Origin of the sequence: Paenibacillus phyllosphaerae (genome assembly GCF_014192105.1) — a bacterium.
GTDB classification, from domain to species: domain Bacteria; phylum Bacillota; class Bacilli; order Paenibacillales; family Paenibacillaceae; genus Paenibacillus_Z; species Paenibacillus_Z phyllosphaerae.
Genome location: NZ_JACHXK010000018.1, coordinates 1 through 57,671 on the forward strand (window position 1 = coordinate 1; position 57,671 = coordinate 57,671).

The 57,671-nt window shown below is 54.7% G+C and carries 44 protein-coding genes and 1 pseudogene (1 of these 45 running past the window's edge); 36 read left to right on the forward strand and 9 right to left on the reverse strand.

The genetic code is table 11. The annotated features are described in order from the left end of the window. Window positions 1-307: 307 nt before the first annotated feature. Window positions 308-2,659 carry a helix-turn-helix domain-containing protein gene (locus FHS18_RS26430; protein ID WP_183603395.1) on the reverse strand — a complete coding sequence of 784 codons (2,352 nt, stop codon included), beginning with the start codon at window positions 2,657-2,659 and terminating at the stop codon, window positions 308-310. Window positions 2,660-2,939: 280 nt separating this feature from the next. Here FHS18_RS26430 and FHS18_RS26435 point away from each other — a divergent pair, with 280 nt between their 5' ends. From FHS18_RS26435 to FHS18_RS26540, 22 genes are all read left to right on the forward strand, one after another. Beyond that, complete coding sequence (locus FHS18_RS26435; protein WP_183603396.1) at window positions 2,940-4,547, forward strand: extracellular solute-binding protein; 1,608 nt, start codon at window positions 2,940-2,942, stop codon at window positions 4,545-4,547. A 185-nt stretch (window positions 4,548-4,732) separates the two neighbouring features. Further along, window positions 4,733-5,632, forward strand: a complete 900-nt coding sequence (locus FHS18_RS26440) for an ABC transporter permease subunit (protein WP_183603397.1) — start codon at window positions 4,733-4,735, stop codon at window positions 5,630-5,632. Window positions 5,633-5,645: 13 nt separating this feature from the next. Continuing rightward, window positions 5,646-6,518: a carbohydrate ABC transporter permease gene (locus tag FHS18_RS26445; protein WP_183603398.1), complete on the forward strand. Its 873-nt coding sequence runs from the start codon at window positions 5,646-5,648 to the stop codon at window positions 6,516-6,518. Between the two features lie 84 nt (window positions 6,519-6,602). Then, window positions 6,603-11,513, forward strand: a complete 4,911-nt coding sequence (locus FHS18_RS26450) for an OmpL47-type beta-barrel domain-containing protein (protein WP_183603399.1) — start codon at window positions 6,603-6,605, stop codon at window positions 11,511-11,513. Beyond that, window positions 11,510-13,351 carry a heparinase II/III domain-containing protein gene (locus FHS18_RS26455; RefSeq protein ID WP_183603400.1) on the forward strand — a complete coding sequence of 614 codons (1,842 nt, stop codon included), beginning with the start codon at window positions 11,510-11,512 and terminating at the stop codon, window positions 13,349-13,351. The genes FHS18_RS26450 and FHS18_RS26455 overlap by 4 nt, the downstream gene beginning before the upstream one ends. A gap of 10 nt (window positions 13,352-13,361) precedes the next feature. Then, window positions 13,362-14,489: a glycoside hydrolase family 88 protein gene (locus FHS18_RS26460; protein ID WP_183603401.1), complete on the forward strand. Its 1,128-nt coding sequence runs from the start codon at window positions 13,362-13,364 to the stop codon at window positions 14,487-14,489. Between the two features lie 297 nt (window positions 14,490-14,786). Then, window positions 14,787-16,604: a sensor histidine kinase gene (locus FHS18_RS26465; protein WP_183603402.1), complete on the forward strand. Its 1,818-nt coding sequence runs from the start codon at window positions 14,787-14,789 to the stop codon at window positions 16,602-16,604. Window positions 16,605-16,625: 21 nt separating this feature from the next. Beyond that, the gene (locus tag FHS18_RS26470; RefSeq protein WP_183603403.1) at window positions 16,626-17,402 is read left to right on the forward strand and encodes a response regulator; all 777 of its coding nucleotides are present in this window, start codon (window positions 16,626-16,628) and stop codon (window positions 17,400-17,402) included. A gap of 209 nt (window positions 17,403-17,611) precedes the next feature. Beyond that, window positions 17,612-18,967 (forward strand): ABC transporter substrate-binding protein, encoded by a 1,356-nt coding sequence (locus FHS18_RS26475; protein ID WP_343060687.1) that lies wholly within the window; start codon window positions 17,612-17,614, stop codon window positions 18,965-18,967. A 235-nt stretch (window positions 18,968-19,202) separates the two neighbouring features. After that, a complete protein-coding gene (locus FHS18_RS26480) occupies window positions 19,203-20,084 on the forward strand; it encodes a carbohydrate ABC transporter permease (protein WP_183603404.1) in 882 nt (293 codons plus the stop codon). Window positions 20,085-20,109: 25 nt separating this feature from the next. Beyond that, window positions 20,110-20,955, forward strand: coding sequence for a carbohydrate ABC transporter permease (locus FHS18_RS26485; protein WP_183603405.1), 846 nt, complete (start codon window positions 20,110-20,112; stop codon window positions 20,953-20,955). Between the two features lie 5 nt (window positions 20,956-20,960). Beyond that, complete coding sequence (locus FHS18_RS26490; protein WP_183603406.1) at window positions 20,961-23,213, forward strand: FAD-dependent oxidoreductase; 2,253 nt, start codon at window positions 20,961-20,963, stop codon at window positions 23,211-23,213. A gap of 181 nt (window positions 23,214-23,394) precedes the next feature. After that, window positions 23,395-24,174, forward strand: coding sequence for a glycosyltransferase family 2 protein (locus FHS18_RS26495; protein ID WP_183603493.1), 780 nt, complete (start codon window positions 23,395-23,397; stop codon window positions 24,172-24,174). Further along, complete coding sequence (locus FHS18_RS26500) at window positions 24,171-26,006, forward strand: capsular polysaccharide export protein, LipB/KpsS family (protein WP_183603407.1); 1,836 nt, start codon at window positions 24,171-24,173, stop codon at window positions 26,004-26,006. The genes FHS18_RS26495 and FHS18_RS26500 overlap by 4 nt, the downstream gene beginning before the upstream one ends. Window positions 26,007-26,022: 16 nt before the next feature. Then, a complete protein-coding gene (gene pseC / locus FHS18_RS26505; RefSeq protein WP_183603408.1) occupies window positions 26,023-27,225 on the forward strand; it encodes a UDP-4-amino-4,6-dideoxy-N-acetyl-beta-L-altrosamine transaminase in 1,203 nt (400 codons plus the stop codon). A 17-nt stretch (window positions 27,226-27,242) separates the two neighbouring features. Beyond that, window positions 27,243-27,983: a cytidylyltransferase domain-containing protein gene (locus FHS18_RS26510; RefSeq protein WP_183603409.1), complete on the forward strand. Its 741-nt coding sequence runs from the start codon at window positions 27,243-27,245 to the stop codon at window positions 27,981-27,983. A gap of 10 nt (window positions 27,984-27,993) precedes the next feature. After that, window positions 27,994-29,043, forward strand: a complete 1,050-nt coding sequence (gene pseG, locus FHS18_RS26515) for a UDP-2,4-diacetamido-2,4,6-trideoxy-beta-L-altropyranose hydrolase (RefSeq protein WP_183603410.1) — start codon at window positions 27,994-27,996, stop codon at window positions 29,041-29,043. A gap of 13 nt (window positions 29,044-29,056) precedes the next feature. Then, complete coding sequence (pseI, locus tag FHS18_RS26520) at window positions 29,057-30,124, forward strand: pseudaminic acid synthase (RefSeq protein WP_183603411.1); 1,068 nt, start codon at window positions 29,057-29,059, stop codon at window positions 30,122-30,124. A gap of 56 nt (window positions 30,125-30,180) precedes the next feature. Further along, the gene (locus FHS18_RS26525) at window positions 30,181-30,618 is read left to right on the forward strand and encodes a GNAT family N-acetyltransferase (RefSeq protein WP_183603412.1); all 438 of its coding nucleotides are present in this window, start codon (window positions 30,181-30,183) and stop codon (window positions 30,616-30,618) included. 87 nt (window positions 30,619-30,705) lie between these two features. Next, the gene (locus tag FHS18_RS26530) at window positions 30,706-31,101 is read left to right on the forward strand and encodes a DUF2642 domain-containing protein (RefSeq protein ID WP_183603413.1); all 396 of its coding nucleotides are present in this window, start codon (window positions 30,706-30,708) and stop codon (window positions 31,099-31,101) included. A 26-nt stretch (window positions 31,102-31,127) separates the two neighbouring features. Beyond that, window positions 31,128-31,328 carry a hypothetical protein gene (locus FHS18_RS26535; RefSeq protein ID WP_183603414.1) on the forward strand — a complete coding sequence of 67 codons (201 nt, stop codon included), beginning with the start codon at window positions 31,128-31,130 and terminating at the stop codon, window positions 31,326-31,328. A 5-nt stretch (window positions 31,329-31,333) separates the two neighbouring features. Further along, complete coding sequence (locus FHS18_RS26540; RefSeq protein ID WP_183603415.1) at window positions 31,334-32,617, forward strand: glycosyltransferase family 2 protein; 1,284 nt, start codon at window positions 31,334-31,336, stop codon at window positions 32,615-32,617. Between the two features lie 123 nt (window positions 32,618-32,740). On the opposite strand, the gene FHS18_RS26545 is transcribed toward FHS18_RS26540, so the two are convergent. The 4 genes and pseudogenes from FHS18_RS26545 to FHS18_RS26560 form a co-directional block, all read right to left on the reverse strand. Beyond that, window positions 32,741-33,565: a carbohydrate ABC transporter permease gene (locus FHS18_RS26545; RefSeq protein ID WP_183603494.1), complete on the reverse strand. Its 825-nt coding sequence runs from the start codon at window positions 33,563-33,565 to the stop codon at window positions 32,741-32,743. 73 nt (window positions 33,566-33,638) lie between these two features. Next, window positions 33,639-34,601 (reverse strand): annotated as a pseudogene (locus FHS18_RS26550) (ABC transporter permease). Window positions 34,602-34,672: 71 nt separating this feature from the next. Beyond that, window positions 34,673-36,286: an extracellular solute-binding protein gene (locus FHS18_RS26555; RefSeq protein ID WP_246427926.1), complete on the reverse strand. Its 1,614-nt coding sequence runs from the start codon at window positions 36,284-36,286 to the stop codon at window positions 34,673-34,675. Window positions 36,287-36,390: 104 nt separating this feature from the next. Beyond that, complete coding sequence (locus FHS18_RS26560; RefSeq protein ID WP_221401476.1) at window positions 36,391-38,130, reverse strand: glycoside hydrolase family 2 protein; 1,740 nt, start codon at window positions 38,128-38,130, stop codon at window positions 36,391-36,393. 146 nt (window positions 38,131-38,276) lie between these two features. On the opposite strand from FHS18_RS26560, the gene FHS18_RS26565 reads away from it, so the two are divergent. Continuing rightward, a complete protein-coding gene (locus tag FHS18_RS26565) occupies window positions 38,277-39,125 on the forward strand; it encodes an AraC family transcriptional regulator (RefSeq protein ID WP_183603417.1) in 849 nt (282 codons plus the stop codon). 28 nt (window positions 39,126-39,153) lie between these two features. Here FHS18_RS26565 and FHS18_RS26570 read toward each other — a convergent pair whose 3' ends face one another. Then, window positions 39,154-40,014 (reverse strand): helix-turn-helix domain-containing protein, encoded by an 861-nt coding sequence (locus FHS18_RS26570; RefSeq protein WP_183603418.1) that lies wholly within the window; start codon window positions 40,012-40,014, stop codon window positions 39,154-39,156. A 431-nt stretch (window positions 40,015-40,445) separates the two neighbouring features. Between FHS18_RS26570 and FHS18_RS26575 the strand changes: the two genes are divergently transcribed. From FHS18_RS26575 to FHS18_RS26585, 3 genes are read left to right on the forward strand one after another with little or no spacing between them, the layout of a single operon-like run. Beyond that, on the forward strand, window positions 40,446-40,754 hold the full coding sequence (locus FHS18_RS26575; protein WP_281378872.1) for a PadR family transcriptional regulator: 309 nt from the start codon (window positions 40,446-40,448) through the stop codon (window positions 40,752-40,754). Continuing rightward, on the forward strand, window positions 40,751-41,101 hold the full coding sequence (locus tag FHS18_RS26580; protein WP_183603419.1) for a DUF1048 domain-containing protein: 351 nt from the start codon (window positions 40,751-40,753) through the stop codon (window positions 41,099-41,101). Before FHS18_RS26575 ends, FHS18_RS26580 begins: the two co-directional genes overlap by 4 nt. A 10-nt stretch (window positions 41,102-41,111) precedes the next feature. Continuing rightward, a complete protein-coding gene (locus FHS18_RS26585) occupies window positions 41,112-41,435 on the forward strand; it encodes a DUF1048 domain-containing protein (RefSeq protein WP_183603420.1) in 324 nt (107 codons plus the stop codon). Between the two features lie 113 nt (window positions 41,436-41,548). On the opposite strand, the gene FHS18_RS26590 is transcribed toward FHS18_RS26585, so the two are convergent. After that, a complete protein-coding gene (locus FHS18_RS26590) occupies window positions 41,549-42,469 on the reverse strand; it encodes a diguanylate cyclase domain-containing protein (RefSeq protein WP_183603421.1) in 921 nt (306 codons plus the stop codon). Between the two features lie 317 nt (window positions 42,470-42,786). Between FHS18_RS26590 and FHS18_RS26595 the strand changes: the two genes are divergently transcribed. Continuing rightward, complete coding sequence (locus tag FHS18_RS26595; protein WP_183603422.1) at window positions 42,787-43,344, forward strand: DoxX family membrane protein; 558 nt, start codon at window positions 42,787-42,789, stop codon at window positions 43,342-43,344. Between the two features lie 60 nt (window positions 43,345-43,404). Here the strand turns inward: FHS18_RS26595 and pflA are convergent, their stop codons facing one another. Together pflA and pflB are read right to left on the reverse strand one after the other, a co-directional pair. After that, complete coding sequence (gene pflA / locus FHS18_RS26600; protein ID WP_183603423.1) at window positions 43,405-44,148, reverse strand: pyruvate formate-lyase-activating protein; 744 nt, start codon at window positions 44,146-44,148, stop codon at window positions 43,405-43,407. A 15-nt stretch (window positions 44,149-44,163) separates the two neighbouring features. Then, the gene (pflB, locus tag FHS18_RS26605) at window positions 44,164-46,392 is read right to left on the reverse strand and encodes a formate C-acetyltransferase (protein ID WP_183603424.1); all 2,229 of its coding nucleotides are present in this window, start codon (window positions 46,390-46,392) and stop codon (window positions 44,164-44,166) included. A 192-nt stretch (window positions 46,393-46,584) separates the two neighbouring features. Between pflB and nirB the strand changes: the two genes are divergently transcribed. The 9 genes from nirB to FHS18_RS26650 all read left to right on the forward strand — a co-directional run. Continuing rightward, the gene (gene nirB, locus FHS18_RS26610; RefSeq protein ID WP_281378870.1) at window positions 46,585-49,017 is read left to right on the forward strand and encodes a nitrite reductase large subunit NirB; all 2,433 of its coding nucleotides are present in this window, start codon (window positions 46,585-46,587) and stop codon (window positions 49,015-49,017) included. 30 nt (window positions 49,018-49,047) lie between these two features. After that, a complete protein-coding gene (locus FHS18_RS26615) occupies window positions 49,048-49,362 on the forward strand; it encodes a nitrite reductase (NAD(P)H) small subunit (RefSeq protein WP_183603425.1) in 315 nt (104 codons plus the stop codon). Window positions 49,363-49,388: 26 nt separating this feature from the next. After that, complete coding sequence (locus FHS18_RS26620) at window positions 49,389-50,216, forward strand: uroporphyrinogen-III synthase (RefSeq protein ID WP_183603426.1); 828 nt, start codon at window positions 49,389-49,391, stop codon at window positions 50,214-50,216. 221 nt (window positions 50,217-50,437) lie between these two features. After that, the gene (hpf, locus tag FHS18_RS26625; RefSeq protein ID WP_183603427.1) at window positions 50,438-50,992 is read left to right on the forward strand and encodes a ribosome hibernation-promoting factor, HPF/YfiA family; all 555 of its coding nucleotides are present in this window, start codon (window positions 50,438-50,440) and stop codon (window positions 50,990-50,992) included. 187 nt (window positions 50,993-51,179) lie between these two features. Continuing rightward, the gene (locus tag FHS18_RS26630; RefSeq protein WP_183603428.1) at window positions 51,180-52,880 is read left to right on the forward strand and encodes a methyl-accepting chemotaxis protein; all 1,701 of its coding nucleotides are present in this window, start codon (window positions 51,180-51,182) and stop codon (window positions 52,878-52,880) included. Between the two features lie 298 nt (window positions 52,881-53,178). Further along, entirely contained in the window at window positions 53,179-53,958 is a 780-nt protein-coding gene (locus FHS18_RS26635; RefSeq protein ID WP_183603429.1) for a formate/nitrite transporter family protein, read from the forward strand. 40 nt (window positions 53,959-53,998) lie between these two features. Next, entirely contained in the window at window positions 53,999-54,919 is a 921-nt protein-coding gene (locus FHS18_RS26640; RefSeq protein WP_183603430.1) for an L-lactate dehydrogenase, read from the forward strand. Window positions 54,920-55,152: 233 nt separating this feature from the next. Then, window positions 55,153-56,559: a glycoside hydrolase family 140 protein gene (locus FHS18_RS26645; RefSeq protein ID WP_246427927.1), complete on the forward strand. Its 1,407-nt coding sequence runs from the start codon at window positions 55,153-55,155 to the stop codon at window positions 56,557-56,559. Next, a protein-coding gene (locus tag FHS18_RS26650) for a glycoside hydrolase family 78 protein (protein ID WP_183603431.1) crosses the window boundary here: on the forward strand, window positions 56,556-57,671 show its start. Its footprint extends 1,566 nt past the window's final position; only the first 1,116 of its 2,682 coding nucleotides appear in the window; its start codon is at window positions 56,556-56,558; its stop codon lies off the right edge, out of view. The genes FHS18_RS26645 and FHS18_RS26650 overlap by 4 nt, the downstream gene beginning before the upstream one ends.

Sequence of the window (57,671 nt, forward strand, 5' to 3'; positions counted from 1 at the left end):
CAAGGACACATCCGTTCTCCCGGCTACCACCATCGTAAGATGCCTATAAAAATAGGCCAACCAGAAAACTCTGGCTGACCTAATAATACGAAGGATACATCGAAGACGGCCGCGTTACGAGTCACGCTCATTTTGGGTGTGCTAAGAGTTTTCCAGAGGAAAACTGGCTTCGGAAGCAAGCGCTTGGGCCGTGGCTACAAGTTTTCCGACGGAAAACTCACTTCGGAAGCATAAGCTTGCATCCCCTCCGATGGAGGGGTGGGGGAGGCGGAAGTAAGGGGATATGAAGGGCAAAAGCCCTTTAACCTTACAAGCCGCTTTGCCGCTTTGCGCCCTCCTGCAACCGGTACTGCCCCGGCGTAAACCCGGTCCGCGACTTGAACACCTTATTGAAGTAGCTGACGTTGGAATAGCCGATCTCGCGGCAAATATCCTCGAGCGTATATTTGGGCTGCAGCAGCAGCTCGCACGCCCGCTTGATGCGAAGATGAATCAAATAGTCGTTGATCGTCGAGCCGGTCGCTTCCTTGAAGATGCGGCTGAGGAACGAGGTGCTGCGCTGCACATGGGCGGCCACCGTGTCGACCGTAATGTTGTTGTTGAAGTGCTGATCCATGAAATCGATCGCGAGCGATAACGTCACGTCGTTCATCCGCATCCGTTTGTCCCGCTGGTAGGCGATAATGCGTCCGCACAGCTCTTGCAGGCTCCGTTCCATCTCCTGCAGCGTCTTGACGCCGTACAGCGCGAAAGGGCGGTCGCCGAGCACGGCGGTCATGTCTGCTCCCGTCTGCACGAGCGACTTCACGATCTCTCCGCTCAGATGGAAGAAGAGCTGTTGTACGTTGGCGCGGCTCAGCCGGCGGTCCTTCACTTCCTGCGTTATTCGGCGGATGCAATCCGCGCATTCATCTTCATCCAGTTGCAGCAGCGATTGAAGAAGCTTGCCTTCCAGCTCGTACGGATAATAGTAACGTTCCTCATCCTGCTTCCAGCTGCTGACGATCGCGTAAGGGATGATCTCGCCCTTGCCGACGTACATCTTGAGATTAAGCGCCTCGACCGATTCCTCGTACGCGGACTGAAGGGCATGCACGCCGGAGGAGATGCGGCTGAGGCCGATCGTAGCGGTCATGCCATACCGGCTCTGCAGATGGGCAAGCAGTTTCCCGGCAACCTCTTCCGGCAGCCCGTCTTGCGCTTCGGCCACGGTCAGCAGAATGACCGTTCGGTCGTCCGACCTCGCAAAAATTTCGCCGTCGATTTCGCCGCGGAACTCCTCGATCAACCCGTATTGGAACAGATGAAAATGCAGCTTGTCGGCCGACTCATCCAGCAGCGGCGTCTCCTCGAGCTCGAAGGTGAGGACCGCGAACCGCGAGAAGTCGAGCTGCAAGCCCAGCAGGCCCGCGGCTTCTTCATCTTGGCCGCCAGTATCCGATCCATGAACCCGGCCCTTGATTAGTTCGCTCAAATATTTCTCCTTGATCGCCGACCGGTTAACGCGGAGCAGCGATTCTACGCGGTCTTTCTCGCTTCGCATCGCATCCCGGCTGCTGGTCAGCCGCTCGAACGACTGCCGGATGAAGCTCGCTTCATCTGCGGCGGACACCTCGGCGTCATCGGCTTGCGCAGACTCGCCGGCCCTTGGCTCATCGAGTACAGTCGGAGTCCCGCCAATATAAGCCATCACGGTCTTTAGCGGACGATACAGTCTTCTCGAGATATAGAACGATAGCAGGATCGCGCCGGCGACATAGAGAATCGCGACCGCGGCCACGATCGTCTTAATTCGGCCAAGCCCTTCCAGCAGGACGGACTTGCTCGTGACGTTAACGAATTTCCAACCGGTCGTGGCGGTTGTCGTGAACGTGATGATCCGATCCCGGTCATCGACGTAGGAGTCGCTGATATCCGAGGACAGCGCGGCGGCATCCAATTGGGATATGAGCGAGGCAGCCTCGTCCGTTTCACCATACAGCAGCTCATCGTTCGGTCCCAGGACGACCGTCGAGCCCCGTTTATTATGGTAATGGCTCAGGAAATCGGAAAATAGCGCATCCAGCTTCATATTGATCACGACGGCGCCTTCGACGGGGCCGATGAGCGGCATTTTCTGCATTAAGCTCGTAGCGAGCGCTCCGTCTTCCGACGACAATCCGTCGCTTCGGCCGGTGAGCCAGACGGTGCGGCTTCCGGCAGTCCGCTCCATCTCCGGCAGCCAGCTGCGGTCATCGAAGGACGAGAGGCGCGACATTTTCATATCGGAACGCGAAGTCAGCACGAGATCCAGCTTGCCGTATACGAGGTAGATCGAATCGATGTAAGGACTGAGTTTTCGCTGCTCTTCGAGAATGCGCGTCAAGTCGATCAGCGATCCGACACTGAGCTTCTCATTAATGGTATGGAACAGGTAGGATTGCGTCATCATGATACTGGATGCAATATTCTGCATCTCGAGCAGTTCCTTGTTGATGAGCTCCCGCTGTTGGTCCAGCACAGACCGGTTGTACGCGATGGAATTCTGGACGCTCGAATTGGCGGATATCGTATACGTCAGCGAGGAGATCAGGATGACCGTGACGACGACGATCGCCGTCATGGACAACAGCAGCTTGACGAATAACGAGCGATTCCGAAACATTCTGAGGTTGGACAAGCCGTCTCCTCCTCCACAATGATGTGAGCGCTTACAACCGAGATTATAGCACAGCGTTCTGGGCCGGAGAATGGCAAAAGGCGAAAAACATACGAAAAAACGAATAACATAAAGGCCAAAATCGGCTCGAAAACGGAAAAACATAACGGGAATGGAATGAAACGATTGTGCCCGGAGGAGCGCCTCGTATATCGTTAAAGATGTAAACGTTCCCAATTCCCGGCCGGGGCAGACGCTTGCGGGAACGCGCAATCTATTATGCATGCAGGGGGAGATTCGCATGGCACACAAATTAAAACCGACCGCGCTCGCCGTTCTGGCCGCCACGATGGTCGCCGGATTGCTCAGTGGCTGCGCAGATAATACCAACAATAATAAACCGGAGGCGAATCAGACGAATTCAGCCGACGCGACGAATCAAGCGAACGAATCTAATGGAACGAAATCGGAGAATGTCGCCGCCGAGCCGGTGGAAATTTCGTGGGGGATCCATTTCCAGGCGAACGCGGTCGTGGAAAATTCGCCTGTGCAACAATGGCTGGAGAAGAAATTCAACGTCAAGATCAAGCCGGTCAAAGTGACCGACGCCAGCATCGCTTCCGGCGAAGTGCCGGACCTGTTCATGCTCGGTGATCCGGCGAACGTATCGGCTTATCAGTCGCAAGGCGTGCTGATGGATATCGACCCGACGATGCTTAAGGAAAAAATGCCCGAGTACGCCAAAGATGTTGAAAGCGCTAACGCGTTGTTCCAGACCGTCACCTTCGACGATAAGCTGTGGGCCATCCCGATGTTCATCGATCTGAAGCCGTATGATCTTGCGATGCTGTACCGGAAAGATTGGCTCGATAAAGTCGGCATCACGAAAATCCCGGAAACGCTCGACGAATTCGAGAAGGCCGCCTACGCGTTCGCCAAGAACGATCCGGACGGCAACGGCAAACAAGATACGTACGGCCTGACCGGCACGGCAACCTCGACATGGAGCACCGGCTTCTATTCGATATTCGGCGCGTTCGGCATCGAGCCGACGATGTGGCAGGAGCAGAACGGTCAGCTTGTGAACGGCTCGATCCGCAACGAAGCGAAGGACGCGGTCGCGAAGCTGGCTCAGTGGTATAAGGATGGCGTCATCGATCCGGAATTCATCACCGACACGCAAGATTCGTACCGCAAGAAGCTCTATAACGGACGGATCGGCACGATTGAAGAACAGATCGGCAAGGCGGCGCTCGAAGACGGCGCGACGATTACCGGGATGAAGGCGATTAATCCGGAAGCGCAGCTCGTGCTCGGCAAGAATCCGCAAGGTCCGGGAGGCAGCGGCAGCTGGGATTGGGGAACGAAGAGCAACTTCGTCGTCCTCGGCCGGCAAGTGAAGGAAGATCCGGAGAAGCTGGCCAAAATCTTCGAAATTCTCAATGCCGAGAGCAATGATGAAGAAACGATCAACATGACGAGCATGGGCGAGAAAGGGAAGCATTGGGACTTCGCGGAGAGCGGCGCGACAACGGGCGCGACCAAGTTCCTGCCGGAATTCGAGAAGCAGGAGCAGCGCGACGCGCTCGGCATCCGGTTGTTCTCGCTCGGCAACATCACGACCCGCGCTTATCGGGAGAAGTATTCCAATCCGAAGCTGAACGATGTGGTACGCAGCTTCTCGACCTCGCCGAGCTGGACGGACTCGCTGCTGTTCGCGGCGCTGCCTTCGGACGGCAAATACAAGCAGGAGCTGACGGCGCTGACGCAAAAATATTTCGCCCAATTCATCAGCGGCGAAATTCCGCTCACCGACTGGGACAAATACGTGGCGGAGTGGAAGGCCAAAGGCGGCGATGAGCTGACGAAAGAAGCGAATGACCTGTACGTGAAGCAGTTTAAGCAATAACCGGCGCTAACTGGCGATAACTGGCAAAAACTAATGGGAAAAAAAGTCTGCGAAGCGCTCCGTACCGAAAAGCGGCGGGGGAGTCCGTAAGCTCCCCTCAACCTGCGGATCCATGTTGCCTAGGCGTCCAAACCGGGCGGCATGGTCATGGACGGACAGCGGCGCTTGCTTAAGGAAGTGGAACCGTGAAGACCATCATCAAGCATAAGGAGCTGTTCGCGCTCTATCTGTTCGCGTTCGCGTTCTTTGCCGTGTTCAAATACGGGCCGATCTATGGACTCATTATCGCATTCAAGGATTTTCGCGTGATCGACGGCATATGGGGAAGTCCCTGGGTCGGGTTCAAGCATTTCGAGGCGTTGTTCCAATCCGCGGATTTCTACCGGCTGCTCAAGAACACGCTGCTGCTTAATCTCATGCTGCTTCTGTTCGCGTTCCCCGCGCCAATCATACTGGCCCTATTGCTGAACGAACTTCGTTCCCGCGTCTTCCAGCGGTTCGTGCAAACGACGATGTATCTGCCGCATTTCGTGTCGTGGGTCATCATGTCCGGCCTGGTCATTTACTTCCTGTCGCCGACGACCGGCGTAGTCGCCGATATCGCCGGATGGTTCGGCGCGAAGCCCGTGTTCTTCATGGGCAACAAGGATTACTTCCGCCCGATCGTCGTCGTCTCGGCCATTCTGAAGGATATCGGCTGGGGCTCGATCATCTATTTCGCGGCGTTATCCGGGATCCATCCCGAGCAGCAGGAATCGGCCATCATCGACGGCGCGAACCGGTGGCAGCGGATGTTCCATATCAATATACCGTCCATTATGCCGACGGTATCGATCATGTTCATATTGAGTCTCGGCGGCTTCCTAAGCGCGAATTTCGAGCAAATCATCAACCTGCTCAATCCGATCAACTACGAAACCGGGGACGTCATCGACACCTACGTGTACCGGGTCGGTCTGCAGCAATTCCAATACAGCTACACGACGGCAATCGGCTTATTCAAATCCGTCGTCGGCCTCGTGCTCATTCTGGGTGCGAACCTCGCGGTGCGCAAATTGAGCAAAGGGGAGAGCGGCTTATGGTAGGAGGAAACGCATCATGATATCGTCCAAAAACTGGCCGGACCGGATCGCCGTCAGCCTCATCTATATCGCGCTGTCGCTGCTGGCCGTCATCGTCGTCTATCCGTTCATTCACGTGGTTGCCGTATCGCTCAGCGACCGCGGCGAAGCGCTGCGCGCCGGCTTCCACTGGTTCCCGAGCAAGCCGACGCTCGAGTCTTACCGGCAGCTGCTCGATTATCCGTTCATCTGGTCCGGCTACGGCAACACGCTGTACCGGATGGTCGTCGGCACGTCGCTGACGCTGCTCGTCACCGTCTGCGCCGCTTATCCGTTGTCACGCGCGGAATTCCCGCTTAAGAAGCTGTTCATCATGCTGCTGCTGTTCACGATGATCTTCGACGGCGGGATCGTCCCGCATTATATGCTGATGAAGGAGCTTCATCTCTTGAATACGCGCTGGGCATACGTGCTGCCGACCGCGGCGAACGCATTCAACGTGCTCGTCATGATTTCCTTCTTCCGGTCGATCCCGAGCGCGCTCGTGGAGGCCGCCCGGATTGACGGAGCGCGCGACTTAAGCATTCTTGCCCGGATCATTCTGCCGCTGTCCATGCCGGCGCTCGTGACGATCGGCCTCTGGTCGCTCGTCCATCATATCAACGCGTTCATGGATAATCTGCTGTACGTGACTGATCAATCCAAATACGTGCTGCAACAAATCGTCCGGCAAATTCTGATCGAGAACGAGCTCGATCCGTTCACGACCGCCGTCAATCAGACGCCGCCCGCGCCGGAAAGCCTGAAGATGGCGACGGTCGTCGTATCCGCGCTGCCGGTCCTCGTTATGTATCCGTTCTTGCTCCGTTACTTCGAGAAAGGGACGATGATCGGCTCTGTCAAAGGTTAAAGGCGAGACGCGTCAAGAGATAGAGGGGCAGTCTCTTGACGGTTCGCCTTCGCTTCACACCTCATGCATGAAGGGATGGAGATCATGATTAAAAGCAAAGCCTTGCTGCTGCTTGTCATACTCGGTTTACTTCTGAACGGGTTCGCGCTGCCGGCCGCTTCGGCCGACATCGGTTCAACTGGAGCGACATTTGTTGTGGCCAAGGATGGAAGCGATTACAATCCAGGGACACTAGAGGCGCCTTTCCTAACGTTGGAGAAAGCGCGCGATGCCATTCGCCTGCTGAAGAACGGGCAGGGACTGCCCGATGGGGGCGTGACCGTCTACATACGAGGCGGCGAATATGAGCGGACGGCTTCCTTCGAGCTGCTCGCGCAAGATTCGGGTACCGCGGATAAGCCGATTACCTACAAGGCTTATCCTGGCGAGAGCGTTACATTGACTGGCAGCCAACAGCTCGACAAAAGTTGGTTCGCGCCGGTGACCGATCCGCAAGTGCTCAGCCGAATCATCAGCGACGATGCACGGTCGAAGGTGCTGGTAGCGGATCTGCAGAGCCATGGCATTACCGATTACGGCGTCATGAGCCGGCACGGCTACTATAAGGCGAACGACGTCAGCCAGGTGCCGCCGATGGAACTGTATATCGAAGGGGAAGGCATGACGCTCGCGCGCTGGCCGAACACCGGCACGGTGCAGATGGGCGACATTATCGACGCCGGGCCGACGCGCAAGGATGCGGATCTGCAGGATCGCGGGGGCACGTTCAGCTACACGTACGACCGGCCGCAATACTGGACGAATGCGGACGATATTTGGCTGGACGGCATTTTCGGCTACAGCTGGGAATGGTCGTACAACAAAATCGCTTCGATCGACACGGTGAATAAGCGGATTACGCTGCGTTACGGCGAGATGAGCGGACTATTCAAGAACTGGTATCCGGATTTTCACTTCGCGCAGAACTTGTTGGAAGAGATCGACATGCCGGGCGAGTATTACATTGACCGGGCGCAAGGGCTGCTGTACTTCCTGCCGACCGCTTCGTTTGCGCAGCAGAACCCGGATATCGCGGTGACGAGGCTGAAGACCCCGATGATTAACGCGGTTGGCGTCTCCTATGTGACGTTCGACAATCTGACGCTCGAGAACGGCCGGGATTCCGCGGTCGTGATTATGGGCGGCGACCACGTGGTCGTTCAGCATTCGGAGATTCGCAATTTCTCGAACGGCGGGGTGCAGATCAATACGCAGAGCCGCTGGCTGTACAACGATTTCGCGACGGCAACCGGCACGAATCACGGCGTCGTGAACACCCATATCCACCATATCGGCGGCACGGCGGTCATTCTGAACGGCGGAAGCCGGACGACGCTCGTTCCGGGGAACAACTACGTGGAGAGCTCGCACTTGCATGATTTTGCCTATTATCACAAGGCGTACAATCCAGCCGTCATCCTGACCGGCGTAGGCAACCGGGTATCGCACAGCGAAATTCACGATGCGCCGCATCCGGGCATTCTGATCTTCGGCAACGACCATACGGTCGAATACAACAATATCTATGACGTGTGCAAAATGTTCTCCGATCTCGGCGCAATCTACATGAACGCCGGAGAGACGCCGCAGCAGCGGGGAACGGTGATCAAGCGCAACTTCTTTCACGATATCGGCATGAGCAAGGCCGGCGTCGAAGGGATCTATCCGGATAACTTCACGATGGGGCTGACGATCGACGAGAATATTTTCTACCGGATGGGGAACTCCGCGATCCGCAACAATGGCGGCGCCCACATCAAGGCACGCAATAACATCTTCGTCGACAGCGAGGTGCCGTACGATTATGCGGATCTGTACCTCGGCGACAATCCGGAAGGCCAAATCGCCAAAAACTACATGCCGAAATGGCAGGCGTTGTTCGCGCAGAACGACAACTTCGTGGGCACGCCGTACTTGGTGAAATATCCCGAGCTGGCCGATTTCTTCACGGAGGACCGGTACTACCCGACCACGAACACGTTCCAGAACAATGTCATCTACAATCCGAGCGTTCCGCGCAGCAGTACGACGAATGCGCAAGGCGCGTATGACAAATTCAATCTGCTCCAGTACGCCAATAACTGGGTCACGGCGACCGATCCGGGCTTCGTCAGCTTGTCCTCGGGCGACTTCAACCTGAAGGCGGATGCGGCCGTATTCAATCAAATCCCGGGCTTCCGGGCGATTCCGTTCAGCGACATCGGCATCGTGGGCAAAGCAGGCCCGGTTCTTGCGCCGGACTTTATTCCGGTGCAGGCGGTTCATGCCTACGACGAGCAGGTGACGATCGGCATCGGCAAATCCTATGAGCTGCATACGGCCGTGCTGCCATGGAATGCGACGAACGGCAAGCTGAATTTCGCGACGAGCGACTCGTCCGTCGTCAAGGTCGACGCGAAAGGCGTACTCAGAGGCATGGAAGTCGGCGAGGCGACAATCACCGTCACTTCCGACGAGAATCCGTCGTTTACGGTTGTCGTGCAGGTTACGGTCGAAGTCGGCGACGGGATCTACGAATATACCGACTTCGAGAACGGACGCAACAGCTGGCCTACCGATCCGAACCGTACGATCGTCGACGTGGACGGCGACCACAAGTATAAGGTGCTGAAAGGGGCGACGGCCGTTTCGCCCAACGAATACTCGAATTACGAGCTGACGTTCAAATTGAAAACGCCGGCGGTTACGCCAACGAACGGCACGTTCTATATCTTTGACCGGCTGGGTACAGGCGGAGGCGGCCGAATCGGTTACCGCAAACTGGAGGACGGCACGTCGAAGTGGCTGCTCTACAATAAAGCATGGGCGACCGTCAAGGAGACGTCTTTCCCTTACCAGGACTTGGCCCCGGACACGGAGTATGACGTAAAGCTGCTGGTCAAAGGCGGCGAGTTAAGCCTGTACGTCAATGATGTCCTGAAGCTGAAAGCGACCGATTCGACCTTCAACCCGACGGGCACGGTCGGTTTCTATGCGGGCGGCTACGACTATTTGCTCTTCGACAACATTAAGTTCGCCGTTCCGTCCACCCGAGTCGCCGGACTTACGTTGAATTACGGAAGCGTGAATATCGGAGCCGACGAGCAGCTGCAGCTTCAAGCAAGCTTCGATCCGAGCGATGCCGTGAACCGGGAAGTCAACTGGACGTCGAGCAATCCGGCGGCAGCCGTCGTCGATGCGAACGGTCTGGTCACAGCCGTTGCGCCGGGCGAGACGGTCATCACCGTAACGTCGCTGGATAACCCGCAGGCAACGGCCGCTAGTACGGTTATCGTATCGGACATTCTGCTGCAGACGAACTTCGAGAATGGCGGAGGCGGCTGGCCCGTCGATCCGAACCGGAGCATCATCAATGAAGGCGGCAACAAGAAGTACCGGCTGCTGAACGGGGCGTCGGCAACTTCGCCGAGAACGTTCGCGAATTATGAATTGACGTTCAAGCTGAAGACGCCAAGCGTCATTCCGAGCGCCGCGACATTCTATATCTTCGACCGGCTTGCGTCAGGCAGCGGCGACCGGATCGGTTACCGGAAAACGGTAGATGGCGCTTCGCAGTGGATTCTATACAACAAAACGTGGGCGACCGTGAAGAAATCCGACTTGTCCTACGAGGATCTCGCACCGGACACGGAATACACCGTCCGGCTCATCGTGAACGGCGCCGATATCGCTCTATACGTCAATGGCGCGCTGAAGTTGAAAGCAACAGACCCGGGACATAATCTGACGGGGCAAATCGGGTTCTATGCCGGCGGATTCGCGAATCTCATCTTCGACGATATCGTCGTGACGCAGCTTCGCAAACCGCAGACCGAGGCAGTCGTGACGCCTGCGTCGCCGGACGGCGAGAACGGCTGGTATGTGCATCCAGTTTCCGTCCAGCTTAATCCCGGCGCCAAATCTTCCGTTCTTGTACAAACCGAATATCGTCTGGATAGCGAGAGCAGCTGGCATTCTTACAGCAGTCCGCTTGCGTTCGATCATGACGGCGGCGAGCAGAAGCTGCACTACCGTTCGACGGATATGAGCGGGAATGTGGAGACGGCCCGCGAGCTGACGCTTAAGATCGATCAGGCGGCGCCTTCGACATCGGCTTCGCTCGATCCGGTGCAGCCGGATGGGGCGGAGGGGTGGTACGGAAGCCCGGTAACCGTTACGTTGCAGGGCAACGATGCCACTTCTGGCGTGGCGCGCACGGAATACAGTCTGGACGGCGGCACGACATGGACAGCTTATTCGGCACCGATCGTGCTAGCGAATGACGGGGAACACGAGCTGATGTACCGTTCCTTCGATGTGGCCGGGAATGCGGAAGCTGTGCAGTCCATCGATGTTCGCATCGACGCGTCGGCGCCGACCATTACGGCTGCGGGAATCAGCGATGGCCAGTCGTTCACCGACTTCGAATCGATCATTCCCTCTTTCACCTTGTCCGATGCTTTGTCGGGAGCGGCCTCAGCGCCGCTCCGCTTCTGGCTGGACGGCCAAGATGTCGATGTAAGCACGCCGATCCCGCTGTATTCTCTATCACTCGGGACGCACAGTTTTCTTGTCCAAGGCACGGATGCGGCCGGGAATGAAGCCGCGCAGACCATAACTTTTCAGATCACAACCAGTGTACAGTCGATGCTGTCTCTCGTGGAGCAATTCAAGGCGCAAGGCTGGATTGATAATGAAGGCATCGCCAATGCGCTGAGTCAGAAGCTTCAGCAGGGCAGCTTGGCGGCTTTCATCAACCATGTAGAAGCGCAGAACGGCAAGCATATTACGGCTGAAACCGCGCAAATTCTGCTGCGGGATGCGCATTATTTACTGCAGCAGCAGCCGACGGAGCAGATGCAAGAATCGCAAGAGATTGAGCCGGTTCAAGCGTCTGAGGAGACCCAAGAGTCGCAAGAAACGCAGGAAACGCAGGAAAATCAGCAAGCTCCGGAAGAGGAGCCCGTGACCGAATGATCGCGTTCCGACAGCTGAGAGATGCGATTCTTGCCGTACAAGTGCGGCCTTCAGGGATCGCCGGGGGAGAGCTGTTCCCCACGAGAAGGCGGGAGCTTCAGGAGGATTCGAGCTTGCAAGGCTTGCTGCGCGAAATTCGGATAGAAGCGAACCGGGCGGTGCAAGAGCCGATCCCGCCGCTTTCCTTCGCCGCCTTTCAATCCATTCACGTTACCGGCTCGCGCAAGGACTACGAGCAGCCGTATTTTGACCGAAGAGGGAGGTTGCTTGCGCTGACGCTCGCCACGGTTCTGGATGATACGGACGTCTATATCGAAGCGCTGGAGAATCTTGTCTGGGAGATATGCGGCGAATACGCATGGGCCGTGCCGGCTCATCTACCGTCTGATTCGGGCGCAAGAGATGCCGGTCTCTCGCCGGATCGCGTCGTGGATCTGTTCGCGGCCGAGACGGCGCATGCTTTGGCCGAGATGCTGTATTTCATTGGCGACCGATTGCACGTCCAGGTAACGGATCGGGTGAGGGCAGAAATCGAACGGCGCGTGTTCCAGCCCGCGTTCGAGCGGGCAAGCCGCTTCCACTGGAGCTCGAAGACGAACAATTGGTCAGCCGTATGCGCAGGGGCCGCGGGCATGGCGGCTTTGCTCCTCATCGATGACCGCGAGCGGCTTGCAGGCATCCAGCATCTGGTCGCCAGCGCCATGGACAGCTTCCTCGAAGGGTATGGGGAAGACGGCTGCTGTATCGAAGGCTTATCGTATTGGCGCTACGGGTTTGGGTATTACGTCTATTGGGCCGAGATGCTGTACGAATTTACCGGCGGGACCGTAGATCAGCTCGCTTCGGACAAAATCAAGCGAATCGCCGAATTCCCTTCGGCCGTCATGCTGAGCGGAGGCTTGTGCGTCAACTATTCGGACTGCCGGCCTTATGTCGCGTTGCCGACAGGGTTGATCAGCCGATTAATCCGCAGGATTGGGATCGCGCCGCCCGAGATGGCAGGGGGGATGTCCTTCCATGACGACCACTGTTACCGGTGGCCGCATGTTGTCCGCAATCTGCTATGGACGCAGCGGAACGATTCGCATGCAGGCAATCGGGAAGGGAGCTTCTATTTTCCCAGCGCAGACTGGCTCGTCGTGAAGCGGGCAACGCCGAACGGATTGATTGCGTTCTCGGCCAAAGGCGGACATAACGGCGAGCCGCACAATCATAACGATCTCGGTCATTTCATTCTTCATGCGGCGGGCGAATCGCTGCTCGCGGATCTTGGCATGGGCGTGTATACGCGGGATTATTTTGGCCCGGAACGGTATTCGCTCCTGCAGCCATCTTCGGCGGGGCACTCGGTACCCGTCATTAACGGCTGTCTTCAGCAGGCCGGTGAACATCATCGGGCAGTCGTCACGGCATACGAGTCCCAGGAAGGAACGGTTCGCTTCGAGCTAGACGTGACGCAAGCTTACGACAAGGAAGCGGGGATTCGCTCCTTTCGACGGACGTTCGATTGGAGAGGCGGCCATGACGACGCGACGGGTGTTCTGATCCTGACGGATCGTTTCGTATTTGAACCAGCTGCTGACGTTGGGGAGCGCAGAATCTCGGAGCATTTCATCAGCTGGCATCCGCCGGAACTGGGGAGCGGGACCATATGCTGGCAGGGTGAACGGGGAGCGGTTATCTTGCGGTTCGATCCATCGGCGTTATCGGCGAGCGTGGAAGAACTTAAGATCACAAGCGACAGCATCCAAGGGGAGACGGTTTATCGGCTTGCCCTTCATGCCGCGAACCTGCCCGAAACCTATACGTGCCGTTTGGAGTTGGCGTGCAAGTTATGAGGAGGATTGTATGAACTGGACAGATGCAATTGAGCAAACCTTGCTGACGACGCGGGCGAATATCGCCCGGTTCGGGGACCAATTCCCCTATGTCAGCAATGGGGAGCGGAACTATCAACTGACCGGGCATTCGAGCTGGACGGAGGGCTTCTGGCCGGGGATCTTATGGCTGAGTTACGAATATAGCCGCGACCCGGCATTCCGTGAGGCGGCGCTATCAAGCACCGCTTCATTATCCGAACGTCTGGCCAAGCGCACATATATCGATCATCACGACATCGGCTTCCTGTACTCGTTGTCGACCAAGGCGCAATGGATTATCACGAAGGATGAAGCCTCGCGGCGCACGGCGTTGGATGCGGCCGACTGGTTGCTTACCAGATGGCGGCCTAATACGCAGCTTATTCAAGCCTGGGGAGCGGAAGGCGATCCGGTCAACGGCGGACGCATCATCATAGACTGCCTGATGAATTTGCCGCTGCTCTATTGGGCTGCCGAGCAGACGGGCGACAAGCGCTACGCGGATATTGCCCGCGTGCAGGCCGAGAAGAGCAGACGGTTCTTGGTCAGGGGAGACGATTCGTCGTATCACACGTTTTATTTTCATCCGGAGACCGGCGAAGCGCTGCGCGGCGGGACGCAGCAAGGCTATCAGGACGGATCGACGTGGACGCGCGGCCAAGCGTGGGGTGTGTACGGGTTTGCCTTGGCTTTTCGTTATTTTCGCGATGAAGCGTATCTTGATACGGCCAGACGGCTAGCTCGTAATTTCATCGCCCATTTGCCGGAAGATCAGGTCGCATATTGGGATTTCGACGCTCCGCAAGAGAGCGGCACGCCGCGTGACAGCTCGGCTTCGGCGATCACGGCCTGCGGTTTGCTGGAGTTGGTTGAGCTGATGCCGGATTGCCTGGACCGGGTCTTATTTCGCCATGCGGCTGAGCGATCGATGGCCTCGCTGGTCCAAAGCTACTTCACCGCTGGCCATTCCGAAGAGGAGGGATTTCTCCGTCACGGTTCCTATTCCGTCAGGGGCGGCGTATCGCCGGACGACTTCGTGATTTGGGGCGACTATTTCTTCCTGGAAGCGTTGATGAGGCTGCGCGGAGGGATTACGGGGTATTGGTACGAGCGGTGATGTAAGCCTCGCCGATGATCGGGATGGTGAACGAGAGAGGAATGCTCTTTGACCATTTAAAGCAAGGCCGGAGCGGTGTTATGGACAATTGTTCGTAGCACCGCTTTTTCTTCCGAGAAGCGCGCGAATCTGTATCACCAACTTCAACTCCACCTTCGCCTACGATCATGTCAATAGAACATTTTCACGTTCTTGCTCCAGCCTTCCCCCTACAAAATCACGCATTTTGCCGTGCTGCGACCCGCTGTCCTGGGACGGTGATATAATAACGTTACCATCGAAAAAAGGGGGAGGCTCATGCGGAGCTGGCTCGGTTACCTCGTTCCCCACAAGCTCAAGTATCGGCTGTTCGCCGTATTCGCGCTCATCATTCTGTTGCCGTTCAGCATCCTCAATATTCATAACTACCGGAATATCGAAAGCCTGATGCAGAACAAAATCAGCGGGCAAAGCCATGAGCAGCTCGATAATTTGCACCGGTCGCTGGAGGATCAGCTGAGCATCGCGTTCAAGACGCTCATCTTCTTGGAGCAAGACCTTGATGTCAGGAACGCGCTGCAGCAGCCAGACAAGCGGAACGCGCTCGAGAACAAGCGGCTGATGGAGACCAAGTTCAAGAACTTGAACAACAGCTTTTTTCTCTATAATCCATCCGTCTACTTCACGCTGCTGGACGATGACGGGCATGTCTATACGTCCTATCAGCCAAGAGTGACGCTCGATTACGAGCAAATCATGAATACGCCGTCCTTCGTGTCGATGCGCAGCACGGGTGCCTCCTATTTCTGGGTATCGGACGATGATAACTACACGTCACGGGACATCTCGAAGAGTCCGACCCTGTTGTCGTTGTACGCGACGCTGAAGGACAACCGGAACCAGACGTACGGCTGGGCGCGAATCAGCATCGACTTTTCCTTCTGGTTCCAATCGATGCTGCAGAAGTCCGCGAACGATCAGGCGTATTTTATCATTTCGCGCAAAGGCGAGGTTATCGCTAGCCTCGCTCACGATATGGCATTGTCCGAAGCGGCGATCGGGCAAGTGACGAATCAGCCCGGCAACGGCTATTGGAAGGACACGCATCATGATGCGCTCGTCAACTACAGTTACTTACCTTCGCTCGATTGGTATATGGTGAACCAAATCCCGCTTAGCGTCCTGTTCAACGAGATGGACGGCTTGAAGCAGCGGTATTACGTCACGTTCTATATCATTACGGCCGCTTTCATCGTTGTCGCGTTCATGATCTCGCATGCGTTCACGAGGCCGTTGTCCCATATGCAGAAGAAGATGAGGGAGGCCGTGAGCAAGGACTTGCGGATCCGGCTGCCGGAGAAGAATTACAAGGGCGAAGTGCTCGAACTCACCCAGACGTTCAACCAGATGATGCTTGATATGAACGGGCTCATCCATCGGCTGAAGGCGGAGGAAAGGCAGCGGGACGCGGTTCATTTTCAAATGCTCCTCGCGCAGGTGAATCCCCACTTCCTGCTCAATACGCTCAATACGATGAAGTGGATCGGCCTGCGCAGCAAGAACGAGGAGATCGTGGAAATCTGCATCTCGCTGGGCAAACTGCTAGAGACGAGCTTGAACGCGGACGTCGATCTGATCCATCTGCGGGACGAAATCGCGCTGACGAAAGCGTTCATCTACATTCAGCAAGTCCGCTACAGCAACAGCTTCGAGGTCGAATTCAGCTGCGAGGACGAAATCGAGTTCGCGCTCGTGCCGAAGCTCAGCCTGCAGCCGCTGGTAGATAATGCGATCCGGCACGGTATCGCAACGGTCGAAGGCGGGCGGATTCTCATTCGCGCGTATACGGAGCCGAATCCGGCGTTGGACGGCGAGCAGCTCGTGCTGGAAGTGGAGGACAACGGCATCGGCATCGAACAAGCGAAACTTAACCAGGAGATTGGGCGCAAACGGCCGGGCATCGGGCTCGCGAACGTGAGCGAACGGCTGCGGCTGCTGTTCAAGGCGAAAGGAACCTTAGAGACCCAGCAGCTCGACCAAGGGACGATGTTCCGAATGATTATGCCGTGCCTGCTGTCCAAGCCGTATGCCTCGAACACGAATCCGCCGAATGAAAGTGATCTGCGAACGAACTAGAGGAGAATAGGAGAGACCGCCATGTGGAAAGTGCTTCTGGTCGAAGACGAAACGTTCGTCCGTGAGTCGGTGAAGGAGATTATTCGCTGGGAAGAGATGGGATTCACGCTTGCCGGAGAAGCCGGGAACGGCGAGGAGGCGCTGGAGATGATCCGGATCGACCCGCCGGACCTCGTCTTGTGCGATATCGTCATGCCCAAGATGGACGGACTCACCTTGCTGAAGGAGACGCGCAAAGCGGGTATCGGCTCGAAGTTCGTCATGCTCACCTGTATGGGCGACTTCGAATCGATGCGGCAGGCGATGGAATTCGGCGCGTCCAATTACGTCCTCAAGCTGTCGATGAGCGTGAAGGACTTACGCGAGACGCTGACGAAGATCAGCGCGGAACTGACCGCCGCGAAACCGCCGTCCAATCGCCTAGCGCTCGAATCCGCTCAGATTCAGCCTGCACAGCCTGTATCCGCACGGGAGAAGATTACGCATCCCGAGGTGAAGAAAATGATCCAATACATCGACGACCACTATCAGGAAGAGATCACGCTGACTTCGCTGGCGCGCCATGTGACGATGGGCGAGAATTATGTCAGCGCCCTGTTCAAGAAGAAGACCGGCGAGACGCTGATTCATTATTTGCACCGCATCCGCATCGAGAAGGCGATCGAATTCCTGCGCACGACGGATTGGCCGGTCAGTTCGGTCGGCCAGCAGGTCGGGTTCATGAACGACAACTATTTCATTAAGATATTCAAACGGTTCACCGGCACGACGCCCAGCCAATACCGGATGTCCAGGTGATCCGGCTTTCGCCGTCTCTGTGCGGTGGGGCGAGTTGTCGCGGATAGAACGATTTCGATCGCAATGGAACGCGTTAGCGCTTACAAAGTGCAGGGATTCGTTCCATCCGAAACGTGATTTTGTTACTTCAGGCCGTACCCGTTCTCTTGCTATCCTTGATTTGCACCACTCACCACATGAACCAGACAAATCGAAGGAGGTCGTCTTTAGTGAGAAAGAAAGGGTTGTTTACGGGTATGGCTTCGCTCGTTCTCGCAATGGGCGTTATGGCAGGATGTTCTTCGGAAAACGGCAGCAACGGGAATAACGGTGGCAGCGCAGGCTCACCGAATACTGGCTCGGAGACGAAGACGAATACCGCGGCGGCGGCAGATCCGGTGAAGCTGACGATGTGGGGCGGCGTTCCGCCCGAAGCGGGGCCGCAAGCGGTCGTCGATGCCTGGAATGCGGAGCATCCCGACATACAAATCGAGTACGTTCGTTACGTCAACGACGACGAAGGCAACCTGAAGCTGGACACGGCGATGATGACGGGGCAGGGCGTGGACTTATACGTGAACTATACGCTGACGCAAACGCAGAAGCGCATCGATGCGGGACTTGCCGCGGATCTAAGCCAGTACAGCGACTACAATATCGACGAGAAAATGGGCGCGGACGCGAGCGGCTGGAAGATTGACGGAAAATTCTACGGGGTGCCGACGACGAAAAGCGCATTCTTCGTCGCCTTGAACAAAGAGGCGCTGGATGCGGCCGGTCTGCCGATTCCGAAGGACTGGACATGGGATGAGCTGCGCGACTATGCGAAGAAGCTGAAGGACGGCGATGGCTACGGCTTCATCCAGCATACGGAGCCTTACGTCGACCCGATCGATTCCGTGCTGTCGAAGAACGGCTACACGAAGGCGGACGGTTCGTCCAATCTCGACCACCTGCAGGTGAAGCAATGGCTGGAGACGTTAAACGGAATGATGCAAGACGACAAGACGACGCCTCCGCTCGGCGAGCAGCTCACTTCCAAGATGCCGGTCGAGCAGGAGTTTCTGAGCGGCAAAGCGCCGATGCTGAACATCGGGGCCTGGCTGCTGCGCAGCTCGAACAACTTCACCGATTTCCCGCGCGATTTCACGATCGCTTTCGCGCCGGTGCCGCGGCTTGCCGCGAATCAGGCCGATTATATGACGCGCGGCGGCTTAGGCGACTACATCTCGATCAACGCCAAGTCCAAACATCAATCGGAAGCATGGGAATTCCTGAAATGGTATGCCGACGGCGGTATGGCGCCTATGGCAGTAGGCGGCCGTCTGCCGGCTTCGAAGGATGCGGACCAACAAGCCGCGCTCGACAGCATGCTTGGCGGCAAAGCCGACACTTATGACAAGGACTCCTTAATGTACGTCATGTTCGAGAACCCAACGCCTTCGTTCGTGCGCAACCTGCCGCAAGAGGTCATGGATATGCGTCAGCAGGAATACGAGAAATATTTCCTCGGCGAGCAGTCGGCCGACGACACGCTGGCCGCCATGGTGAAGCGTCACAATGAATACCTGCAGCAGAACAAGTAAGCGAATAAGGAAGGCTTAAGAAGGGACTGGCGCGTCGATGCGCCGGTCTTTTTGTTCGTTCGCATTCGAACAGCTCGGAATAGAACGATTTGATGGCACCGTATGTTTTCCTCCTGTTATCGCTCGTTTTTTTGCGTCAAATTGGACGATCAATCCCGTAGTTTTGTTCCTTATCGACCGCTTGCGCCGTTGCTACACTGGACGTATCACACTTATGAAGCGAGGATCGAATGGCATGAACAACAACTGGATGAGAAGACAACGGATGCTCGGTTACGTATTTATCGGGCCCAGCATGCTCGGAGTGCTGTTATTTTTCTTGATACCGGCCGCGTATTCGCTGGGCTTGATGTTCACGGATTACAAGCTGATGAATCCGAACGTCAAGTTCGTAGGGCTGGATAATATCGTCCGCCTGCTGAAGGATGACATGTTCTACAAGTCGATGAAGAACACGGCGCTCTTCCTGCTCGCCGTCCCGGTATCGGTCGTGCTCGGTTTTCTGGTCGCGGTCGTGCTGAACCAGAAGATTTACTTGAAGAAGCTGCTGCGCGGGCTGTACTTCATGCCGTACATTACGAGCGGCGTCGCGGTCGCCTTCGTCTGGATGCTGTTGTTCCATCCGAAGCAAGGTCCGATCAACGGGCTGCTGCGCAGCATCGGGGTCGATAATCCGCCCGGCTGGCTGTCGACGACGACATCGTCGATGTTCGCCATCGATATCATCTGGATCTGGTTCTTGCTCGGCTACAACATGATCATTTATTTGGCCGCGCTTCAGGAGGTATCTCAAGAGCTGCTCGAGGCGGCGAAGATGGACGGCGCGAGACCGGGACAGATCTTGCGCTCCATCATCTGGCCGCTCGTCAGTCCCACCACCTTCCTGCTGCTCATCACCGGTCTGATCATGACGATCAAGACGTTCGGCATCATCCAGGCGATCACGCAAGGCGGACCCGGCAGCAGCACGACGATTCTGTCGCTGTACGTCTACCAGAATGCGTTCCGTTATTACGACATGGGCTACGCCTCAACGCTCTCGTGGGCCTTGTTCATCGTCATCCTGATCATCACGGCGCTGCAATGGGTCGGACAGAAACGCTGGGTTCACTACTAAGACGAAGAGAGGAAGACATCATACGATGGCCATCAAACAGAAGCTGTCCGAAGGCGCGCTCACCAAACTGTTCATTACGATCGTCATGCTGCTGCTTGCGGTCGTCATGGTCATTCCGTTCTTATGGATGATCAGTACATCGCTCAAAACGCCTGCCGAGGTGTTCGAATATCCGATCAAGTGGATCCCGCCGCATCCAACCTTCGAACATCACGTCAAAGTCTGGACGGGACCGAAGAGCTTCGGCACCTACTATCTGAATTCGCTCAAGATCGCGATCGTCGGCATGGTAACGGCCACGTTCCTGTCCGCTTTCGCGGCATACGGCTTCGCCCGAATTTCGTTCAAAGGCCGCAATCCGCTGTTCATGCTGTACCTGTCGATGATGATGGTGCCGCCGCAGGTGCTGTTCGTGCCGAAATTCCTTATGTTCGATTGGGCAGGCATCTACAACACGCATTGGGCATTGATTCTGCCGGGCATGTTCACGATCTTCGGCGTCTTCATGCTGCGTCAGTTCTTCCTGACGATTCCGAATGAAATTACCGAATCGGCGTTCATCGACGGGGCTGGTCACTTCCGGATCTTCTTCCGGCTCATTCTGCCGCTGGCAAAGCCGGCGCTCGCGACGCTGGCGATTATCGATTTCTCCTGGCAATGGAATGATTACGAGAATGCGCTCGTATTCTTGATCGACGAGGACTTGTACACCGTGCCGCTCGGGCTGCAAAATTTCATTCTGGAAAATACGGTCGACTATAACGGGATGATGGCGGCCGCTTCCGCCGGCATTGTGCCGATGATCGCCGTGTTCGTCATCGGCCAGCGCTACATTATTCAAGGTTTAACCAATTCTGCGGTAAAAGGGTGATCGCGATGAAAATGGAAACGGTGCAATCGGATATTACGGTCGTCGGCGGAGGGTTGTCCGGCGTCTGCGCCGCGGTAGCGGCAGCAAGGCTCGGCAGGACGGTCTCGCTCGTCCATAACCGACCGGTGCTCGGCGGTAATTCCAGCAGCGAAGTCCGCGTCTGGGTATGCGGCGCGACCGCGCACGGAACGAACCGCTATGCCCGGGAGACAGGCATTATGGGCGAGATGTTCGTGGAGAATCAATATCGCAATCCGGAAGGCAACCCATATTTATGGGATCTTATTATTCTGGAGACCGTGAGGGCCGAGCCGAATATCCGGCTGTTCCTCAATACGGACGTACACGAAGTGGAAGCGGACGGGGATGAGCAAGATCGCCGGATTCATGCCGTCACCGGGTGGATGATGGGTTCCGAGCGCCGGATCCGCTATGAGAGCGAGCTATTCCTCGATTGCACGGGCGATGGATTGATCGGATTTCTTGCCGGTGCGAAGTATCGTCTGGGCCGCGAAGCTGCCCATGAATATGGCGAAGCGTGGGCGCCGGAGACAGCCGACGATATTACGCTTGGCAGCACCCTGCTGTTCTACACGAAGGATGCGGGCAGTCCGGTGAAGTTCGTTCCGCCAAGTTTCGCCAAAGATATTACGCAGACGCCGATTCCGCTGAAGCGCGTCATACGCAGCGGCGACTCCGGCTGTCACTATTGGTGGATCGAGTGGGGCGGCGAGCTGGATACCGTCCACGACAATGAGCGGATTCGCGACGAATTGTGGTCCGTGATCTACGGCATCTGGGATTATATCAAAAATTCAGGGCAGTTCGACGCGGCCAACATGACGCTCGAATGGGTCGGTTCGATGCCGGGCAAAAGGGAATATCGGCGGTTCGTCGGCGATTATGTGCTGAATCAGAACGATATCATCGGCCAGCGCCAGTTCGAGGACCGGATCGCGTTCGGCGGCTGGTCGATCGACCTGCATCCGCCGCAAGGAATGTACGCGACCGAAAGCGGGTCGAAACATATGCATGCCGACGGCATTTACCATATTCCATACCGTTCGCTGTACTCGGTGAACGTGAATAACCTGCTGTTCGCGGGGCGAAATGTGAGCGCGACGCACGTCGCCTTCGGGACGACACGCGTGATGGCGACTTGCGCGGTGATGGGGGAAGCAGCCGGTACAGCTGCGGCCTTGTGCGCGGAGAAGGGACTATCGCCGAGAGGACTTTACGAGCAGGAGCTGGATCTGCTCCAACAGACGATGCTGAGACAAGACGCCTCGATTATCGGACTTGCGAATGCGGATGTTGCCGATCTGGCACGGCATGCTTCCGTAACAGCCTCGTCTTCTCTTGCCCGGATTGCGGTCGAAGAGGGCGGCCGGCGCTATCCGCTAACGCATGACGCAGGTATTCTATTCCCGGTCGAACCTGCGATGGATGGCATTGAGCTGCTGGTCGATGTGGAGACGGATACCGTCATTACGGTAGAGCTATGGGAGACCGGGCTGCTTGAGAATTACGTGCCGCACCGGTCCGTCATGAAGTCATTCAAACACGTTGCGAAGGGGGACCGTCAGTGGGTTCCCTTCCAGCTGGCTTGGCAGCCGGACCGCAGCCAGAACGCCTTCGTCATCGTACGCGCCAATAGCCATGTTGCGCTCTATCAAGCGGAACGGCCATATACCGGTGTGCTGGCCTTCGAACGAGGGGCAGCGCCTCATGCGGTGCAGGAATTGGAGGATCACGACCCGAACCAGCCGATCGTCGAATGGAGCATGAAGAAGCTCGTCCGCCGGCCGTTCTGCTTCCGGGTACGATCGGAGACGAAAGCTTACGCGCCGGACAAAGCAATCGATGGCTATAAGCGACCTTATGGCGGTCCGCATCTGTGGGTCTCGGAGCCGTTTGCCTCGGGAACGGAGCAGTGGCTGATGTTGGAATGGGCAACGCCGATTACGGCGGAAGAAATTCTGCTTTCGTGGAATGACGAGGTGAACGAAGATTTGATCAATCTTCACCACCATAGGACGCCGTTCAATATCATCCCGGAGCTGGCCCGGAATTACCGGTTGGAAGCGCACGTTGACGGCGAATGGCAGCTGATTCACGCGCAACGCAACAATCGTCGCCGAACGAACCGTATTACGTTGGAATCGCGGATGGAGACGCATGCGCTGCGCATCGTCGTCGAGGAAACGAACGGCTCGCCGTATGCGGAGCTGGTCGAGGTTCGCGTGTACGGAACATAAACTTGATTGAGCTATGCAGTGGGGTGGGGGCTTGCACGAGATGTGCAGGCTCTATTTTTCATGTCTAGGTCCTTGCCTCAACACCCAATATATGGATATTACAAGCCTAATTGTAAGCATGTCGCGCGGAGTTGAATATTCTGAACAATAGTCAAAAGATCCAGGAAGGGAGGAACAAACGCTGAGCACGGTTTCTGTCATAATGACGAGCTACAATAAGCCGGCTTATGTCGGCAAGGCGATCGAAGGAATTCTGGCGCAAACCCATTCGGATTTCGAACTCTTCCTGATGGACGACAATTCTGACCTACCGACAGCCCATGTAATCTCCTCGTATCTGCAGGATCCCCGGATCCGTTACATCCGCAGCGATATCGCGACCTTGGAAGAACGGGCAGCCAAAGTGCGGTATGCCGCTCTCATCAATCAGGCACTGCCGCTTGCGACCGGCGATTATATTACCTATGCGACAGACGATAACGTATACCGCCCGAATCGGCTTGCGAGAATGAGCGAATATCTCGACCAGCATCCCGAAGCGAACATTGTCTATTCCGCATCGATAACAAGACATGTGAAGGATGACGGCACGATAACGAAGTCCGTGCATCGGCCAGCAGGGCGAATCAACTGGCTCGCATCTTGCGCGGTCGACCATTGCTCGATTATGCATCGCCGATCGGTACTTTCCGTGCTTCATGAACGATGGGGCACGTATTGGGATGAGAACCCGGAATTTTATCGTATCGGGGATGCCCGGTTCTTCTGGAGGCTCAATCATTTCTGGCCGTTCCATCCGATCGACGAGGTGCTCGACGACAATTATATGACGGAGCATTCCTTTCATAATCAACTGTTGGCCAATCAACAATCGCGCTTCGTCCAACTGCTGCCAGAGCAACGAACATGCAAGGAGCTTCGCGAGCATTTACGCGCCCTGCAGTCTGGGAGACGCATATGAGCCGCCTCTATCTGAACCATTATTGGTCCCTGTTCGCGGATTATATCGATGGTTTCGGCGAACTTGCCCATCATGGCATTCCGCTTCCGCTCCTGGCTAACTTCTATCGTTACCTGGATGAACAAAGCAGAGCGCTTATGAGCGAGCCAGACTTCAATACCGTGCTCCGTCATGAAATATCCGATATCGGGCAGATTCAGCCACTGTTCGATCGCTATGTCGATGCGATCAAACGTACGCCTAAGAAGCAGCCACGCGGCAAAATTCTCATCAACGGTACGTATCACCGTTTTTCGCCTGACGTATTTCTGCAGCATTTTGCCCCAGAGACGACTTTGCTGCTATCCCGAGGCAAACCGTACATGGGGATTCCGATCGTAACGCTTGCCCACTATGAACCGGATACGGCGGATCTGATCGAGCGTTCGATCCGTAAGGCCGAGAACCTGTTCAATACATTCTCCGGACACCCGATATTCGGAAATCCGTACTTCAAGGAGAAAGTACTTCAGGAAATTCCCCTCACGATCAAGGCGTTAGCCGCAACCGAAAGGATGCTCGATGCCAACCCGGTAAGCTGTTTTCTCGCCGGTACGACGGAGGACCTCATCAGCCGCGCCGTTGTTCTGAAGGGGGCAGCCAGAGGCATTCCGTCCGTCTGTCTGCAGCATGGCGTCATTATGGGGGAAGAAGCATTCCTGCCTGCGTTCGCAACCAAGCAGGCGGTCTATGGCCAATATGAGTCGGAATGGTATACAGGTAGGGGCGTACGTCCAGAGTCGATCGAAGTTATCGGCCATCCGAGGTATGATGCCATCTTCACCGATGGCTACAAACCGGAAGAAACGTTCTTGAAGCAGACGTCGTGCAAGGCCGGTACGTTTAAGATTCTGCTGGCTACCCAGCCGCTAACCGACAAGTCTGCCGTTCAAGAGGCGGTAAAGCAGCTGGCTTCCTTGGGACAGGTGGAAATCATCGTCAAACCTCATCCATGGGAAGTCAAGAAGGGATATGCACAGGCCTACATGCATCTAGCCGATATGCTTCCGAACGTAAAGCAGTTCCCATTATCGCTGCAGCTGTACGATGTGCTGCCGCATGTCGATCTGGTCATTATGAATAACTCCACGGTAGGGCTTGAGGCCATGCTATACGGCAAACCGGTGGTCGTCTTTCTCGATCATGAGCCTGAGCGCGAATACCCGTATTATGAGCAGCTAATTCCGTATGTGGCAGCAACAACAGACCGGCTGGTCACCCTCGTCCAACAGCTGATGACCGATCCGCTCATTCGGCAGGACGCGGCAGCGAAGGCAGCGGCCTTCGTCGGCCACAGTTATCCCGTTCGCATGTCGGGCCGCAAGTTGCGGATGCTTCTGAATCGTTTATGCGGATGTCCGGATGAACCGCGTGATCAGCTGTTCCGCGAAGGGCTGCTCTTCAAGGGTGCTGCGCATGCCGATGTGTATCTCCTTCAGCACGGCTGCCGCAGACGTTTCGCTACGGTGCAGCTGTTCCAGCAGCATGGATTCCGCTGGGAGCAAGTTATTCAGCTAGATGACCGGCTCATCACCCGGATACCATTGGGGAATCCGATTACGACAAGTCCAAGCGAGGGGAAGTCTGCGTCGCAATGCTGCACATTACTGCCCAACTCGGAAGGGCTGATCGTAAAAGGTGCCGGTCCCGAGCTGTACAAGATGGAAAGCGGGCTTAGACGGCTGCTTGTCGGACCGGTCGATGCGGAACTCCTGCCTCAGGCGTTGTTCATTGATGATAAATTACTGCAGCGGATACCCAAAGGGCCTGTTATAGGGCCGAACGACCTTTAAGGGATAGTGATGAAGAATGTCTCATAAGAGTCAGCTGGCGAGCTTGGGAGGCAAACCAGTCAGGCGTACCCTTCTGCCTTACGGCAGGCAATGGATCGGACTGGACGATATTCGGGCAGTTGTCGTTACGCTCCTCAGCGATTTCGTGACGACAGGGCCGGCGGTCGACCGGTTCGAACATGAACTCGCTCGTTATACCGGCGCGCAATATGCAGTTGCTTTCTCCAGCGGAACCGCCGCCCTTCATGCAGCCTGCGTAGCTGCGGGGATTGGCGAAGGCGACGAGGTCATTACGACGCCGATTACTTTTGCGGCAACGGCCAATTGTATTCGATATGCCGGAGGAACGCCGGTGTTCGCGGATATCGATGAGCGGACGTATAACATCGACCCGGACTCGGTTAAGCGGCTCATTACGAACAGGACCAAGGCGTTAATCCCCGTCCATTACACCGGTCAACCCGCCGATATGCAGGCGATCATGCAATTGGCGAAGGAGAACGGACTCATTGTCATTGAAGATGCTGCGCATGCGTTCGGCGCTTCCTATATGGGCAGGCGCATCGGCAGCGGCAGCGCTAGCATGACGATGTTCAGCTTTCATCCTGTCAAGCATATTACGACCGGTGAAGGCGGAGTGATCACCACCGACGACCCTGAATTGTATGAGAAGCTGAAAGAGTTCCGGGTACATGGCATCACGAGAAATCCGTCCCGAATGGAGCGTCCGCAGGGGGAGTGGTACTACGAGATGCAGTCCCTTGGCTTCAATTATCGGCTGACGGATGTTCAGGCTGCGCTTGGCGCAAGCCAACTCAAGAAGGCTGAACGGTTCCTGCGTCTGCGCCGTCGGTACAGGCAAATGTACGATGAAGCCTTCATGCACGCGAAAGGCGTGACCATTCCTTACGAATCGCCGGAATGCGAATCGTCCTGGCATCTCTATGTGCTGCGTCTGAACCGAACGGAGCTTCGCGCGGGCCGAGAGGAAATCTATCATGCGCTGCGCGCCGAGAACATCGCCGTGAACGTTCATTATGTGCCTGTTTACTTGCACCCGTATTATCGCGATCTCGGTTATCGCCAGGGACTGTGCCCGATAGCGGAGCGGGTGCATGAAGATATGATTACTCTCCCGCTGTTCCCCCGGATGACGCGGCGCGATGTCAACGACGTCATAACAGCCGTTCATAAAGTGCTGGCTTATTATTCGGCGTAAAACGAGGAGGTGAGCGCATGAAGGTGGCAGCGATCGTGCAAGCCCGTATGGGATCAACCAGACTCCCCGGGAAAGTGCTTCTCCCGGTGTTAGGCAAGCCCCTGCTTCAGATTGAGTTGGAGCGAATCGGCCGCTCCCAACGGATCGACCGTATCATTGTTGCGACAACCCGCCAGCCAGAGGACGAGCGCATTATCCAATTTTGCCGCTCCATCGGCGTCGAATGCTTCAGGGGATCCGAGAATGATGTGCTAACGAGGTATTATGAGGCAGCCCATTACGCCCAAGCCGATGTCATCGTCCGCCTGACGGCCGACTGTCCGCTGTTGGACCCGCAGATTATCGATGATGTGATATCGAGTTACTTCTCAGCGATGCCGGCATGCGATTATTGCTCGAATACGCTGGTACGTTCCTATCCGCGCGGATTGGATACGGAGGTGTTCTCCTTCGCAGCTCTGCAGCGAGCTTACGAGCAAGCGGAATCGCCGGCGGAGAGGGAACATGTCACCCCCTTTATCGTTAACCGCCCGGAACGGTTCCGTTTGATACCGGTGCTCGGCAGTCAAGACTTCAGCCATCATCGCTGGACCGTGGATACCGTTGACGACTATCGGTTGGTGCGGCAGATTATTGAGCGCTTATACCCGGCCAATCCATTGTTCACGATGAGCGATGTTACTGGCTTATTGGAACTAGAAAGCAGCTGGCCGGCCATCAATGCACATGTTGAACAGAAATCAGTCGAGAGGGATTGAAGGGTTGACGATGATGTGGATACGTGTCGATGCATCGGCGACCATCGGAGCGGGTCATATGATGCGATGTTTAGCGCTTGCGGAACACCTGAGCGCTTCGGGTATGACATGCCGGTTTCTGAGCAGGAGCCTGCCTGAACACTGGTTGCGAATGTTGAATGCACGCGGCTTCGAGAGCGTCCAGCTGCCAGGGGATTCCGAATCGATCGATTGGCAGGCGGATGCGATCGCGACGATCGATGTCTTGAAGCGTTCGGAGCAAGCCGAGTGGCTGCTCGTTGACCATTATGGTCTCGGATTGGATTGGGAGATTGCGATAAGACCTCATGTTCGCAAACTTGCGGTCATGGATGATTCGGTATCTCGTTTGCATGGCTGCGATGTACTGATGAATACCAGCGTTTTTGATGAGAAGGACACAGCTCTTCAGCGATTAAGCGTACCCGCGCATTGCAAGCTATTGCTTGGCCCCGCGTATTCATTGCTGCGTCAAGAATTTCGGCGTGCTTCCGGCAGGGCAAGGAGCAGAGACGGTACGATCCTTCGCGTGCTAGTCAGCTTCGGCGGGAGCGATCCATGCAACTTGACCGCGGCAGCAGTTCAAGCGCTGGAGGACGCCGCGTTCTCCACGCTGCATATCGACGTTGTGGCCGGAGCTTCCAATCCGCGCAAGGAGGAAGTGAAGGAACTTTGCGCAGCGGTGGGCCATGTCGAATTCCATGAGCATACAGAACGGATGGCGGAGCTGATGGTTCGAGCGGATCTTGGCATCGGCTCGGCTGGCTCGACTTCCTGGGAACGTTGTTATCTGGGTTTACCGTCGATTGTCATAACGGCAGCTGCCAATCAGTACGGAATTGGCCATTATTTGCATAGACGCAAGGCCGCGATTCATCTTGGCTGGCACCAATTTGTCAGCAGTAAGCAGCTAAGGGCTGCATTGCACGCGCTGATCGCCGATCCGGCAGCAACTGCGGCTATGTCCGTTCAAGCCAGCGCGCTCATGGACGGCTGCGAAGGCAGGGTCGCGGAACTTGTGCAGCATTTCATGAACGAATAGGAGGGAAATGCTGATGAATGATGTCACGATTGCCGGCAGAACGATCGGTGCGGGCCATCCGCCTTTTATGATCGCAGAGATGTCGGGCAATCATAATCAGTCGCTTGACCGCGCCTTGGCGATTGTCGAGCAGGCAGCCCGATCAGGCGCGCACGCGCTGAAACTTCAGACGTACACGGCAGATACGATGACGCTTAACGTCCAATCAGGGGAGTTCCGCATTCATGATGCAGACAGTTTATGGCATGGGTGGTCGCTCTATGAGCTATACGCTCAGGCCTGTACGCCGTGGGAATGGCATGAGCGGATCATTGAATACGGACGGCAGCTCGGCTTAATCGTCTTCAGTTCGCCATTTGACGAGTCGGCCGTTGATTTCCTCGAGACGCTGGATGTGCCCTGCTACAAAATCGCCTCGTTCGAGAATAACGATCTGCCGCTTATCCGTAAGGTCGCGGCAACGGGAAAACCGGTCATAATGTCGACGGGGATGGCGACAATAGCCGAGCTCGAAGAAGCCGTGAACGCATACCGGGAGGCTGCTCCCGATCCAGATTCAGGTCAAGGCGGGCTTATCCTGCTTAAATGCACAAGCAGCTACCCGGCGCCTGCTGCGGAGTGCAACCTTCTGACAATCCCGCATTTGAGCCGGCTGTTCGACTGTCCGGTCGGATTGTCCGACCATACGCTTGGTTTCGGTGCGGCGGCAGCCAGTGTAGCGCTTGGGGCCAGCGTAGTGGAGAAGCATTTTACTTTATCCCGGTCGGATGGCGGTGTCGATGCAGCTTTCTCGCTTGAGCCCGACGAGATGTTGCAGCTGACCCAGTCGTGCGCGACCGCCTGGGAGGCCCTAGGGACGATTGCGTTCGGACCGACGGAAAAGGAGCGAAGCTCGCTTATATTCAGGCGTTCGATCTATGCCGCACGGAACATACAGCCTGGCGAACCTTTTACCCGAGAGAATATCCGAATCATCCGGCCTGGCCTGGGGCTGGCTCCGAAGTATTACGAGCTTGTGCTTGGGAGGAAATCCGTTCAGTCGATCAACGCTGGCACGCCAATCCGATGGGAGCAGCTATAATGCTGGAGTGAGAAGTGAGAAGTAAGAAATCGAGAGGCGCGGGAAGGAGAATTCAGGTGCTGCAGGTACGTCTGGCCCACAACGGTGATGCGGCGATGCTGTTTGCCTGGCGCAATGAAGAAACGGTCAGGCAACAGTCATTCAACAGTGATCCGATCGATTGGGCTACGCATGTGCGCTGGCTGGAAATGACGCTGGCTAGCAGCGATCAACTCATCTGTATTGCATTGGAAGGGGATAAGCCGGCAGGAAGTTTTCGGCTGGAGAAGCTGACGGATTCTACGGTTCTTATCAGCATTACGGTAGCGCCTATGTTGCGCGGGCAAGGGCTGGGGTCAAGGATGCTCCGCCTGGCAGCAGAACAATGCCGTTCCAGATTCGGCCCCGTGACGATCGTGGCACAGATCAAAGCGGATAACGAAGCCTCCCTGAGGGCGTTCGCCAAAGCAGGTTATACACTCCGTTCGGTAACGATGGAATTGCAATGCGACTAACCTAATGAAGGAGAGAAGCTGCTCATGTCCAAGTTTGCCCATGCAAAAAAATGCTGCTGTTCAGTATGCAAGAAAAAGAAATCGCGTTTGCGCCGTAAAAGAAGGGCTCGTTCGCTAAACCGGGTCCGCACCTCCCCTGTTAGCCTGTTGCAGCAATCCGTTGATGCGCTTGGCGCTGCGATCGGCAGTTTGACAGATCGAGTGGCCCTCATCGAAGCGGCTATCCATCGGAATCGGATCGAGCTTGGTGAAATGCGCTCGACTGTCGGAAGTTTGACCTCCGAGGTGGGGGAATTGACCTCGGAAGAGCAGTCCATCCGGAGCCAGCTGCAGCAACGGATCGGCGCTCAGGTGACGATTGATACGCCCGTAGGGACTGTTACCGGCGTATTGATTGCGGTTGGCGAGGATTTCGTCGAGCTTCAGGAGTCGACTGGCGCTATACTGGTCGTCCGCATAGCGAAGATCAATTCGTTTAGTTGATTAGAACATGGTGGAGGGGATTAGAGATGGATTTTTCCGATCTGATGAGAACGTTCATTGGCCGCAATGTAGAAAGCTATCAGGAAGGGCAGTTCCTGACCGGCCGACTGGCCAACGTGACGGAGGGCAGCCTGATCATTGAAGCCATCCAAAGTGTCTACAGTCCGGTATCCGGTCTGGTGACTGTATTAACGCCGAATATCAATTATGTGCGGATACTGCCTTAACGCGTATGCTATTCTTGATACGCAGCGGTACCGATTCGCGTTCATCGAATCACACGGCGTCATCGGTCAAGTCGGAATGGCCGGACAGCCTTATTGTTCGGCTTGACCAAGAGGATGCGGATGCCCTGAACCGGATCCTTTGCACATCGGGGGAGCCGTTCTTCATCGTCCTAGGTGCAGGCGACACTGTACTGCCGGGCTTCCGAGCTGCTCTTAAGCAATCATTGCAGCAGTTAGAACCATCGGATGCCGGCTTCATTGCCCAGAAGGAATCCGTGAACGGAGTCCAGGCCGATCGCTTGCTTCCTCCGCTTCCGCTTGTCTGGAGAACCGAAGCCGTTCTGAATCGTGATGACGGCGGCTTTCAGACCATGACCCAGCTCCCTTTTCCTTCCTATATCTTTCATGAACGTATGCTGCAGCTAAAGCGATCGTGGAATTGGCCCGTCTTGAAAGGTCTCCCGCTGTATCAAGCGGCGCAGCGAACGCCCAGTTGGATGCAACTTGACCGGGAATGGGCATTGCTGGCCCCGATTCTCGCTGGAGAGCGCCAAGCAGTTGCTCAAGAACGAGAACCTGTCATCTCAGTCGTCCTATGCATGTATAATGCGTCCGATTATATGCTGTGGGCTGTTCGCAGCGTCCTTATCCAGACCTATCCGGATTGGGAGCTCATTCTCGTCGATGACGGCTCTAACGATGCTACGGACATGGTGCTGAAGAGCAATCCATTGCTGCAAGACACAAGAATCCGAATGCTGTCTCATCCGTCCAACTTGGGCAAAGCCGCCGCGCTGAATACGGCGCTCGCTTGCGCGCGAGGGCGATGGCTGCTGGAGCTCGATGCCGATGACTGGCTGTGCGTCGATGCCCTGGAGACGCTTGCGCGTGGAGCGCTGGCGAATCCTGAAGCCGGCGCCATTTATGCCGATCAGATCGAATGGCTGGAACGGCATAATAAACAGCTTGTCCTGCGAGGCATCGCCCGTGCATGTGATACGCCGACGATCCATCACCTGCTAGATCGTCCTGTGCCGCTTGCGCCCAGAATGTACCGGACGGCTCTCCTGCGCAAGCTGGGCGGATGGCTGACCGATGACCCTTACGGCGGCAGGTTATATGAAGATATCCAAATGCTGGTTCGGGTAATGGAGCTGCGGCAGCTTTACCGCATTCCAATGGGGTTATACCATCGCCGCCTGCGCGCGGCAAGCGTCTCGCAGCAGAACAAGGAGCGTTATGGGATCTGGAAGAGGTGGATGACGGCGAAGCTTTCTATACGCGATTAATGCCTGTACAACCGAACGCATTAAAACAGCGATCGCCCCGAAAGGCGCATCGCTGTTTTGTGTGTTACGCTTCGATAATGGGCCCCTATTGTAACGGATACCTAGGTTAGGCGCGAATGTTCTTTACTCTTTTAACGCGCCAATCAACACCCCATGCACAAAGTATTTTTGCAGAAACGGATAGAGGACCAAGATCGGTAGTGTTGATACGATGATCGTCGCGTACTTGATCGTCACCCCGATATCCATCCGATCGCCGGCGCCGGATCCGGTCGTCATGCTGTCCGTGCTGTTCGAGATCAGAATCTCCCTGAGCACCAGCTGAAGCGGGAACAATTCCCGATCGCGCAGATAGATGAGCGCGCTGAAATACGAATTCCAATGTCCGACGGCGTACCATAAGATCATGACGGCAATCACGGGCATCGATAGAGGGATGATGATACGGCTCAGAATCGTCCAGTCATTCGCCCCGTCGATGCGCGCGGATTCCTCCAATCCTACGGGGATCCCCTGGAATGCGGTTCGCATAATGATTAAGTTAAACGAGCTGATGGCTCCGGGCAAAAGAAGCGCCCAAGGCGTATTCAGCATGCCGAGATTGTTCACCAGCAGGAAAGAGGGAATCAGGCCCCCGTTGAACACCATGGTGATGATGATAATAAGCATGATCGTATTATTGAAATAAACGTTACGACGGGAAAGCGCGTACGCGCCGAGGGTAGTCATGATCAAGTTGATGCTTGTACCTGCGATAACATAGAACAGCGTGTTCCGGTAACCTGTCGTAACCATGGGATTGTCCAATACCGCCTTATAGGCATCCAAGCTGAACCCTTGCGGGTAGAACAGCATGCCGCGAAACCGGGCCATCTCGGCTGGATCGCTCAGTGAGGCGAAGAGGATATAGAGGAACGGATACAGCGTAACGAAACAAAGCGACAGCATAAAAAATAGGTTAAACCACGAAAACACCGTTTCACCGCGAGAACGTCGATACGTCAATTGTCGTTTCCCCCCTTTACCACAGCCTGTGCTCGCTTACCCGCTTGCTAATCGTATTGGCGAGCGCCAGCAGAATGAAGCTGACGATCGAATTGAACAAGCCTACGGCAGCGGAATACCCGAAGTCGGCGCCGAGAATCCCTTTTCTGTATACATAGGTGGAAATCACGTCGGCCGTTTCATAGGTCAGCGGGTTGTACATCAGAATGATTTTTTCGCTCCCGACGGAAAGCATCGACCCGATATTCAGGATCAGCAGGATGATGATCGTTGGCATAATGCCTGGAAGGGTCACATGCAACGTTTGCTTCCAACGGTTCGCGCCATCGATACGTGCCGCGTCGTACAGGGAAGGGTCAATCGTCGACATCGCGGCGAGATAAATAATCGAACCCCATCCGATCCCTTGCCAGATCCCGGAGGAGATAAACATGGAACGAAACCAGCCCGGCTCCTGCAAGAAGGCAATCGGCTCGATCCCGAACCATCCGAGGATGTTATTAATGAGCCCATCGCGCGCAACGAAATCGACGAGCATGCCCACCACGACCACGATCGAGATAAAGTGGGGGAGATAGCTGATTGTCTGCACGACCCGTTTGAAGACGAGTTGTCATATTTCATTGAGCAACAGCGCCAGGATGATCGGAGCAGGGAAGGCAAACAGCAATTCATAGATATTGATCATGAAGGTATTGCGAATCAGCCGCCAGAAGTAAGGGTTTTCAAAAAAGTGTTGAAAGTGCGTAAACCCGACCCAAGGACTGCGCCATACGCCATCGGCTATGCCATAATCCTTGAAGGCAATGAGCAGACCATACATCGGTCCGTAATGGAAAAGGGCGTAATAGGCGATGACGGGCAGAAGCATCAGGTAAATCATGCGATTGCGTATGAGGTCTTTTCTTATGAAACTCCATTTGCTTTCCACGGGTATTCTGGCGGCGGCTTGCGACACGTTCTTGTCTAACTCAGGCACGGAATGATCCCTCCCGGATGTCCGGAATACGGACAGCTATCGGCCAGCGCATATTCCGGAATTGGCGATGTTTATCGATCGTTGTACCGTTCTAAGGCGGCTTGCTGAATTTGGATCGCTTCTTCGATTCCTAACGCTTTTAACGCCTTGACATAGTCGTCGAATTTATCCAGCGACTCGGCGCCGGTAATAAACTTCAGCATCATTTCATCCTTGTACGTATTCACGTCGGTCATGATCGAGGCATATCGGCTGCTGTCTTGAGCGGCGATGCTGACGGGAGGCATCCTATTCTCATGCGTCGGGGCTGACCACAAGGCCATCGCTTCCTTTTGTTCCGGCTTGGTCGTGTACTGCTGCGTGTGGCGTACATCTTGGACAAAAGGACCAGATGTCGCTCCCATAATATGCGATCGGAAGGATTGGGAGATCGGCAGTCCGTTCGGATTGTTCAATACAGCGTCCGTATACTTTGGCTGTCCGTCCACTAACGTGTACGTTTCGCCTTCTTTGCCGAAATTCATGATGAGCTTGCCTTCTTCGCTGTACAAATAATCCAGGAACTTCACGGTTTCGTCCACATTCTTGTTACTTCCGGTGATCGCGGCGAAGATGCCGGTAACGGGATTGTCAATGTATCCGAACACCGGCTTGTCGCCAGCATTCAAGGTCGGATAGGTGGTGCCGACAATCTTGAATTCCGGTTGGCTCTTGGCCATTAAGTCCATGTATTTGCCGATGCCGCCATTGAGGAACAACACGGTCGATCCGACCTGATTGCCGGTGATCTTCGCATCTCTCATTTTGCTGTCCGTCGTCGCGAAGTCCTTGTCGAGCAAGCCTTCGTCGTACCACCGGTTCATGGTGGCCAGGTAGTCCTTGAAGCCAGGTTCAATTGGGCCGTACTTGACGGTATCCTGCTCCCGGAAGAAATCGTTAGGCGTCCCGAAAGCGCCCGCGAAAGCCAATTCTCCCGCTGGAATAAGGATCGGAATTTCGTCCGCTTCGCCATTGCCGTTAGGGTCCCGTTCTTTAAACGCTTTCAAAACCGTGTACCATTCGTCAATCGTCGTCGGCGAGGATAGGTTTAATTTATCCAGCCAGTCTTGGCGAATCGCTGGTCCCAGGAAAACTTGCTGCGTAACATCTTCGCGAATGAAAGGGAAGCCGATGATATTCCCATCGTCCGTCGAGGCCATCTTGCGCCATTCCGGATTCGCGTCCAATAGCGCTTTAAGATTGGGAGCATCCTCCAAGTAATCATTCAAGGGGACGATTTTCTTGTCCCGGATCGCTTTCTGCGCGCCGCCAGGGTAACTGTTCCATCCAAAATCAACGACGTCAGGCAGCTTGTTCGACGCCACAAGCAAGTTAAACTGCTCCGCGAGTTGACCTTGCGCCGGGTGCTGGAATTCAAGCTGGACGCCGGTTCTGGCCTCGATTTCCTTCCATGCGGTGACCTCGCCGTAACTCTTCATAATGGCGGCCGCATCCGGAAACAATTCCACCCAGTACGTTAATTTGGTCAATGATTGCGACTGCTCTCCCGATTGTTGTTCTTCGGAAGCGGATCCCGTTGAGCCCGTCGATCCTCCTTCGCTGCACGCCGCGAGCGTACTGGCCATCAGGGCCGGAATAATAACGATAGCTGCCAATCGACTACGCTTTCCCTTGTACATGGACATAAACAATTGCCCTCCCCATTCGAACTAATGGTATGAATCGATATGGAATGACGTTGTTTCATTGGAGGGGCTATCCCGCTAGAGATAGCCCTTGCGTAAGGACATTACAGCGTGGAGCCCCAGTCGTACGGATCGTTCTGGCCTTTATAGATCCCTTTGACCACGCGATAGGCGAGCTTAGGTTTGCGATATTCGTTGACCAGACCTTTGTTGTTGAAGGAGCGCGCGCGGTCCCTGAAGTGAGGGCGGCGGCTCTGCAGGTCGGCCCTTGTATCGGCGAACTGCCACACGTATGTACCGCTGATCTTCGCGTCGGAGCGGAAGAGCTTCAGGGACTTGCTGAGCAATTCGGCTTGGTAGTCCTCGCTGAATAGACGGGGTTCCCAGCCGGAATCGCCATATACGCCTGCTCCGCCGAATTCGGTCATCAGCACAGGGGTGTGCTCGGCGCCATATTCCTTGCAGCGCTCATGGAATTTCACGAGCATCTCCTCGAACTCGACATGTCCGAAATACCACCCGCCATAATAGTTAATCCCGATCACGTCGAACAGTCCGAGGCAAATGTCTGTCATAGGGTGCATGGTGGCATAGGCGACAAGTCTTGACTGGTCCTTGCTCCGAACGAGCTCCGTCAGCTGGACGGACAAATCATAGGCCTGCTTGGATCGGGTATCGATTTCATTATGGACGGACCAGAACAGAATCGAAGGATGGTGCAGATCCCGCTTAATCATCTCATCCATCATCGTTAACGCGCGTTGCACGAAGAGCGGGTCGTCCGTGTGCTCAGCCGGGAACGCGGCGCCCCAGATCGGGATCTCGCCCCAGAAGATCACGCCTTGCTCATCCAGCAGATCGAGCCAGTATTCGCTCTGCGGGTAATGGGATCCGCGTACGGTATTGCAGCCCATCTGAAGAATGATATCCAGATCCTTGGTCATTAATTTGTTGGGGAAAGCGAAGCCCCATTCCGGGTGTTCCTCGTGGCGGTTAACGCCCTGCAGATAGAGCTCTTTGCCGTTGAGCAAAATTTTCTTGTTTCTCGTCTCCACGGTGCGGAATCCGATGCGGTCCGTCAGGTCGTCTTGACCGGCCACCGCTCTGATCATATAGAGTTCGGGATCCTCCTGTTCCCACCGCTTAAGTCCCGACCAGGCTTGCTCCACGTTGAGTTCCAAGCTTTCTTTGGCAGGAAGGTAAACGGTTTCAGAATAGAAGATCTCCCCGTTCCGATAGAGGGTTACGGGCGCTTCGACAGGCGTATCCGACAGGGAGCGGAGCGTAAGCGTGGTCCGGACATCCGCACTGGAATCGCCGGTCATGTCATACGTGATGCGCATCGCCTCGATCGAGACATCGGACAAGAGCTGTACTTCTACCGGTCTGATGATTCCGCCGTAATGGAACCAGTCCACGATATGGTAGGGAATCGTATTGAGCGTCAGCGTGCTGTCCGTGCGGACGATAAGCTCGTGTACGCCGGCAGTCGCGTTAGGGACCGTGAAGTCAAAAGGGGTATAACCGCCGTAATGATAACCCAGATGGTTCCCGTCCAAGTACACATCGGCATGTCCCAGCACGGCGTGGAACAGGAGACGCAGATGGCTGCTTTCCTCAAGCGTAATCCAAGTGCGGTACCAAGCGACCCCTTCATAATCGAACTTGCCCAGTTCGTTATTCCAACAGGCCGGCACCGGTACGCGATCGTGACTGGATGGGAATTTCGTCTGCCATCCTTCAGCTAATCCCCGGTTATCCTTGTCAAAAACGAAATCCCATAATCCGTCAAGCAATTGGCCCTGCCGAAGTCGATGCTGCTGAAACGTGCGGATCACAATCATCATCTCCCATACTTTTTCTGCGGGTCATCTCGAATTAATGCCCTGTATGATCGGAGTTTAGCATCGCTTGCATTCGAGGGACAATGGCAAAAAGGATCCTAATCATTTATCATAAATGATACAAATGATTGGATGGAGGAAGACGTATGGAATATGCTGTGGGCAATATGGCGGTGCATATCCATTGGGTGCTGGCCAAGCCGGCGCTGCCAGGCTGGGAGGACATTCGGCAGACCGTGTCCGGCCATACCTTTTATTACATCTACAGCGGGAAGGGGATTTTTCGCTCCGAGGAGGGGGATCAGGAGGTCGAAGGGGGCACCTTGGTGTACCTTTGGCCCGGATTGCCCCTCTACATGAAGTCGTCCGAGGCGCATCCCCTTCGGATGACGATGGTGCTATTCGAGTGCGCATCGCTAACGAAGAATGAGCAAGGATGGGAGGGACCGGAGCCCATGGAACGGCTGCGGCTGCCTTTTCTTTTGCCATTGCCGAGTGATCGTGTGGGGAAGATCGGCGGACTGTTCCGGGAAGCGGAGAGAGAATGGGTACCTGGGGATTCCGTGCGGGAGGCACGGGTAAAGTCGATCTGGTATCGATTGGTACAAGAGGCGCACGAGGCGGCGGAAGCCGGGGGGAGGCACAATGGCGAAGAAGGAATTGCGGTGGCGCTTCGTAAGTTTAAGGAAAAGTTGGACACGGGGTACGCCACGGAGTTCCGCATCACCGAATTGGCGGAGCAGACCGGGTTCTCTCCCGTCTATCTGCGCAGAACCTTCGCTGCCCAGTACGGGTGCAGCCCCAAGGAGTACCTGGATCAGCTTCGCAACGAGCATGCCGTCCGCCGCCTGCGATTCACGGGCGAGTCCGTCACGGATATCGCGAGAGCCTGCGGTTACTCCGACGTCTATCAGTTCAGCAAAGCATTCAAGAAGCGCAATGGCGTGTCGCCTAGCGACTACCGAAGAAAGCACGGAGGCGGATCGTTTCACTAAAATAAGCTTCTTCAAGCGAGCTCCTCGTTCATTCCCAAATATCCTGAGGTTTGACGCCAAGTTCGGACGCTAATAACAGTGCCGTTAAACGTTGGGGCTTGTGGATTCTGCCATTCCTAAGCTTTGATATCGTCTGAACGGATATTCCAGTCGATTCCGATAAATCTACAGCCGATAAGTTACACCTTGCCATCATGATCTTCAGCTTCACGGAGGGATTATCCTCTTTGGAGCTAAAATCGGTAACGACGTACGCAAATTGATTTAAGGTGTTATCGCTGTGGTAGAAGGGGGAAAAAGTCACTTCCAAACTTTCTTCATTGCCTAGCCATTTGGTGCGGATACTGAGGCTCTCCGAACGTCGGTCAAGCACTGCGCGCCGAATGGCTTCAAGTACGCGCCCTTGTTCTTCCTCGTGAATAATGGACATGATCGACCTGTCTAATAGCGCAATATCTTGCCCCAACAAGAAGTAAGGGAGCTTTTTGTCCGCTCTTTCGAACATATTCTTCGCGTTAATAATCCCTGAGATTAGTACCGTATGCCGTTGCATCTGTGCTTGAATCCATAACTTAGCGCTCTCGTCATGAGCCGTGCAAATCCATGTAGGCTGCGAACTGGAACTGTTTTTTCGGCAAGAGATCTTGACGTGAATTTTTTGATTCTGTTTGGTTCTTAATGTATAGGGGGTCAGCTTCTCCGTAAGAGAAGATTCGCTCCATGCTTGAAATAACGCGTCGAGCTTCAGCCTTGTGAGCTCAGCCTCTGTATAGCCGACAAGTTGAGTGAAAGCATCGTTACACCGTTCAACGTACAAGCCCCTATAATCGCGTTTCAGGATCGCCATAGGCGTTTTGATTTCTTTGAAAATAGTTTCGAAAACAGGCATTTCTACCACCTCGTGAAATCTGTGTTCACAGAATAATACCATAATCTGTTTGGGTTGGGATGGGGTTAGTTCTAGGAGTGTGGTAGGGAAAATCAAGATGTTTTCCAAGTTTGCGACAACTGGGGAAGCCGAGGTCGTTAAGCATGTTTGCGCCGGGCGAGATCACTATTTATGCCATGAGAACTTCACTAAGCAGTCGTGTGTTTCAGGTTCGGTTACCAATGATATGATATGTGGTTAATCGGATTATCCAATGTGAATGCCGGAAACGATGATGTTCCTACCTATCGAAAAATGCGCGTTAGACCATTTTGAGCTCCTGATATTGACACAGCACGCTACTGCGTGATACTTTATAGCAGTAGTAAGTAACACTGCATACCAGTCGTACAGAATAGCAAAGGGTGATCGTGTTGGAAAACTTAACGGAAATGCTCAAAGGCGTGCTTGAGGGTTGTGTCCTTGAAATAATAAGCCGGAAAGAAACATATGGTTATGAAATAACGCGGCAGCTGAATGCTCTTGGTTTCGCTGATGTTGTCGAAGGAACGGTGTACACCATTCTGATCCGGCTTGAGAAAAACAAATTGGTGGAAGTCGCCAAGAAACCGTCCGACATGGGACCTCCGCGAAAGTTTTTCGCGTTGAACGACGCGGGACGCGAGGAGTTGCAGAGGTTCTGGGACAAATGGGAGTTCGTGTCATCCAAAATGAACGAGTTAAAGGAGATCCAATCATGAACTTTTGGGAAAAGATCACAGGCAGCGACATGACGAAAGAAATGAAATCCTTTGAAGCGCGAGCCAAGAAGCTGCCGGCTGATTACCAAGCGGCATGGGAACAGATTAATGCCTATCTTTGGCCGAACGCCGATTTCACCGGGCGCAACCTTATGCCCATTCTTGACGGCGTGCTTGGCCTGCTCGAAGAAACGGCGGCGGAGGGACAGCGTGTCCGCGACGTATTGGGAGACGACATCAAAGGCTTCTGTTCGGCATTGGCCGGGGAACAAGGGGCAAAGTCTTATCGCGATAAGTGGCGCGAACAACTCAACCATAATATTGCCAAAAAACTAGGTAAAAAATAGGGGGAGTACCATGAGCATTCACGATATTATCCAAGGCAAAAAAGAATGGCGGGCCCATGTGGCGCGCGTCAAAGCGCTCCCGCAAGATTATCAGGTCGTTTATAAAGAGATTCAAAACTATTTCTTCAAGGTCGGTCCTGTAGAGCTAACCGAAGGGACGGGATTACTCTCGGGGATTGTCGATCTTTTTGAAGAAGGGGCGGCGAGAGGGAAAGGCGTGCTCGAAGTGACGGGCAGAGACGTAGCCGCATTCTGCGACGATCTCATCCAAGATTCAAAAACGTACGCTGACATCTATTCAGAATCCGTTGACCCGAATCGTAACAAGGAATGAAACAACTTAGCGTGGCAATCCGCACACAGAACAAAGAAACCTAAATCCGCATCGAGACTTAGGTTTCTTCGCCTTGTTTTGCTTCAATCACATTGAAAACCATTGAGCCGCTCTTACTGGAGCTTGTAATTGATGCTTATCGCACGGTTTCTACCTTTTTCTTTTGCCTGATATAAGGCTTGGTCAGCGAGTTCCAATACTTCCGTTTGGGATAACGATTGATCAGGCGTAATAAACGCAGCCCCGATACTAACGGTGACCGTATCCAAGACAGGAGAGTCTTCGTGAGGAAGTTTCAGTTGCCGAACGCCGTTCAAGAATCGGTTGGTTGCTTCCAGCAAGCTTTGTTGGTCAAGTCCGGGTAGGAAAAGGACAAACTCTTCGCCTCCGAAGCGAGAAAGCTTTTCTCCGGTTTGCAAACAGGAAGATAGTGCGGAAGCGACCTGGATGAGACATTGATCTCCTTGGAGATGACCGTAGTGGTCATTGTACCGTTTGAAAAAGTCGATATCAATCATCATCAACGTGATGGATTGGTTGCTTTGGATGGATTCTTTTATTTTTTGTTCGATTTTTTCATTAAAGTATCTGCGATTGTTAACGCCGGTGAGACCATCGATATACATGCCTCGTTTCAAAGCCGACTCCAGCCGCTTATTCTCCGAGATATCGGTGAAAATGGAAGCGAAGTATTGCACTTGACCTGACTCGTCGAGTAAGGAGTATATGTTTTGCCATTCGGCTATAAGCTCGCCATCTTTCCGCCGGTTCCATATTTCACCTTGCCAATGACCGTTGGTATAGACTTCATTCCATAGATGGTCATAAAAGGATTTATCGTGTTTGCCTGAACGGAGAATGCCCGGGTTTTTGCCGGACAACTCTGCAAGCGAATAGCCTGTCAGCTCCGTAAAAGCCGGATTAACATAAATAATCAATTTATTAGGATCAGTTAGGACAACCCCGTGACGCATTTTATCAACCATGAGCTTGAAAACGTCGGGGTGAATATTGCTTCCTTCGTGTTTGTTCACATCTGTCACCTCAACGTTAATAAACCGCTTACTCGAACCGCGATAAACCTATCATACTTGCTCCTATATAGTGATATCAACGAGTAATTACTAGCATAAAGCGGGGTGCACAGGGGATATCGTTGAACGGATAAGGTTCAATGGAATAAGAAAGTGTGACGTGCATCACATCCTGTGTAGCGAAGAGGGCATATAATAAAGCCATGGAAGACAACAACAAGCGCCGCGCAGCTCATGTCGCAGGGAAACCGGATGACATGAGAAACTTCCTAAGAAGTTTGTGAAATAATTCACTTATATTAAGGAGCGTGTTCTATATGTTGATCAAATTACTTCGCGAAAACAAATATGCAGCCGGTTTGTTGGCCTTGCTTCGTCTCTATCTCGGATACGAGTGGTTGACGCACGGCATCGATAAATTGAAAGGCGGCTTTGACGCCGCGGGCTTTCTTCAAGGGGCGATCGCTAAACCCGTCGTAGACCGGGCTACGAATGAACTTATTTACCCGACCTTCACGAATTTCCTGGAGCATGTCGCGCTGCCGAACGTCAAGTTAATTAATCTCGCGATTCCGCTTGGCGAAACGCTTGTCGGTTTGGGCTTGATCGTAGGCGGTCTAACGGCCGCGGCTGCATTCTTCGGTCTGCTGATGAACTTCATGTTCCTGTTCGCCGGTACGGTAAGCACGAATCCATGGCTCATTCTTCTCGGCGGCATCGTGATGATCGCGGGCGCTAACGCCGGCCGATTCGGGATCGATTACTACCTTCTGCCATTCCTTCGCAAGAACGCAACTCGCTTCGTGAAAGGCAATAAACGCGGCGGCGGGGAAGAGAAGCCATTCACCGGTAATACGACACGTCCCGCACATTAAGAGGTGCGGTCATAGAAAAAGACAAAAAGCAGCCGATGCAGGCTGCTTTTGTTTGTATCGTCAGTGCGCGCCTAATATTTCTTTGGCCCGCTGTACGGTTATATCGTCCGGTGGCTTCGTATCGAGGAGTGGGTAGTCGATACCGAGCTGTTCGTATTTATACTTCCCCATTTCATGATAAGGCAATACTTCAATCCGTTGTACGTTGTTCAATGTTCGGATGAATGCCGCAAGCCCCTTCAAATCGGTTTCGTCATCAGACACCCCCGGTACGAGCACATGACGGACCCAGACGGGAACGCGGTTGTCGGATAGGAACCTGGCGAACTCCAAAATATGGTCATTCGGCTTGCCGGTCAGGGCAAGATGTTTCTTCGGATCGATTTGCTTCAGGTCGAGCAGTACGAGGTCCGTATACCGGATAAGCTGCTTAAGCGTCTCGAAGAAATGGCCGTGCGTCGTAAAACAACCGCCCGAAGAATCGATCGCCGTATGAATGCCGTATTCCCGCTTCAAAGCTTGGAAGAACGCGAGCAGGAAATCCGCTTGGAGCAGCGGCTCGCCGCCGCTTACCGTCACTCCGCCTCCGGAATATTTCATAAAGGGCAAGTAGGCTTGAATGTCGCGGACCAGTTCATCCACCGTCATGTTATGACCGCCTTTGCCGATTGTCCACGTATCCGGATTATGGCAATACTGGCAGCGCAGCAGACATCCTTGCATGAAGACGACGTACCGGATTCCCGGCCCGTCTACCATGCCGGACGTCTCGATGGAATGGATTCTTCCTTGGCTTGCATCCATAGGAGAACCTCCAATCTAAATTTTGCCGTGGAACGTACGGTTAATGACGTCAAGCTGCTGTTCTTTCGTCAATTTGATGAAGTTGACCGCATATCCGGACACGCGGACCGTTAACTGCGGATACTGTTCGGGATGCTCCATAGCATCGAGCAGCATTTGTTTGTCGAATACGTTAATGTTCAAGTGATGTCCGTCTTTGGACATGTATCCGTCCAGAATGGCGGTTAGATTGCGCTCGCGTTCCCCGTCGTTCTTGCCGAGCGCGCCCGGAACGATGGAGAACGTGTTGGAGATGCCGTCCAACGCGTATTCGTAGGGCAGTTTCGCCACTGACGCGAGCGAAGCGATCGCGCCTTTCGTATCCCTGCCGTGCATCGGATTGGCGCCTGGCGCGAACGGTTCGCCTTGCTTTCTTCCATCCGGCGTATTGCCTGTCAGCTTCCCGTATACGACATTCGACGTAATTGTCAGCACCGACATCGTCGTTCGTGAATTACGGTAGGTCGAATGTTTTTTCAGCTTCTTCATGAACCGCTTAACCAGATCAACCGCGATTTCGTCAGCGCGGTCGTCGTTGTTCCCGTAAGAGGGGTATTCGCCTTCGATCAAGAAATCGACGGCTACGCCTTTTTCGTCCCGAATCGGCTTGACGCGGGCATATTTGATCGCGCTGAGCGAATCCGCTACGACGGACAGACCCGCGATACCGGTTGCCATCGTACGCATCGTGTCCTGGTCGTGAAGCGCCATCTCGATCCGTTCATAACAGTAGCGGTCATGCATGAAATGAATGACGTTCAACGTGTTGATATACAGCTCGGCCAGCCATTCCATGATGTGGTCAAAGGCGGTCATGACCTCGTCATAATCCAGCGTGTCGGACAATAGGGGGCTGAACGGCGGCGCGACTTGCACCTTCAGCAACTCATCTACGCCTCCGTTGATGGCGTACAGCAGCGCTTTGGCCAAGTTGGCGCGCGCGCCAAAGAATTGCATCTGCTTGCCGATGCGCATCGCGGACACGCAGCAGGCGATTCCGTAATCGTCCCCAAAATATGTCCGCATGAGATCGTCGTTCTCGTATTGAATAGAACTCGTTTTGATCGTCATTCGCGCGCAGTACATTTTGAATGCTTCCGGGAGCCTTGTCGACCAAAGAACCGTCAAGTTCGGCTCAGGCGAAGGACCGAGCGTCTCGAGCGTGTGAAGGAAGCGGAACGTGGTCTTCGTGACGAGCGCCCTTCCGTCCAGCCCCATGCCGGCCAACGATTCCGTCACCCAGGTCGGATCGCCGCTAAACAACTGATTATACTCCGGCGTACGCGCGAATTTGACCATTCTCAGCTTCATGACGAAATGATCGACGAGTTCTTGCGCATCTTGTTCGGAGAGCGTGCCGCGCTTGAGATCCCGTTCGACATAAATATCAAGGAAAGTCGACGTCCTGCCGAGGCTCATCGCTGCGCCGTTCTGTTCCTTAATCGCGGCCAAGTAGCCAAAATAAAGCCATTGGAAGGCTTCTTGCGCCGTGTTTGCCGGCTTCGAAATGTCGAATCCGTAACCTTCCGCCATTTCCTGCAGTTCCTGCAGGGCACGAATCTGCTCCGCGATCTCTTCCCTGGCGCGAATGACTTCATCCGTCATAGGCCGCTCGTTGTATAACGACAATTCTTCCTGTTTGCTCTTCTTGAGAAAATCGATGCCGTAGAGGGCCACTCGCCGGTAATCGCCAATGATCCGTCCACGACCGTAGGCATCGGGCAGCCCCGTTATAATTCCGGCCTTTCTCGCGAGCGACATGGCCGGCGTATAGGCATCGAATACACCTTGATTATGCGTTTTGCGATAGGTGGAGAAGACGCGCTCGATCTCTTCGTCGAGTTTGTAACCGTAAGCTTCACATGCGCTCTTGGCCATCCGTATGCCGCCGAACGGCTGAAGCGCCCGCTTGAACGGCTCGTCTGTCTGCATCCCCACGATTCGCTCCAGTTCCTTGTTCAAGTATCCGGGGCCATGCGAAGTGATGGTGGAGACAACCTTCGTATCCATCCCGAGGACTCCGCCTCTCTCACGCTCTTGTTTGGCCAGGGACATGAATTGCTCCCATAATTGCCTCGAAGACGCGGTCGGCTGGGCAAGAAACCCGTCATCGCCGTCGTATGGCTCATAATTCAGCTGAATAAACTGTCGGATGTCCACTTCCTCCCGCCAGCTCCCCGACTTGAAACCTTCCCATGCGATCATAAGATGTCCTCCCTTGGTCTCGAGTACCCAGTTAGTATCGGTAAGCCGCCACTTCTTTACGAAGCAACAGACTGTCCATATTCTCGATAGTCGTCCATCGAATGGAAATGATCCCACGAGAAGGATGAAGGTATGGTTTGCTGCCAATCGTCGAATATTAAAGGCCAAATGCTCAAATGCGAGGAGAAATGAATGTTGGAACGCGAACATCTGGTCGTCGTCGGCAATGGCATGGCGGGCATCAATACGGTGGAGAACATTCTGAAGCTCGCACCGAACAAATATAAGATCACGATATTCGGGGCGGAGCCTTATCCGAATTACAACCGGATACAGCTTTCTTACGTGCTCGAGAAGAGCAAAGCGATCGAGGACATCATTCTTAACGATTGGCAGTGGTACAAGGATAACGGCATCGCGCTGCATACCGGAGCGACGGTCATGCGGATCGACCTTGCACACAAACAGGTGGTAACCGATAGCGGCGTGCAAACCGGGTTTGACAAATTGATTCTGGCTACCGGTTCACGGCCGTTCCGCCTGAACGTGCCCGGCTCGGATAAGCAGGGCATTGTCGGATTTCGCGACATAGACGATTGCGAACGAATGGTTCGCGCCGCGGACGTGTACCGGAAGGCCGCGGTAATCGGCGGCGGACTGCTGGGCCTCGAAGCTGCTAAAGGTCTGTTGAAATTAGGCATGGACGTCACCGTCGTCCACTTATTCGAGGAACTCATGGAACGTCAGCTGGACCGGACCGCATCGCTCATGCTGCAGGCTGAGTTAGAAGGACAAGGCTTAAAGTTCGCGATGGGCAAGAAAACGACGGCTTTCCTGGGAGACGAACGCGTATCGGGCCTGCAATTCAATGATGGAACGACGCTCGAGGCGGAATTCGTCGTCATGGCCGCCGGTATTGTACCCAATGCCGAACTCGCCAAGGCGAGCGGACTCGAAGTGAACCGAGGTATCGTGGTAGATGATTTCATGCGCACGTCAGTGTCGGACATCTATGCGGTCGGCGAATGCAACGAACACCGGGGCGTGAGCTACGGACTGGTCGCTCCGCTCTTCGAACAGGGCGGGGTTCTCGCGAAGCATCTGTGCAGCGTGGAGACCAAGCCGTACGAAGGTACCGTCGTCTCCACACAACTCAAGATTTCGGGAATCGACGTCTTCTCGGCCGGCGAATTCATGGATGCGCCGGACCTGGCGATCGTGCGCATGCATGACGAGTGGCGACGCATCTACAAGAAGATCTTGCTGCGCGGCGGCCGCATTGTAGGCGGAGTTCTAATCGGCGACGGCAAGGAATCTACGCGGCTTCAGCAATGGATCCGAACAGGCACAGTCATGACGGATGCCATTCACGGCGCGCTGATGGGGGCGGTCGAAGCCGCTTCCGGCAATACGGTCGCGGATATCGCGGACGAAGAAATCGTCTGCGGCTGTAACGGGGTGACCAAGAAGCGGATCGTCGATGTCATTCAGGAGCAGGGATTCACGACGGTCGAGGAAATCAAAATGTCCACCGGTGCTTCCCGGTCCTGTGGAGGCTGCCGCCCGGTCGTCGAGCAAATCTTGAAGCACGTCCTGGGCGACAAGTATGATTCGGCCGCGGCCAAAAAAGAAGGGATATGCGCCTGCACGACGCTCAGTAAAGACGAAGTAGTCCGCAATATTAAGGAGAAGGGGCTCATCACCTCGAAGGAAGTCCGATACGCGCTCGGCTGGGAGAACGAGGAAGGCTGCTCGAAGTGCCGACCTGCGCTCAACTATTACTTAGGGATGATCTGGCCTTCTGAACATGTAGACGAACGCGACGCGCGCTTCGTCAACGAACGGATGCACGCCAATATTCAGAAAGACGGCACTTTCGGCGTCATCCCCAGAATGTACGGCGGGGTCACGACGCCGGAGGACCTGCGTCTTATCGCGGACGTAGCCGTGAAATACAAGGTCAAACTCGTGAAAGTAACGGGTGGACAACGGCTAGATCTCTTGGGCATCAAACGCGAGGACGTGCCGAAAGTTTGGGAAGAGCTGGGCATGCCGTCGGGCTACGCTTACGCGAAGGCGTTGCGCACCGTCAAAACATGCGTCGGCTCTCAATTCTGCCGGTTCGGCACGAAAGACTCCATCGATATGGGCGTTCGGCTGGAAAAGAAGTTCGAGCGGCTGGACATGCCCGCGAAATTCAAAATGGCCGTCAATGGCTGCCCGCGCAATTGCGCGGAATCCGCGACGAAAGACCTCGGAATCGTCGGCAACGAAGGCGCATGGGAAATTTACGTCGGAGGCAACGGAGGCATCAAAGCCCGTCTGGCCGACTTGCTCTGCAAGGTAAAGACCGACGACGAAGTCATGGGTATCGTCGGAGCATTCATCCAGTACTACCGGGAAACCGCGAAATATCTGGAACGCACGAGCGATTGGCTGGAACGGACCGGATTGGAAAACGTTATCGCGACCGTGGTGGACAACGCGGAGAAGCGGGAAGAGCTGAACGCCAGGATCGATCTGGCGTTGGAACAGGTAAAGGAACCATGGCGGGATATTCTGGACAACCGCAAGCTGAAAGAGCAGCTGTTCGAGGAGATCAAGGTACCGGCGCATCATGAATAATAACGAAGATTAGATAGGAGCGATACGAACATGCGGTATTATCATGTCGGTTCGGTAGAGCTGTTCCCGATGCGTCTAGGCCGCGTCGTTCGCTTGAACGACCAGCAAATCGCGGTATTCCGAACGACGGAGGGCAAACTGTACGCCTTGGAGAACCGCAGTCCGGGTCCGAAGGGCGGTACGATCGTGGAAGGCATCGTAGCGGGCGAAGTGCTGTACGATCCGATTTGCGATTGGAAGATCGGGCTGCCGGACGGTTGCGTGCTCCCTCCAGATGAAGGCAAGGTGCGAAGTTTCCTCGTGGATATTCGCGATGGCGAAGTATACGTCGGCATGGAAGAATAACGGAAGTTAAGGAAGGAGTAGCGTTCATGGCCCAATTGAACGGGAGAAAAATCTTAATCGCGGGCTCGCAAAAAATAGACGAAATGTCCGAGCTCATCCGAAAGCACGGAGGCGTTCCGGTCGTGCGTCCGCTGCAGGGCTTAACCTACGCGGACGAGACCGCGGTCGACGAAGATATCCGGCGTTTGGTTGCGACCGGCGCGGACTGGCTCGTTTTTACGACCGGCATCGGGTTTGCTTACCTTCGCGAGCGCGCGGAATCGCTTGGCCTTCTAGCAGCCTTTACGGACCTGCTGCGTACCGCGAACGTAGCCAGCCGAGGTTATCGAACATTCGCATTTTTGAAAAATCTGGGCGTTCAGCCGGAGGTCATCGCGGACGATGGGTCGCTTCGCAGCGTCGCCGACAAACTAGCCCAAGTCGATTTGAACGGTAAACGCGTATGGATCCAATTGCATGGGCAAGCCCATTCCGAAATCGCCGACTTCGTGCGGTCACGGGGCGTAAGCAAGCTTACGCTCTCCCTTCCCTACCACTATCAACCGCCTGAACCGGGAACGCTGTCCGACGCTCTGCGCGAGATTCAGGCTGGCGAAGTAGACGCCGTATGTTTCACGACTCGTGCGCAAATTGCGTATTTATTCGAATATGCCCGCGAAATCGGAGCGCATGAAGACCTTATTCGGCAATTCGACGCGAACGTGTTGGCCGTCGCCGTCGGGAAGGTTACGGCCACGGGCTTGAAGGAGGAAGGCGTGCGCCGGGTTATCGTGCCCGACGTGGAACGTTTGGGCGGCATGCTAGTCGAGATCGCTAGATATTACGAGAAGCATGCCGTAAGCATCGGAACGTGATTAGCAATCGTGTGGGCGTGCGAGCGCCAGATCATCCGGATACGAGCCCTGTCGCGGGGGATTCGGAATGCCGTCATCCGATTAAGGAGGGCGGCTTTTTGGCGTTGGATTATAACCATATTCTTCCAAGTCAGATGTGAGATGCATCACATTCAACCAGATAGGGCCGCTCTATAATAAAACCATGCAAGTGAGCTTCTTACATGAAGGAGGACTTCATCATGACATCCATCCACGTACATGGCAAACACCTTACGGTAACTCCGGCACTTCAAGAATACGCAGACCGAAAAATCGGGCCCGCGCAAACTTGGTTCGACGAACCGGTGTCCATTCACGTATCGCTCTCCGTACAAGGACATAAGCAGGAGAACGCCGTAGAGGTGACGATCCCTTATCACAGCATGGTATTCCGTGCGGAGGTCAGGCATGTTGATATGTACGCCGCCATTGACGAGGTTGCCGACAAAATAGAGCGGATCTTACGCAAATACAAAGAACGCGCGCGCCGCAAACTTAGAGCTCAAAGCCGGGCACTTGCGCATCACCTGCAGCAAGGAAGAGCGGTTCCCGTTGCCGTGGAGGAAGCTGATGATGATTTCCCGATCATGAAAGTGAAGCGAATCGACATGAAGCCGGTCGACATCCAGGAAGCGATTCTGCAAATGAACATGACGGACCATTCCTTCCACTTGTTCCATAACCGGGAGACCAACCGAATGGAAGTCGTCTATCGCCGCAAGGATGGTACGTACGGACATCTCCTGGCCGAATAAGGCAGCGTATGTACGATGAGGCAGCATGAAAGGCGTTTGCTCCATGAGGAGTAAGCGTCTTTTTTTGCTGTCGGAAGGTAATGGACTCAACATCACTTCGCTCCCTTGGTGTGACAAAACTCACATCGTAGACGATCCATTTCAACTAGACTAAGGATATTCATCATAGAGCGAGGGGATCAACACCATGACGTACATCACGCGTTCGCTGCGCGCCAAATTAGTCTTAATGACGCTTTTCATTATCGTCATGCTGCTTGTTATTATTGCGGCTGTAACCCAATATCAAATCAAGGAATCGATGCACCAAGTTTATTCGGATCGGGTAAAGGCAGTCTCACAGCTAGGTTACAATTGGATGGACCAGAAATATCCCGGATCATGGTCCGAGAAGGACGGCGTGCTGTATAAAGGGACGACGCGGATGAACGATAACGCTGAATTCCCGGACCAAATGAGCCAAATCACCGGCGGCGCGGTAACCCTCTTTCTCGGCGATACCCGCGTATCGACCAATATTATGCAGGAAGGCAAGCGCGTCATCGGAACGAAGGCGGAACCGCACATTGCCGAGCAGGTACTTCAGCAGAATGAGCCCTATCTGGGCAAAGCGCAGATTGTGGGGACGGATTACTTAACCTACTATGTTCCGCTCCAGGACGAGCAAGGTAAGACCATCGGCATGTGGCTAGTGGGACCGAAAATAGCCGTTATCGAGAAGTATGTCTCTTCCACGACCACGATGATCTTCCTCTTTGCGGGAATCGGCAGCGTGATCGCAGTCATCCTTTGCTTCGTCATCCTAAGCCATCTCCTTCGTCCGTTGAAGTGGATGGAACGGCAATTGAAGGATATTGCGGATGGCGAAGGGGACTTGACGCGCACGATTCACACGAAGAGCAAAGATGAGATCGGCCGTCTGGCTGGCTCTTTTAACCGGATGCTTGAGAAACTTCGGGACATGCTGCTCCGCATCGGCGAAACATCCGACCAGGTTGCGGCATCCTCGGTTCAGCTGGCAGCCAGCGCGGATCAAACCGGTAAAGCGACCGAGCATATCGCCGTAACCGTCCAACAAGCAGCAGCAGTCGCCGATGCGCAAAGCGCCGAAACGGCAGCCGGGCTCACGATGATGCATTCACTGACCGGCGAGCTTGCAAGCGTCAACCAGTATGCCGTTGAGGTAACGGAGAATTCGCAGCAAGCTGCGCAGCGGGCGGAAAAAGGATGGTATGTCGTCGAGCAGGCGAACCATCATATGGAAGATGTTAGCGGAAAGGTAACGACCCTCAATGAAGCGATGGTCCGGCTGCACGAGCGTTCCTCCGCAATCGGCGGTTGCGTAGACGTTATCGCCGAAATTGCGGCGCAGACGAATCTGCTTGCCCTGAATGCGGCCATCGAGTCGGCGCGGGCCGGGGAGCATGGCAAAGGTTTTGAGGTCGTCGCGCATGAGGTTAAGAAGCTGGCTGAGCAATCAGCGCGCTCCGCTCATGAAATCAGCGGAATTATCCGCGACTCGCAGCGCGAAACCCAGCTCATGATGAACGTCGTCCAGTCCGTTAATGGGGAGGTCACTCAAGGGGCGGCCGCTGTCCTGCAAGCATATGAGGTATTCCGCGACATTCACCAGTCCGTTCATGCCGTATCGAAGCAGATCGAGCAGATCAATAGGTCAGCGGCGCAGATGACCCAAGATTCGTCTCGCATGTTGAGTACGATTCAATCGATTTCGGCGTCAGCCGAACAAGCGGCAGGCGGCGCCCAGAATGCATCCGCCGCGACGGAAGAGCAGCTGGCGTCGATGGAGGAAATCCAAGCATCCGCCGCCTCGTTGTCCCATATGGCGGAGGAGCTGCAATCCTTGATCGGTAGATTCACCGTTTAATGCGTGCCAATAGACTTCACCCATTTGATCGTGTTCAAGTTTTTCTTGAGCGCAATGGTCAAGCAGGGTGAAGTCTTTTACTGTTACGGGTAAGCATATATTACTCGTGTGATTTTGATCACATCGCCTTCTAGAAATTCATGGTAACTTTTACATATGAGCTGGATCACAACTCTTGGGACCTTGAATCGGCGCGTTGGGCAAATTAATCACAGGAAGTCCGATTGATTCAATTTCGCAACGGGTATGAATGGCTGTCGGTTATCTGGCAGATAAGCATAGAAACGAGGGAAGGCCTATGGAAGTCGAAGCGCTGCGGTCGGTCGAGCAGCTGGCGCTCAAAAAGTTCAAGGTATTCAAGCAAAGCCGAGTCCGTTATATCGCAAGATCGGCGTTAGCCAGCATGTTTATCGGGTTTGGCGTCATCGTCGCTTTCAAGACCGGAAGTTTTTTTTACAACGAACATTCGCCCTTTACGTACCCGATGGCCGCGCTGACGTTCGGCGCAGCGATCATTCTGATCGCTTACGGGGGAGGCGATCTGTTCACGGGCAACACGTTCTACTATACGTACGCGGCTTTCCTTCGCAAACTGAAGTGGTCTCAAGTCGTTCAGCTGTGGGGATTGAGTTACGTCGGCAATATGATCGGGGCGGCCTTCTTCGCTTTCATGATCTACACGACAGGGCTGTTCGCGGACGAATCGGTGAACGCTTTTCTGCTTAGCGTCGTCGAGAAGAAAATGCATCTGCCGACGATGCAGCTGTTTTTCCGGGCAATCCTGTGTAACTGGCTGGTCTGCTTGGCGTTCTTTATCCCGATGGCGCTGAAGGGCGATGGGCCCAAGATGTTCGCCATGATGCTGTTCGTATTCTGCTTCTTCATCTCGGGTTATGAACATAGCATCGCGAACATGTGCACCTTCGCCATAGCGCTCGTGCTTAACCATCCGGGTACGATATCGCTTGGAGGCGTGCTGCACAACCTTATACCGGTTACGTTAGGAAACTTGATCGGCGGTTCAATTCTAATGGCTTATATGTACTACTACGTTAATAAACCGTACTTGGAAGAGTAGGATCGGATTAATTAACCAAATGAATGGGAGAGTGTTACTTATGGAAAAGAACAAAACGAAAATCGTCGTTATCGGTGTCGGGGCCGTCGGCGCTACGACAGCTTACACGCTGCTGCTCCGCGAAAGAGCGGACGAACTGGTGTTAATCGACGCGAATAAGAACAAAGCGGTCGGCGACGCGATCGACATGAATCACGGCTTGCCGTTTCTCGGGAAAACCAAAGTGTGGGCCGGGGACTACGAGGACTGCCGGGGAGCCGATATCATCGTCATTACGGCTGGCGCTGCGCAGCGGCAAGGGGAAACGCGGATCGATCTGCTCAAACGCAATGTCGGGATCTTCGAGAGCATCATGACCGAGGTGCTCAAGTATAATCAAGACGGAATTATTCTGATTGCCTCGAACCCGGTCGACATAATGAGCTACTTCTCCTGGAAAAAATCGCAGTGGCCGGTTGAGCGCATTATCGGTTCCGGTACGCTGCTCGACAGCGCACGCTTCCGTTATTTGATCGGGGAGGAGCTGGACATCGACCCGCGCAGCGTGCACGCCCACATTATTGGGGAGCATGGGGATTCCGAGCTTCCGCTATGGAGTCTGGCCAACATTGCGGGCACACGGTTGAAGCTCTCCGATGAGCAAAAAGAACAAATCTTCTTAAATACCCGTGATGCGGCGTATGAGATCATCCAGGCGAAAGGCGCAACCTACTATGCGATTGCGCTCGCGCTCGACCGCATTTGCACGGCGATTCTTCGCGACGAAGGAGCGGTACTGAACGTATCGACGCTGCTGAAAGACTACCACGGCGTATCGGATGTTTATCTGGGCGTGCCTTGCATCGTCGATCGAAACGGGGTTCGCGAGGTGCTGGAGCTAGAGATTACCGAGGAAGAGAAAACGCTGCTGCACCGTTCGGCCGACAAGCTGAAAGGGCTTATCCAAACCATAGACGTCTAATAGAAAAGAGAAGTGTTATTAAGAAAAGCCGCGCATCTGCGGCTTTTTTTTGTATAGTCGCTGTCCGATACGGAAATCGTAAAGGGTGGAATTCGATTTATTCCTGGCGGAAGAAGCCGAATTCGTATGATCAAGTCAACCAGAGCGTTCTGGTTGACTTTTTTGCGCTGTCTTCGCAACGCTCCGTTCCGCGCAGATTCGTTGAATACATCACAAACGGATGAGGATTGGAAATGGCTTCGAAGCCAAGCGCAATGGTAAGGTTGAAGAAGAATAGCGGTCAAGGGGGCATGAACGTGGAGAATGCGCTTCAACAGTTGAAAGTCAGCGCTAATGGGAGATTTATCGTCAAAACGGACAACTCGCCGTTCTATTGGCTGGGGGATACCGCTTGGGAGTTGTTTGCGAGATTAGATAAGGAAGAAGCCGACTATTACTTGCGGACTCGGGCAGAGCAGGGCTTCACGATCGTGCAAGCGGTGGCATTGGCCGAGCTTGACCAATCGGATCCGACGGGGAATATATATGGGCGCCATCCGCTGCTGCTGGGCGATAACGGCCACCCTGATCCGGAGCTGCCGGATGTGTCGGGGGATTATTCGTACTGGGCGCATGTCGATTACATCATCGATCAGGCGAATGCGCTTAGCATGTATGTCGCCTTGCTCCCGACGTGGGGCAATCGGTTTCATAAATGGCCTTTCGACGACGGCGCGGAAATTTTCACGGTGGAAAATGCCTTTACGTACGGGAAGTGGATCGGCGAGAGGTACAAATCCGTGCCGGGCCTCGTTTGGGTGCTTGGCGGAGACCGCCCCTTACATACGCGGCGCCATTTTGAAATTATTGCCAGTATGGCGAGGGGAATAAAGGAAGGTGATGGGGGAGCCCATCTGATTACCTTCCATCCGACGGGGCCCGACAGCTCCTCCAGACAACTTCATGAGGAGCCTTGGCTCGACTTCAACATGGTCCAATCCGGGCATCTGGACACGAAGCTGACCAATTATCAACTCGTTCTCGCCGATTATGAGCGGCTTCCGGTCAAACCCGTGCTGGACGCTGAGCCATGCTACGAAGATTTGCCCATCGGCTTCAAGCCGGAGAACGGATACTTCGATGCGGTCGATGTTCGCAAGGCCGCTTATTACGCCATGTTGTCAGGCGCGTTCGGCCATACCTACGGCCACCATTCGGTGTGGTCCATGTGTGATGGGCATTACGCAACGGTGAAGTTTAATGAGCCTGGAACGTTCTTCATCATGAGCTGGAAGGAGGCGCTTCATCGGCCGGGAGCCGAGCAGATGCGGCATGTCGCAGCATTGTTTCAATCCCGCAATTTGCTGGACCTGGTTCCGGATCAATCCTTGATCTCGGGTAATCTGGAAGGAATCAGCTACCGGGTCGCAGCGCGGGGGCGCGACTATGCTTATATTTATTGCCCGAATGGCTTGTACGTGAATGTGGTCATGGGCAAGATCGAAGGGCAATCCGCGGAAGCCAGTTGGTTCAATCCGAGGGACGGCAGCTACGTCGTCGCTGGCCGATGCCCGAATGAGGGCATTCGCCGATTCACCGCTCCGGCAAGCGGCAGAGACAACGATTGGGTGTTATGTCTGGATAGCGGAGGAACGGCATGAAGGAGCTGAAGGCGCACGATTTGCGTTGTGAATACCGAACGAATCCGATCGGCCTGGAGACCGTACGTCCTCGGCTAAGCTGGAAGCTTGCCGCCTCGGGAAGGGGGATTCTGCAGTCAGCTTACCAGATTCAGGTTGACGAATCGGCGGATTTTCTAGAACCGATGTGGGATTCAGGCAAGGTGGAGAGCGATCAATCCGTACATGTCGAGTACGGAGGAGTAGAACCCAAGCCGCGTACCCGATATTGGTACCGCGTTAAGGTGTGGGACCAGGCTGATCGGGAATCGGCATGGTCTGATGCGGCGTATTGGGAGATGGCATTAGGCGGCATCGGCGAATGGCGCGGCGTATGGATTACGCCTCCGAACATCGACGGCAAGGCGGGTGAAACGCCAGATTATTTGCGCAAGGCTTTCAACGTGCAAGGGCAGCTCGCAAAAGCCAGATTATATGCAACGGCGCTTGGCGTGTACAAATTGTATGTGAACGGTCGACAGGTGGATGACAGCCTGCTCGCGCCAGGGTGGACCAGTTACCGCAAGCGCCTTCAGTATCAGACCTATGACATAACGCACTTGGTGCAGCCAGGTGGTAATGCAATCGGAGCCATACTAGGAAACGGCTGGTATATGGGTTATCTGGGATGGGAAGGCGCCAACCGGTTTTACGGGGAAGAACGGGCGCTGCTTGCGCAGCTTCACCTTACTTACGCGGATGGGCGGGAGGAGCTCGTCGCCACCGACGGGACATGGCAATGCGGCAGAGGCGGCCTCCTGAAGTCGGAGCTCTATTTTGGCGAATGGTTCGACGCCAGGGCAGAGCCTGAGGGTTGGAGTACGCCTCGCTTCGAAGCGGCAGATTGGAGTCGGGTTTCTCTTCCCTCATACGATATGGATCGATTGGCCGCCCAAGAGAACGAGCCGGTTCGGATGATCGAGAAGCTGCATCCCATAGCCGCGTTCGTGACGCCTCGAGGCGAAAAGGTATTGGATATGGGGCAGAACATGGTCGGCTGGATGCGTTTTCGGGTTACCGCCAGTCCAGGATGCACGATCACCTTAAGGCATGCCGAGGTGCTGGATGAAGCAGGCAATTTCTACACCCTCAAT

What these genes read in the sequence shown, in the direction of transcription:
- pflA (WP_183603423.1), bottom strand. Translation starts at nt 44,148, where the DNA reads ATGGATGCAAGCCAAGGAAGAATCCATTCCATCGAGACGTCCGGCATG.
- FHS18_RS26500 (WP_183603407.1), top strand. Translation starts at nt 24,171, where the DNA reads ATGAGCCGCCTCTATCTGAACCATTATTGGTCCCTGTTCGCGGATTAT.
- FHS18_RS26510 (WP_183603409.1), top strand. Translation starts at nt 27,243, where the DNA reads ATGAAGGTGGCAGCGATCGTGCAAGCCCGTATGGGATCAACCAGACTC.
- FHS18_RS26570 (WP_183603418.1), bottom strand. Translation starts at nt 40,014, where the DNA reads ATGCCTGTTTTCGAAACTATTTTCAAAGAAATCAAAACGCCTATGGCG.
- FHS18_RS26470 (WP_183603403.1), top strand. Translation starts at nt 16,626, where the DNA reads ATGTGGAAAGTGCTTCTGGTCGAAGACGAAACGTTCGTCCGTGAGTCG.
- FHS18_RS26555 (WP_246427926.1), bottom strand. Translation starts at nt 36,286, where the DNA reads ATGTCCATGTACAAGGGAAAGCGTAGTCGATTGGCAGCTATCGTTATT.
- FHS18_RS26635 (WP_183603429.1), top strand. Translation starts at nt 53,179, where the DNA reads ATGGAAGTCGAAGCGCTGCGGTCGGTCGAGCAGCTGGCGCTCAAAAAG.
- FHS18_RS26630 (WP_183603428.1), top strand. Translation starts at nt 51,180, where the DNA reads ATGACGTACATCACGCGTTCGCTGCGCGCCAAATTAGTCTTAATGACG.
- FHS18_RS26465 (WP_183603402.1), top strand. Translation starts at nt 14,787, where the DNA reads ATGCGGAGCTGGCTCGGTTACCTCGTTCCCCACAAGCTCAAGTATCGG.
- FHS18_RS26595 (WP_183603422.1), top strand. Translation starts at nt 42,787, where the DNA reads ATGTTGATCAAATTACTTCGCGAAAACAAATATGCAGCCGGTTTGTTG.
- FHS18_RS26490 (WP_183603406.1), top strand. Translation starts at nt 20,961, where the DNA reads ATGAAAATGGAAACGGTGCAATCGGATATTACGGTCGTCGGCGGAGGG.
- FHS18_RS26580 (WP_183603419.1), top strand. Translation starts at nt 40,751, where the DNA reads ATGAACTTTTGGGAAAAGATCACAGGCAGCGACATGACGAAAGAAATG.
- FHS18_RS26540 (WP_183603415.1), top strand. Translation starts at nt 31,334, where the DNA reads ATGCTATTCTTGATACGCAGCGGTACCGATTCGCGTTCATCGAATCAC.
- FHS18_RS26565 (WP_183603417.1), top strand. Translation starts at nt 38,277, where the DNA reads ATGGAATATGCTGTGGGCAATATGGCGGTGCATATCCATTGGGTGCTG.
- pseI (WP_183603411.1), top strand. Translation starts at nt 29,057, where the DNA reads ATGAATGATGTCACGATTGCCGGCAGAACGATCGGTGCGGGCCATCCG.
- FHS18_RS26645 (WP_246427927.1), top strand. Translation starts at nt 55,153, where the DNA reads ATGGCTTCGAAGCCAAGCGCAATGGTAAGGTTGAAGAAGAATAGCGGT.
- nirB (WP_281378870.1), top strand. Translation starts at nt 46,585, where the DNA reads ATGTTGGAACGCGAACATCTGGTCGTCGTCGGCAATGGCATGGCGGGC.
- FHS18_RS26450 (WP_183603399.1), top strand. Translation starts at nt 6,603, where the DNA reads ATGATTAAAAGCAAAGCCTTGCTGCTGCTTGTCATACTCGGTTTACTT.
- FHS18_RS26455 (WP_183603400.1), top strand. Translation starts at nt 11,510, where the DNA reads ATGATCGCGTTCCGACAGCTGAGAGATGCGATTCTTGCCGTACAAGTG.
- pseC (WP_183603408.1), top strand. Translation starts at nt 26,023, where the DNA reads ATGTCTCATAAGAGTCAGCTGGCGAGCTTGGGAGGCAAACCAGTCAGG.
- FHS18_RS26535 (WP_183603414.1), top strand. Translation starts at nt 31,128, where the DNA reads ATGGATTTTTCCGATCTGATGAGAACGTTCATTGGCCGCAATGTAGAA.
- FHS18_RS26435 (WP_183603396.1), top strand. Translation starts at nt 2,940, where the DNA reads ATGGCACACAAATTAAAACCGACCGCGCTCGCCGTTCTGGCCGCCACG.
- pflB (WP_183603424.1), bottom strand. Translation starts at nt 46,392, where the DNA reads ATGATCGCATGGGAAGGTTTCAAGTCGGGGAGCTGGCGGGAGGAAGTG.
- FHS18_RS26585 (WP_183603420.1), top strand. Translation starts at nt 41,112, where the DNA reads ATGAGCATTCACGATATTATCCAAGGCAAAAAAGAATGGCGGGCCCAT.
- pseG (WP_183603410.1), top strand. Translation starts at nt 27,994, where the DNA reads ATGATGTGGATACGTGTCGATGCATCGGCGACCATCGGAGCGGGTCAT.
- FHS18_RS26545 (WP_183603494.1), bottom strand. Translation starts at nt 33,565, where the DNA reads ATGCTGTCGCTTTGTTTCGTTACGCTGTATCCGTTCCTCTATATCCTC.
- FHS18_RS26640 (WP_183603430.1), top strand. Translation starts at nt 53,999, where the DNA reads ATGGAAAAGAACAAAACGAAAATCGTCGTTATCGGTGTCGGGGCCGTC.
- FHS18_RS26445 (WP_183603398.1), top strand. Translation starts at nt 5,646, where the DNA reads ATGATATCGTCCAAAAACTGGCCGGACCGGATCGCCGTCAGCCTCATC.
- hpf (WP_183603427.1), top strand. Translation starts at nt 50,438, where the DNA reads ATGACATCCATCCACGTACATGGCAAACACCTTACGGTAACTCCGGCA.
- FHS18_RS26485 (WP_183603405.1), top strand. Translation starts at nt 20,110, where the DNA reads ATGGCCATCAAACAGAAGCTGTCCGAAGGCGCGCTCACCAAACTGTTC.
- FHS18_RS26620 (WP_183603426.1), top strand. Translation starts at nt 49,389, where the DNA reads ATGGCCCAATTGAACGGGAGAAAAATCTTAATCGCGGGCTCGCAAAAA.
- FHS18_RS26615 (WP_183603425.1), top strand. Translation starts at nt 49,048, where the DNA reads ATGCGGTATTATCATGTCGGTTCGGTAGAGCTGTTCCCGATGCGTCTA.
- FHS18_RS26575 (WP_281378872.1), top strand. Translation starts at nt 40,446, where the DNA reads ATGCTCAAAGGCGTGCTTGAGGGTTGTGTCCTTGAAATAATAAGCCGG.
- FHS18_RS26460 (WP_183603401.1), top strand. Translation starts at nt 13,362, where the DNA reads ATGAACTGGACAGATGCAATTGAGCAAACCTTGCTGACGACGCGGGCG.
- FHS18_RS26480 (WP_183603404.1), top strand. Translation starts at nt 19,203, where the DNA reads ATGAACAACAACTGGATGAGAAGACAACGGATGCTCGGTTACGTATTT.
- FHS18_RS26560 (WP_221401476.1), bottom strand. Translation starts at nt 38,130, where the DNA reads ATGATTGTGATCCGCACGTTTCAGCAGCATCGACTTCGGCAGGGCCAA.